Raw genomic sequence first — 54,760 nt, forward strand, 5'->3', positions numbered from 1 at the left:
GAACGGCCGCAACCGCGCCATCTGCTCATCGCTCAGCCAGAAAAGATTGCTCATCATGCCCCCATCAGTTCGGGAGCATGAATCACGCCGGCAAGGTGGTCGCAACCCGATTAATGGGTCCTGACCCTAGGCCGCCGCCGCGGGCTTCCGCAGATCGGACCCGCCGCGTGCCGCCCGCGCTTCCGGGTGCACTAGATCATCGAAGGGCCCACTCCGATCCCCGCGTTGGACCGCATCCTGCGGCGCGCCAGTCACGGGATCTGCCTGAAGCCCCGCGCCGCGCTGCGTTCTTGCGACGCGCAGCCTTGGCCGGTTTTCGGGCTAGGATGAGCGCGAGGCCGCCTTTGCCGCGTCGCTGGCCCGGCTGCAGCCCGATCTGCGCGTGATCGGGATGCAGGGCAGGGGGGGTGTCCATCATCCGTCGGCGCGGACGGGCGGGTTGGGAGCGGAGCTGCGCGATCTGCGGGCGCTCTATTCGATGAACAGGGGGGGCGCAGGCGGATCGCGGGTTCCATCCGCCGGTCTCCGAGATGCACGATCTCGACCACGAGAGCCGCGATTATATCGCGTGGGCGGTTCGACTTCATCCTGCACCACGATCTGCAGGCGAGCATGCGCAATGTCTCCGCGGACTTCCTTGGGCATTACCGCCTTCCAACGGACCGCCCGTTGCGTCCATCCCGACCCGTGCAGCCCGTCACGCCCGAAAACAACGCGCGGTCAGTGCAGGCTCAGCAGCACCTCGATGTCGCGTTCGGTCAGGCGCTCCATCAGCTTGCGTTCGTCGCCGTTCAGCGTGGTGCCGTCGGCGACCCGCTGGCGGATCAGCCGGGCGACCAGGCTGGTCGGCTGGTAATACAGCTCGGGGTATTCGCGGCTGAGCGTCCCGACGAGGCGCTGAAGCAGCACCTTCTGCCGTTCGGCGTCGGTCTCGGATTTCTTGTCCTGCAGCATGATGCGCCCCGCTCGTTCAGTGTCACCGCAACAGGTGGGAAGCGTCGGGCGATTTTCCAAGCGACCGATCGTCGCTGGCGGGCGGCGTGACAGGGCGCACAAGCTGGGCCATAACCCGTCGCGGGATCACGGGGCAGCGGGGGCCGGGATGACGCGAACGCCACAAGCGGACTGGACCGACAGCTTTCAGGGTACCCGCGCCCTGCCGCGCGCGGTACGCGACCGCCTGCTGAAGGCCGCGCGCACGCGCCGGTTCCGCAAAGGCACCGAGGTGTTCGGCCCCCACAACATCCCCGACAGCCTGTTCTTCCTGCTGCAGGGCAGCATTCGCGTCGTGCAGACGGCGGGGAACGGGCGGGACATCGTTCTCTATCGCGTGGATGCGGGCGAAAGTTGCGTGCTGACGACCGCCTGCATGCTGGCCGAAGAGGCCTATAACGCCGAAGGCATCGCCGAGACCGACCTGACGGTCATCACCCTGCCCAGGGCCGATTTCGACAGGCTGACCGCCGAGGAGCCCGGCTTTCGCGATTTCGTCTTCGCGGCCTATTCGCGGCGGCTGATCGACCTGCTGCGGGTCGTGAACGACGTGGCCTTCGCGCGCATGGACATGCGCTTGGCCGAGCGTCTGCTGTTGCTGGCGGGCGCGCATGACAGCCTTGCCGCGACCCATTCGCAGCTTGCATCCGAGCTTGGCACCGCCCGGGAGGTGATTTCCCGCCTGCTGCACGATTTCCAGAAGCGCGGCTTTGTCGCGCAGTCGCGGGGACGGATCGACATCGCCGACCGCGCGGCGTTGCGGGCGATGGCGCAGGCCGGGTGATCGGCCAAGCGTGACAATGTCACCGACGCGCCGCACCGCGGGCCTTATCCACGGACCGAGAGCCACCGGCGGATGCCCCGCCCGGCCAAGTCACGAGGATCGCGATGGATACCGTCTTCACCCCCTGGTCGTCCCTTCAGGGTGGGCTGCTGATCGGATTGGCCGCCGTCATGCTGATGGCGGGGCTGGGCCGCGTTCTGGGGGCCACGGGTATCCTGTCGGGTCTGGTCTTCGCGCCGTCGCGCGGGGAAGCCGGTTGGCGGCTGGGGCTGGTGATCGGCATGGTCGCCGCGCCGGAAATTCTCTGGGCGCTTACCGGACGCCTGCCGCGGATCGAGGTTCCGGCCGGTCCCGGCATGATCGTCGCGGGCGGGATCCTCGTGGGGTTCGGCGCCAGCCTCGGGTCCGGCTGCACCTCGGGACACGGGGTCTGCGGGCTGGCGCGGCTGTCGCGCCGCTCGATGGTCGCGGTGCCGGTCTTCATGGCGACGGCGGCGGCGACCGTCTTCGTCATCCGCCACGTGATCGGGGGATAGGGGTCATGCGCTTCGCTCTTGCCGTCGCGACCGGGCTGGTCTTCGGGATCGGCATCGCCCTGTCGGGAATGATGGACCCGGCCAAGGTGCTTAACTTCTTCGACATCGCGGGGGCGTGGGACCCGTCGCTGGCCTTCGTGATGGGGGGCGCGCTGGCCGTCGCGCTGCCGGGATACCGGCTGGCCCTGCGGATGGACGGACCGCTGCTGGCACAGCGCTTCGATCTGCCGACAGCGACCCGCCCGGATGCGCGCCTGATCGGGGGATCCGCCATCTTCGGCATCGGCTGGGGCATCGCGGGCTTCTGCCCCGGGGCTGCGATCCCCGCGCTCGGGACCCTGCGATGGGAGGTTGCCTTGTTCCTGTCGGCTGTCATCATCGGCTTCATGCTGCGCCGCATGTCGTTCCCGGCCCCCCGCCCGAAGGAGATCCCCAGATGACCGCCTTTCCGCTTCGCATGGACATCCACCCCGAGGTTCACGGCTTCTTCGACAAGGACACGAACACGATCAGCTACCTGGTGCGGGACCCGTCATCCGACGCCTGCGCGATCATCGACAGCGTGATGGACATCGACTACTCCGCCGGGCGGATCACCCATGACCACGCGGACGAGCTGATCCGCCAGGTGCGCGACCGCGGGCTGCGGCTGGAATGGATCATCGAAACGCATGTCCATGCCGACCACCTGTCCGCCGCGCCCTATATCCAGGAACGGCTGGGCGGCAGGATCGGCATCGGCGCGCAGATCATGGTCGTTCAGGACACCTTCGGCAAGATCTTCAACGAGGGGACCGAGTTCCAGCGCGACGGCAGCCAGTTCGACCGCCTGTTCGAGGATGGCGACCGCTACATGGTGGGCAACATGCCGGTCTTTGCGATCCATACCCCCGGTCACACCCCCGCCTGCATGGTCCATGTCATGGGCGACGCGGCCTTTGTCGGGGACACGCTGTTCATGCCGGATGGCGGCTCGGCCCGTGCCGATTTTCCCGGCGGCGATGCGGGGGTGCTGTTCGATTCCATCCAGCGCGTCCTGACGCTGCCGGACGAGATGCGCCTGTTCATGTGCCACGATTACGGCCCGAACGGCCGCGACATCCAGTGGCAGACCACCGTGGCCGAGGAAAAGGCCCACAACATCCATGTCGGCAATGGCCGCACCCGCGAGGAATTCGTCCGCTTCCGGACCGAACGCGACGCGACGCTGGCGATGCCGCGGCTGATCATCCCCTCGCTTCAGGTGAACATGCGCGGGGGCGAGGTTCCGACCGACAGGGATGGCCGTCCCATGCTGAAGGTGCCGGTCAACGGACTGTAGGTCGCGGTCCTGGCCGATTGACTTGGCCCCCGGCAGCGGTCATGCATCGCTGCGATGGTTCCCGCGCGGCCAAGGTTCCGGGCGGGTGAAAAGGGAACGCGGTGAGGTGTAACCAGAAGGTGCCGATTCCGCGACTGCCCCCGCAACTGTAAGCGGTAGCCGACCCCATATGCCACTGGCGCCCGCGCCGGGAAGGCGGGCAAGGCCGCGATCCGCAAGTCAGGAGACCTGCCATCGCGACTGCGACCATGCCGGGCGGGGTGCCCCGGAGGGATCACGCTGGCGATGCGCCCGGTCCCGCCGGAACGTCGTCCTGCGCCTTCCTTTGCCCCGTCCTTCACAACGATGAAGGACGACAAGATGAAGAAGCTTGCGATCGCGATCTGCGCGACTGGATTTCCGCTGGCGGCGCTTGCCGCGCCGACCGAATACCCCCTGACCATCGAGAATTGCGGCCATCGCGTGACGATCCCGGAACGCCCGGCGAATGTCGTCTCGATCGGCCAGTCCACGACCGAGATCCTCTATGCCCTGGGGCAGCAGGACCGCATGGCCGGCACGGCGCTGTGGTTCAACGGCGTGCTGCCGGATTACGCCCGGATCGACGCCGGGGTGGAGCGCATCAGCGACAACACCCCCAGCTTCGAGGCCGTGGTGAACAAGCGCCCCGGCTTCGTGCCCACGATGTTCGAATGGATGATCGGCGAACAGGGCGCGGTCGGCACCCGCGAACAGTTCGAAGATCTGGGCATCCCGACCTATGTCATGCCGACCGATTGCAGCGGCAAGGACAATCTTGTCGGCGCCGACGGCACGCGCCTTGCGCCCTTCGACATCGGCACGCTGTGGGACAGCATCACGCAGATCGCCACGGTGATGGATGCGCAGGCGGCGGGCGATGCGCTGGTCGCCGACCTGCAATCGCGCGAACGCGCGGTCGTGGCGCAGGCGCGGGCGCTGGATCTGCCCGACGCCTCGGCGGCGGTCTGGTTCTCCTCGTCCGAGATGGAGGCCGATCCCTACATGGCAGGGGGCATGGGCATCCCGGCCTGGATGCTGTACCGGCTGGGCCTGCGCAACGTCGTCTCATCCGACGAGGAATGGCCGACGGTGGGGTGGGAGACCATCGCCCGCGCCGATCCCTCGGTCCTGTTCATCGCGCGGATGGATCGCCGCCGCTTCCCGGCCGACGACGTGCAGGCCAAGCTGGAGTTCCTGCGCAGCGATCCCGTGACCAGCCGCATGCAGGCGGTCCGCGATGACCGCATCGTCATCATCGACGCCGAGGCCATGCATGGCAGCATCCGCATGCTGGACGGGCTGGAGGCCATGGCCGAGGGGATGGGCAGGCTGGCCGAATGACGCTTCGGACGCTGCCCCTGATCCTTGGCCTGATCGTGGTCGCGCCCCTGCTGGGCGCGGCCCTGGGCGAGACGCCGATCCCGCCCGCGACGGTGTGGAAAGCGCTGGCGAACCAGCTGTGGGACGCGGGCCACGCGGTCGATCCCATCGACCAGGGCATCGTCTGGGCCTATCGCCTGCCGCGCGCGCTGGTCGCGGGGGCCTGCGGGGCGGGGCTGGCGATCTCGGGGCTGGTGCTGCAGACGCTGCTGCGCAATGCGCTGGCCGATCCCTATCTGCTGGGCATCTCGGCGGGGGCGTCGACGGGTGCGGTGCTGGTCGCGGTGGCGGGCCTCGGGGCGGGGATGCTGCCCATGTCGGCGGGGGCGCTGATCGGTGCGCTGACGGCCTTCGCGCTGGTCGTGGGCCTTGCACGGCTGTCTGGCGGCGGACCGGGCGCTCGGGGTGCCGCGCAGATCGTGCTGGCGGGGATTGCGGGCTCGCAGCTGTTCAACGCGCTGACCAGCTTCGTGATCGCGCGGTCGGCCAATGCAGAACAAGCGCGCGGGATCATGTTCTGGCTGATGGGCAACCTGTCCGGCACCCGGTGGGAGGATGTCGGCAGCACGCTGACCGCTGCCATCGTCGCGCTGGCCGTCACGCTGTGGCACGTGCGCGCGCTGGACGCCTTCGCCTTCGGCAGCGATGCGGCGGCGGGGCTGGGCGTGCCCGTGCGCCGCGTGCAGGCGGTCCTGATTCTTGCGACGGCGGGGGCGACGGCGATGATGGTCTCGGTCACCGGGGCCATCGGCTTCGTGGGGCTGGTCGTGCCCCATGCGGCGCGGTTCCTCGTGGGCAGCCGGCATGGCAGGCTGGTTCCGGCGACCGCGCTTGCCGGAATGGTCTTCCTGATCGCCGCGGACGTGATCGCGCGCGTGCTGGTGCCGGGTCAGACCCTGCCCATCGGCGTGGTGACCGCGCTGGTCGGCGCGCCTGCCTTTGCCGTCATCCTGATCCGGGCAAGGGGGTCCGCATGACGCTGGAGGCCAGATCGCTGTCGTATCGCGGGATCCTGCGCGACGTGGACCTGCGGCTGTCGGGCCCCGAGGTTCTGGGCCTGATCGGGCCGAACGGCTCGGGGAAATCGACGCTGATGCGGCTGATGTCGGGCCTGATCCGGGCGGATCGCGGGGCGGTGACGCTGGACGGGCACCCCATCTGCAGTCTGCGCCGTCGCGACGTGGCGCGGCGCATGGCGATGGTCGCCCAATCCGCCGAGACCGCCGACCGCATCACCGTCCGCGATGCGGTCTCGCTTGGGCGCACGCCCTGGCTGGACGCGCTGCGGCGCTGGTCCGATGCGGACGCGGCGCATGTCGCCCGCGCGCTGGAACGCGCGGATCTGACCCATCTTGCGGATCGCGACTGGTCCACCCTGTCGGGCGGCGAAAGACAGCGCGCCCATATCGCCCGCGCCCTTGCGCAGGACCCCGCGATCCTGCTGCTGGACGAGCCGACGAACCATCTGGATATCGGCCATCAACTGGCGATCCTGGATCTGGTGCACGCCCTGCGCATCCCCACCATGATCGCGCTGCACGACCTGAACCAGGCGATGCGCTGCGACCGGCTGGCGGTCATGTCCGCCGGTCGGCTGGTCGCGGTCGGGCCGCCCGAACAGGTGCTGACCGCGGACCTGCTGGCCGATGTCTTCGGCGTTCGCGCCACCGTGCTGACCGATCCCGACGACGGCAGCCGGCTGATGCGGTTCAAGCCCCTGCGCCAAGCCCCAGCACCGGCCACAGCGAGGCGACCAGCAGCGCCGCCATCGTCACGTTGAAGACCCGCAGCCGCACCGGGTTCGACAGCCAGCGCCGGACCACCGTCCCCAGCCACGCCCAGACCGAGATCGCCGGAAAGGACACCAGCGCAAACGCCCCCGCGACCAGCGCCACCGACAGGAACGAACGGTCGGGCGCATAGAGCGTGACGGCCGACAGGCACATCGCCCATGCCTTGGGGTTGACCCACTGGAACGCCGCCGCCTGAAGCGCGGTCATGGGGCGCGCATCGGCGGCGCGGTCCTGGATGGGGGCGGCGGTCGCGACCTTGGCCGCAAGCCACAGAAGATAGCCGACCGACAGCACCTTCAGCACGGTGTTCAGCACCGGCACCGCCTGGAACAGCGCCATCAGCCCCGCGCCCACCAGAAGCGACATCAACGAGACCCCGCCCACGATCCCGATCATGTGCGGCAGCGTCCGGCGAAAGCCGAAATTCGCGCCCGATGCCATCAGCATCAGGTTGTTCGGCCCCGGCGTGATCGTGGCGGCAAGGGCAAAGCCCAGAAGGGCGGTCAGGACGGTCATGGTCATCGGTCTTGTCTCTGGCTTGGTTCGGCGCAACAATAGCGGTGATCCGGCGCAATGATCCGCCAAATATCGTGCTGAACGCGATAATCGCGCAATGAAAGGCCCCGATGGATCCTCTGGACGTGAAGATATTGCAGGCTTTGCGGCGCGACGGGCGCATCAGCAACGTCGCGCTGGCCGAGCGGGTCGGGCTGTCGCCCTCGGCCTGCCTGCGGCGCGTGCAGGAACTGGAGCGTTCGGGCATCATCCGCGGCTATCGCGTGGTGACCGATCCCGAACGGATGGGGCGGGGGCTGGCCGTCTATGTCATGGTCGGGCTGTCATCGCACAACAAGCGCGCGCAAGAGGGGTTCGAGCACGCAATGGCCGCCGCCCCCGAGGTGGTCGAGTGCCACAACATCGCGGGCTCGTTCGAATACATCTTGCGGGTCGAGACCGCCGATCTTGCGGCCTACAAGCGCTTCCATACCGAGGTTCTGGGCACGCAGTCGCATGTGAACGCGATCAATTCCCACATCGTCATGGACAGCAGCAAGGACGAACGCGCGACCTGACGGGCAGGCCGCGCGGGTGTCTCAGTCGATCAGGCCGACGCTGCGGCGGATCCCCTTGTCCCGAAGCGAGATCTCGTCGCCAAGCCACTGATCGGCCTCGGGGCCGCACATCCACAGCAACGCGCGGGCGGGCCATTCGGGCGGGATATGCACGGACCAGTCGAGCTGGCTGACCGGGTTGATGCCGCTGTCGCGGATCGCGGCCTGCATGTCGGTGGCGACGGTGCCGGGCGACAGGCTGATGGCGCGGATGCCGTCGCCGCGCGCCTCGAGGTCCAGCGCACGGGTCAGCATCAGCGCCCCGGCCTTGCTGGCGCAATAGGCGCTCCAACCTTCCTGCGGGCCATGCGCGGCGCCCGAGCCGATGGTCAGGATCGTGCCGCCCCCCGCCTTGCGCATCACGGGCAGGGCCGCGCGTATGCCGTTGAAGACGCCCTTGATGTTCACGTCGATGGCCTGGCCCCATTCGTCGGGGTCGGCATCGGCTATGCCCGCAATGGGACCGATTAGCCCCGCATTGTTGATCAGCACGTCCAGCCGGCCGAAGCGTTCCAGCAGCGTCGCGACGGCCTGCTGCATCGCCACCGCATCGGCCACGTCGCCTGCCAGCGCCACGCCGCCGATCTCGGACGCCAGGGCCGCGACGGCATCCGTGCTGCGGGCCATGACGCCGACCTTCGCGCCCGCATCCGCGAACAGCCGCGCCGTCGCCGCGCCGATCCCCCGGCTTGCGCCCGTGACTAGAACCACCTTGTCCTTCATGTCGGCCATCCTGCCGCCCCCGTTCTTGTGCTGCATATTCGGACGACACCCTAATCGCGTGGAGACCCGAAGGAAAAGGGCGTCACGGCAGGATGCCCGCCAGATCGACCATCAGTCCCGTCGTGGCCATCCCCAGATTGTCGCCGCGCAGGGTCAGCTGCAGCCAGCCGTCCGGCCCGATCCGCAGTCCCTCGATGGTGCAGAACGCGTCCTCCTGCACGATCTCGGGGCGGTGCAGGGGCATCGCCTCGGGGGCCGTCGCAAGATGGATGCCCGGCACGTCCGACAGCGCCGCGGCGATCTGTTCGCGGGTCGCATCCGCGGCCAGCCGCGCGGTCAGCGTGATCGTGTGCCCGCGCCAGACCGGAACGCGCGTCGCCATGCAACTGGTGGTGAAGGCGCCCCCGAACAGGATGCGCAGTTCATCCTCCAGCGCGCGGGCCTCGCCCGGCAGGACCGAGGTCACGTGGTCATGCGCCCGATGCGCCTGCATCCCCGGCAGGTCCGTGCCGCTGACAGCCTGCAGCGTCGTGACATGCAGCGCGTCGATCCCGAAGGCGCGGTGCAGCCGCGCAAGAGGCAGGGCGCAGATCGCGGTCGTGCAGTTCGGCGTGGCCAGAAGCTGATGCCCGCGCGTGTCCGGCAGCGGCATTCCGGGCGCCAGCAGCAGCCCCGCCCCGCGTGCGTATTCGCAATGCGACAGGATGCGCGCGCCGCGGCCCAGATGCCGCTTCTCGATCGCCTCGGCGCCCGCATCGGGCAGGAAGGACAGGATCAGGTCGCCCGGCGCGGCGGCATCGGGGGACAGGATGCGCTGGCCCAGCACGAAATCGCGGGCCTCGGGCGCTGCGAACCACGGCAGATCGGCAGCCGATTCTGCGTGGCGATGATCGTGCAGGCTGACGATCTCCAGTCCCGGTTCGCGCAGAAGGCGTGCCACGAGATGCTGGCCCAGAAGCCCAAGTGCCCCGAGAACGGACAGTTTTTTCGTCACGGCAATCCTCCATGCAGATTTTTCTTGCCAGATTGAATATGTCATCACACCATACCTGACATGTTAAAGCGAGCGGTATGACATTTCATGTATGATCCAAGCTCTCCCATGTTGCGTTCGGGCCTTTCGGATGGCGGGCTTCCCAGCCCCGACGCCAAGTCCCGCTTTGCCGAGGACCGGATGCTTGCCGCCACCATCTGGTGCGAGATCGCGCCCGGCGAGGTCATCACCGAGGCCGACGCGATGGAGCGTTTCGGCCTGTCGCGCGCCGCGGCCCGTGCGGGGCTGATGCGGCTGGGCTTCGACGGATGGGCATCGCCCAAGGCGCGGATGGGGTGGGAGGTGCTGCCGATCACCGGCCAGCTGATCGGCGACGTGCTGTCGGCCCGCCGCATCGTCGAACCCGGCCTTGCCCATGTGCGCCTGACCGACGCCGCCCTGACCGAGATGGAGCAGATCCACGACATCCTGAAGGCCCTGTCTCGCGGTGGCGACGATGCCGCGGTCAGCGCGGTGCGCCTGCATGTGGACCGGATCGACGGGCTGCTTCTGGGGGCGATCAACCCCTTCACCGCGCGCCACCTGCGCAAGCTGTGGCACCATTCCGCGCGGATCACCCATTTCCTGGAAGGCGACAGCGGCACGCTGTTCCGCCGGGACGACGTGTCAGACCTGGTGGGGGCGGTGCTGCAACGCGACGCCGCCGGCATCGAGCGCGCGCGACTGGCGCTGATCGATGCGCAGGAACGCTATTTCCTTCGCCAGCTTCTGAAGAACGACGCGCCGCTGATGCCGGGCAGCGGGCTGGCGGCGCGCAACAACCACGAAAACGCTGCGACCAACAGGAGACCTCAATGACCCCCAAGCTCAACCTGCTGCTGGCCAGTGTCGCAGCCGCCACCCTTGCACTGCCCGCGATGGCCAAGGACCTGACCGTCGATCTGTCGGGCGAGCCGTCCTCGCTGGACCCGCAGGTGCAGTGGAACCCCGACAGCTACTATGTCTATCGCAACATCTTCGACAACCTGGTCACGCGCGACAATGACGGCAACATCGTGCCGCAGATCGCGACCGCGTGGGAACAGGTCAGCGATACCGAGATGCTGCTGACGCTGCGCGACGACGTGACCTTCCATGACGGCCAGAAGCTGACCGCCGAGGATGTGGTCTTTTCCGTCCAGCGCATCACCGACCCGGAATTCGCCTCGCCGCAGCTGGGTCAGTTCAACCAGATCGCATCTGCCGAGGCGGTCGATGACGTGACCGTCAAGCTGACCACCGACGGTCCCTATCCGGCGCTGATGGCGCAGCTGGTCAAGCTGTCGGTCGTGCCCAAGCACGTGGTCGAGGAAGTCGGCGCCGAGGCGTTCAACGCGGCCCCCGTGGGGTCGGGCCCCTACAAGTTCGAGGGCTGGGATCGCGGCGTGTCCGTCACGCTGACCCGCAACGACGATTACTGGGGCGAGGCCGGTCCGTTCGAGGGCGCGACCTTCCGCGCCGTGCCCGATGCCGCGACGCGCCTTGCGAACCTTCAGGCGGGCACCGCCGATCTGGTCGTGGGCCTGGACAGCGACGGCGCCGCGCAGCTGGAAGGTCAGGGCGACGTCAAGGCGCTGTCCGCCCCGACCGAGCGTGTGGCCTATTTGGGCATGAACCTGGACAAGCCGCCCTTCGACGACCCCGAACTGCGCAAGGCCGCCAGCATGGCGATCGACAATCTGGGCATCACCGAGGGCTTGCTGGGCGCAGGCGAGGTGCCGATGGCGCAGCTGTCCTCGCCCGCGCATTTCGGCTATGCCGAGGGGATCGAGCCCTGGGTCTTCGACCCCGATGCCGCCAAGGAGATCGTGTCGGCCAAGGCGGATGTCGCCGCGACCCCCGCGACCTTCGCCACCGCGCCGGTCTTCGATCAGCGCATCGTGCAGGCGCTGCAGCAGATGCTGAACGATGTGGGCTTCAACGTCTCGATCAGCGTGACGGACATGCCGACCTATCTGAACATCGTGCGGTCCGAACCCGCGGACAACGCGGAACTCAGCTTCGGTCGCTGGTCCTGCGCCTGCCAGGACGCCGACGGCATCGCCTATCCGCTGCTGCATTCCGACAGCAACTGGAGCCGCGTGAACGACCCCGAACTGGACAAGCTGCTGGACGAGGCCCGCGTGTCGCTGGACCCCGAGGTCCGTCAGGACGCATATGCCCAGGTCCACCAGATCGTGCGGGACAACTACTATCTGCTGCCGATGTACCAGGCGGCGGTGCTGTATGGCGCGGCGTCCGAGCTGGAATTCACGCCGACCGCCAATGAGAGCATGTTCCTCAACCGCATGAGCTGGTCCGAGTGATGTCCGCCTTCCTTCTGAAACGCTTGCTTCAGGCAATGGTCACGGCGTTCGGCGTCATCACGCTGGTGTTCTTCATCCAGCGCCTGACCGGCGATCCGACCGCCCTGCTGCTGCCCGAGACGGCGACGCAGGAGGATTTCGAGGCCATGCGCAGCGCGCTTGGCTTCGACCGGCCCCTGATCGAACAGTACGTCGCCTTTCTTGGCGACATGCTGCGCTTCGACCTGGGCCGGTCCTATATCCAGAACGCCCCCGTGGCCGAGATCCTGGCCAGCCGCATCCCCCAGACCCTGCAACTGGCGGGGGGCGCGCTGCTGGTGGCCTTCGCCATCGGTCTGCCCGCGGGCGTCGTCATGGCGCTGACGCGGGGGCGGGCGATCTCTCGCTGGATCATGGGCGTCGTGCTGGCCTGCCAGTCGATGCCCACCTTCTGGAGCGGGATCATGATGATCCTCGTCTTCGGGGTCTGGCTGAAATGGCTGCCGCCTTCGGGCACCGGCACGCTGGCGCATCTGGTGATGCCCTCGATCGCGCTTGGGCTTCTGTCGCTGGCGACCTATGCGCGGATCACGCGTTCTGCCGTCATCGACGAGCTTGGCCGCGACTATGTGAGGTCCGCCCGTGCGCGGGGCGTTCGCACGCCCCGGCTGGTCCGGCGGCACCTGCTGCGCAATTCGGCCATTCCGGTCGTGTCGATCACGGCGCTCGAGATCTCTCAGCTGCTGGCGGGCGCGGTGATCGTCGAGACGGTATTCGCCTGGCCGGGTCTGGGGCAGCTGACGGTGCAATCCGTCGCCTCGCGCGATTTCGCGGTGGTTCAGGCGGTCGTGCTGCTGGGGGCGTTTGCCACCATCTTCGCCAACCTCGCGGCCGACATCCTCTATTCCGTGATCGACCCGCGCGTGCGTCTGGGGGGCCAGTGATGAGCGTTGCCGCAACCCGTCTGCCCGCCCGCATCTTGCCCTGGTGGCCCGCGATCCTGCTGGGCGCGATGGTGCTGGTCGCGATCTTCGCGCCGCTTCTTGCGCCGATGGACCCCGACCGGCAGAACCTGCTGGCCCGCCTGAAGGTGCCGGGCTTCGAGAGCCGGGGCGCCACCAACTGGCTGGGCACGGACGAGCTGGGCCGCGACATCCTCAGCCGCCTGATCCATGGCGCGCGGGTGTCGATTTCCGTGGCCGTCCTGTCGGTGCTGCTGTCGGGCGTCGTGGGCATCACCGTCGGCATGCTGGCCGGATACCTGCGCGGCTGGACCGAGACCGTGCTGATGCGGCTGGTCGACATCTTCCTGTCGATCCCCGCGATCCTGCTGGCGATCATCACCGTGGCGGTGCTGGGGCCGGGCTTCTTCAACGTGATCCTGGTCCTCGTGCTGACGCGGTGGCCGCGCTATGCCCGCGTGGCCTATGGTCAGACGCTGTCGGTCGCCCGCCAGCCCTTCGTGACCCTTGCGCGGTCGATGGGCTGTTCGGTCCCGCGCGCGCTGCTGCGCCACATCCTGCCCAACATCATCGGGCCGATCCTGGTCGTGGCCACGCTGGAATTCGGGCTGATGGTCCTGTTCGAGGCGGGCCTGTCATTCCTGGGCCTCGGCGTGCAGCCGCCCACCGCAAGCTGGGGCGCGATGCTGTCCACGGGCCGCAACTATGTCGCGACGGCCTGGTGGATCGCCACCTTCCCGGGGCTTGCCCTGTTCATGCTGGTGCTGTCGGCCAACCTGATTGGCGACCGCCTGAGCGACATCATTGGAAAAGGACGCTGAGAATGCATTTCGGAACCGCCTTCGAGGGCAAGCGCGTGGTCGTCACCGGTGCCAGCGGCATCATGGGCCGCGCCCTGGCCGACCAGTTCGAGGCCAACGGCGCGATCGTCTGCCGGACCGATCTGAACGTGGACGGGATGCCGGGCTTTGCCGTTGCCGCCGATCTGACCGACGATGCCGGGCTGGACCACCTGCTGGATGCCGTCGCCGCCGAATGGGGCGCGCCGGACGTGGTGATCAACAATGCCGCGCTCTATCCGTCGGCCTTCATGCTGGACATGGAGGTCGCGGATTGGGACCGGATCATGTCCGTGAACCTGCGCGCGCCCTTCGTGCTGACGCGCGGCTTCGCGCTGCAGATGATCGAGGCCGGCGTCAGGGGCAATGTCATCAACATCTCGTCTGGGGCGGCGCGCAAGATGCGGCGCACGATGGTGACCTATTGCATGTCCAAGACCGCGCTGGACCGCCTGACCAAGGGTTTCGCGCTGGAACTGGCCGAATTCGGCATCCGCGTGAACGCGCTGGAACCGGGCTTCGCGGCGGGCAGCGCGGTGTCCAGCCTGCCCAAGGAACATGTCGACCGCGTGATGGCGAACATCCCCCTTGGCCACGAGACCACCGCCGAGGATGTCGGCAATGCCGCGCTGTACCTGGCATCCGACGCGGCCCGTAACGTGACCGGCGCGACCCTGTCGGTCGATGGCGGCAATTCGGCGGGCAGCCTCGACGTCTATCAGGACAAGAAGTCGCCGCTATGATCTGGGCGCCTGCGCCATATCCCTGGCCCGAGGGCAAGCGCGCCGCCGCGTGTTTCAGCGTCGATGTGGACGCGGTCTCGCCCTACCTGTGGGCCACGCGGAACGCACGGCCCGAAACCATCGCCGTGCCCGAACATCGCATGGCGGGGATGCGGCGCGGGCTGTCGCGGATGACCGACATGCTGGCGCGGCTGGACCTGCGCGGCAGCTTCTTCGTGCCGGCGGTCGTCGCGCGCGAGAACCCCGACCTGCTGCCCGGCCTTGTCGAACGCGGCCACGAGATCGCGCTGCATGGCGACTGGCACGAACTGGTCGGCGACATCTCGGACCAGCAGTTCACCGATGCGCTGGAGGGCTCGATCCAGCTGTTCGTCGCGCAGACGGGCCTGCGCCCCGAAGGTTTCCGGTCGCCCGCATGGGAGATGACGCCCCACATGCTGCGCGAGCTGCGGCGTCTGGACCTGTGGGATTCCTCGCTGATGGGCGAGGACGTGCCCTATACCATCGGCGGCGTGACCGAGCTGCCGGTGCGGTGGGATATCGACGACGCGATCTTCTTCAAGTTTCTGGGCGCGGGCGACCGCGCGCCGCGTTCCCATATCGAGATCGGCGAGCGGTGGCAGTCCGAGGCCCGCTCCGCCCGCCGTCACGGCAGCCTGTTCATGCTGACCGTCCATGACTGGATCAGCGGCCGCCCCGCCCGCATCGACATGCTGGAGGATCTGTGGCGCATGATCGCCCACAGCGACGACATCTGGCGCCCCACCTGCGGAGAGCTGGCGCAGCATCATCGCGGCCTGACCGATCAGCCCGATTTTCCGCTGCCGCAGCTTCCCGTCCATACCACCAAGGGATCACCGCAATGAACGAACACCCAGCCATTCGCGGCGGCGCGCAGGCCTGGTCGCTGAGCAAGCCGCAGGTCGCAGGCGCCCGGGGCATCGTCGTGGCCCAGCACCGCGAGGCCGCCCAGATCGGCGCGAACATCCTGTCGCAGGGCGGCAACGCGATGGACGCCGCCATCGCCACCGCGCTGGTGCTGTCGGTGGTCGAGCCTTGGCTGTCGGGCATCGGCGGCGGCGGCTTCCTGCTGCATGCGGCGGCCGATGGAACGGTCGATGCGCTGGATTTCAACCTGATGTCGCCGCAGGGGCTGGACCCCGCCGACTATCCGCTTGCGGGCGGGTCGGACGGCGACTGGTTCGACTGGCCCGCCGTGCGCGACAACCGCAACATCACGGGCGGCTCGTCCATCTGCACGCCGGGGGCGGTCGCGGGCTTTGCCGCGGCGCTGGAACGTTTCGGCACCATGTCCTGGGCCGATATCGTGGCCCCCGCAGCCCAGATCGCGGCCCGTGGCATGACGGTGGACTGGTTCGCGGACCTGGCCTTTGCCGTGGATCGTACGAACCTGTTGGGCAACACGGCGGCGACGATGCTGTTCCTGGACCCCGATCTGCGGCAGCCGCATCCCGATACGGCCTCGGCCACCGTGCTGCCCATGCCGAAGAAGGCCGCCGTCCTGCGCCGACTGGCCCAGCACGGCCCGCGCGAATTCTACGAGGGGGAAACCGCCGACCTGATGTTGCAGGACCTGGCGCAGGTCGGTTCCTGCATCAGCGCCAAGGATCTGCGCGATTACAACGTGGTCTGGCAGAAACCTCAGGTTCAGGATTACCGCGACCGGCAGATCTGCGTCATCCCCGGCCTGTCCGGCGGGCCCAGCCTGCTGCGGGCGCTGTCGCATTTGCAGGACCGCCAGATCGGCACGCTGTCCGATGCGGAACAATCGGCGGCCCATGCCGTCGCCTGCCGCGAGGCCTATGAGTACCGGCTGAAGACGTTGGGCCACGCCGCCGCGACCGAGGATTGCACCAGCCACCTGTCGGTGATCGACGCGCAGGGGAACATGGTGTCGCTGACCAACACGCTGCTGTCGCGCTTCGGGTCCAAGGTCGTGCTGCCGCAGACCGATATCGTGATGAACAACGGCATCATGTGGTTCGATCCGCGCCACGGGCAGCCGAACTCGATCGCGCCGGGGGTCAAGCCGCTGGCCAACATGTCGCCGGTGATCGCGCTGCGCGATGGCCGCCCCGAGATCGCGCTTGGCGCGGCGGGCGGGCGGCAGATCTTCCCGGCGGTGCTGCAGATCCTGTCGCACCTGATCGACCGGGGCGACACGCCCGAAGTCGCGATGGCCCGCCCGCGCATCGATGCCAGCACGGCGACGATCCTGGTGGACCGGCGCGCGGCGGCGGATGTGGCGACCGCGATCAGCGAACATCACCCGGTGCAGCTGACCGACGACACCGTCTATCCGGTGCAGTTCGCGATCCCCTCGCTGGTGCAGGCGGGGCAGGGCGACGGCATGGCGGCGGGCGCCGCGCATCCGGTCAGCCCCTGGGCCGCAGCGGTGGCCGCGCCATGAGCCTGCTGGAGGTCACGGATCTTGCGGTCGCTGCCGGATCGCTGCAACTGGTCGATGGCGTCACGCTGGACGTCCGCCCGGGCGAGGTCGTAGCGCTGGTGGGCGAGAGCGGCTCGGGGAAATCGCTGACGGCGCTGTCGGTGATCGGGCTACTGGCCGACAGCCTGCGCATCACGCGCGGCAGCATCCGCTTCGACGGGGTGCCCGTTCATGGCGCGGGCGGGCAGGACATGGCCGATCTGCGCGGAAACGGGCTGGCGATGATCTTCCAGGAGCCCGTGTCCTCGTTGAACCCGCTGATGCCCATCGGTGCGCAGGTCGCCGAGAGCCTGATCGTCCATGGCCGCGCCTCGGCCGCGGATGCCGCGCAGCAGGCCGTGCGGATGCTGGGCCGCGTGGGCATTCCCGACCCCGAACGCCGGGCGCATCAACTGCCGGCGGAACTGTCGGGCGGGATGTGCCAGCGGGTGATGATCGCGGCAGCGCTGATATCCAGGCCCCGACTGCTGATCGCGGACGAGCCGACGACGGCGCTGGACGTGACCATCCAGGCGCAGATCCTGGACCTGATCCGCGACCTGGCCGAGGAAGAGGGCACCGCCGTCCTGATGATCACCCACGACATGGGGATCGTGGCCGAAATGGCCGACCGCGTCTGCGTGATGTATGGCGGGCGCGTGGTGGAGCAGGGCGACGTGCACGACATCTTCCGCCAGCCGCGCCACCCCTATACCGCGATGCTGCTGCGCACCATTCCGCGCCTTGATCACCCGCCGAAGCAGGAACTGTTCGCCATTCCGGGCAATGTCCCCAGCCCCCGGAACTGGCCGCAGGGCTGCCGCTTCAAGACCCGCTGCGACCGCGCGACGGCGCAATGCGACGCCACGCCCGCCCTGTCCGAGGGCGCGCATCGCGTGGCCTGCTTCCACCCCCTGTCCGAGGGCATGACATGACCGCGCTTCTGGAATTGCAGGACCTCAAGGTGCATTTTCCGGGCAGGGGCGGGCGTTCCGCCCCCGTCACCCGCGCCGTGGACGGGGTCAGCCTGACCATCCACCAGGGCGAGACCGTCGCCGTCGTCGGCGAATCCGGCTGCGGCAAGTCCACGACCGGCAACGCCGCGCTTGGGCTGGCCCCCGTCACGGGTGGCCGCATCCTGTTCGAGGGGCGCGACCTTGCCACCCTGCGCCCGGCCGAGCGTCGCGCCCTGTGGCAGCAGATGCAGGTGGTGTTCCAGGACCCGGTCTCGGCCCTGAATCCGCGCATGTCGATCGCCCGTTCCATCGCCGAACCGCTGGTCATCAACGGCTGGCCAGCCGACAAGGTGCGCGCCCGCGTGGATGAGCTGATGGAGCTGGTCGGCCTGAACCCCGACCAGCGCGACCGCCGCCCCACCGCGCTGTCGGGCGGTCAGCGGCAGCGCGTCGTGATCGCGCGGGCGCTGGCGCTGTCCCCGAAACTGGTGATCTGCGACGAGCCTGTCAGCGCGCTGGACGTGTCCATTCAGAGCCAGATCCTGAACCTGCTGCTGCGGCTGCAGCGCGACCTGGGGCTGAGCTATCTGTTCATCTCGCATGATCTCAGCGTGGTGCGGCATATCGCGGACCGCGTCTGCGTGATGTATCTGGGCATCGTGGTCGAGGAAGGCCCCGTGACCGAGGTCTTCGCGCATCCGCACCACCCCTATACCCGCGCGCTGATCAGCGCGATCCCGCGCCCCGACGTGTCGCGCAGGGATCGCGGGTCGCGCATTCTGCTGAAGGGCGACCTGCCCAGCCCGCTGAACCCGCCCCCGGGCTGCCCCTTCGCCACGCGCTGCCCGAAGGTCATGCCGGAATGTTCCGCCGCGCGTCCGCCCCTGGAACGGATCGGCACGGATCGCAGTGTCCGCTGCATCGCGCCGGACTAGGGGGCGTCGTCGATCACCAGCATGCCCTCCGACAGCAGGACCGGCACGGGGTCCAGCCCGCAATCGGCGCCCTGCACGGCCTGGCCCGTCGTGATGTCGAAGCGCGCGCCATGCGCGGTGCACATCAGCATCGTCCCGTCTGCAGACAGGATGCGGTCGCCGCGATGGTCCAGCGGCAGGTACTGGTGCGGGCAGGCGTTGACATAGGCGCGAAACCCGTCGCCCACCCGCAGGACCAGCAGCGGAAAGCCGCCCCTGTCGCCGCCCACGCGCAGCGACAGGACCGGGTTCACGCGATCGGCCTCGCAGATGCGCGTGCCGGGCTGCGGTGCGGTCGCGTAATCCGTCCAGGCCATGGCCCGATCCCCCTGTCCTGCGGAAGGTGCGTCACTCGGCGGGCGCGGCCGACAGGACGCCGCGACGCACCTGGTCCTCCTCGATCGACTCGAACAGGGCGCGGAAATTCCCCTCGCCGAAGCCGTCATCGCCCTTGCGCTGGATGAACTCGAAGAAGATCGGGCCGATCACCGTCTTGGAAAAGATCTGCAGCAGGATGCGCGTCTCGCCGCCGCCGACCACGCCTTCGCCGTCGATCAGAATGCCATGCTTGCGCATCTGGTCCAGCGGCTCCTCGTGGCCCTTCACGCGGCGATGCGACATCTCGTAATAGGTGTCGGGCGGGCCGGGCATGAACTCCATCCCCGCATCCGCGATCAGGTCGGTCCCCGCATAGATGTCGTCCGAGGCGATGGCGATGTGCTGGATGCCCTCGCCCTTGTATTCGCGCAGGTATTCCTCGATCTGGCTGTGATCGTCGGTGCTTTCATTGATCGGGATGCGGATCTTGCCATCGGGCGAGGTCAGCGCACGGCTGACAAGGCCCGTCTGCTTGCCCTTGATGTCGAAATACTTGATCTCGCGGAAATTGAACGTCTCGTGATAGAACCTGTACCAGGTGTCCATGTTCCCGCGGATCACGTTGTGGGTCAGGTGATCCAGATAGTAGAAGCCGAAGCCTTCGGGGCGGGGGTCGGCCTGGTCCAGCCATTCGTAATCGGCGTCATAGGCGCTGCCCGCATCGCCATAGCGATCGATGAAATACAGAAGCGATCCGCCGATGCCCAGAACGGCCGGCGCCTCGATCGACTTGCCCGGCCCGGTATATTCCGTGGCGCCCAGATCCAGCGCGCGCTGCAGGGCGACCTGCGCATCGACCACGCGCCAGGCCATCGCGGGCGCGCAGGGGCCGTGTTCGGCCACGAAGCCCGCCGCATGCCCCGCCGGATCGGCGTTCAGCAGATAGTTGATATCCCCCTGACGATACAGCGTGATGTCCTTCGTCTTGTGGCGTGCCACCGGCACGAAGCCCATCTGCCGGAAGATCCGATCGAGGATCTCGGGCTGGGGATGGGCGTATTCGACGAATTCGAAACCGTCGGTGCCTGCCGGGTTTGCGGCGCTGATCGTGGCCTTCGGGGCATTGTGCGGAAACGGACCCATGACGCTTTTCCTTCCTGGCAACTGTTGCGATCAGGATGACACGAGCCGCGTGCACGAAGCTTGCATAGTGAATGGCTATGGCAGATGATATGCACGAAACGTGCATGAATTGGCAGAAAGGTGCGCCCGATGAAGCTGGATCGGTTCGATATCGCGATCCTGACCGCATTGCAGCGCGATGGCGCGCTGACGAACGCCGCCCTGGCCGAGATCGTGAAGCTGTCGCCCTCGCAATGCTCGCGGCGGCGGGCGGCCCTGGAAGAGGCCCGCGTGATCGAGGGGTATTCCGCGAGGCTGGGGGCGGCCAAGCTGGGCTATGGCCTGCGGTCCATCGTGCGCGTGAACCTGTCCAGCCACGGCCAGCGGAAAGAGGACGACTTCGCCCGCTTCGTCGCGACGCATCCCCAGATCCGGTCTGCCTTCTCGGTCTCGGGGGATGCCGATTACATCCTGGATGTCAGGGTGCGCGATCTGGATGCCTTTGCCGATTTCGTCCACGCGCATCTTCTGCCGCATCCGCAGGTGTCGCAGGTCAGGTCCGAGATCGTGCTGAAGACCCTTAAGGACGATCAGGGCATCGTGCCGGGCTGATCGTGGCGGAGAAGGCGGGTTCGGTCGCTTCCTTTTCGAAAGTGGCGGCGTTCGCGGTCGTCACTCCTGTGCCGGAAGAATCCTGCCGGTGCATTCGCCAAAGCCCACGCGGTAACCGTTCCCCTGGGCATGGGCATGCAGCGAGACGACATCGCCATCCTCGATGAAGGTGCGGGGGTCGCCGTTCACGGTCACGGGGGTCTTTCCGCCCTCGGTCATCTCCAGCAGGGCGCCGGTCTGGTCGCGCGCAGGCCCCGAGATGGTGCCGCTGCCCAGCAGGTCGCCCACGCGCATCGGGCAGCCCGAGACCGCGTGATGCGCCAGTTGCTGCGCGCTGGAATAATACATGACGTTGTAGTTCGTGCTGCACATCCGCTGACCGTTCATCGACCAGCCGATCCTCAGGTCGTAGAAGCCCGGCCGTTCCTCGTGCAGATAGGGCAGAAGCGGGTTCACCCGCTCGGCCCCCTTGCAGCGGAAGGGCTCCAGCGCGGCCTGCGTCACGATCCACGGGCTGATCGTGGTGCCAAGCGCCTTGGCCTGGAACGGCCCCAGGGGCTGGTATTCCCACGCCTGGATGTCGCGCGCCGACCAGTCGTTCAGCAGGACATAGCCGAAAATCATCCCCTCGGCCTGTTCGACCGAGATGCGCTGGCCCATCGCGCTGTCGGCCCCGACGATGGCCCCCAGTTCAAGTTCCAGATCCAGCCGCCTGCTGGGCGACCAGACGGGGCCGTCCTCGCCCCTGATCTGTCCCATGGGGCGGCGGATATCCGTGCCCGACACCACGACCGAGGATGCCCGCCCGTTATAGCCGATGGGCATGTGGGTCCACTGTTCGGGCAGCGCGTTTTCGGGGCCGCGGAACAGCGCACCGACATTGAAGGCGTGGTTCTTCGAGGCGTAGAAATCCGTGAACTCGGTCACCCGGATCGGCAGGTGCATCGTCGCGTCCGACATCGCGATCAGGGGCAGGTCGGTACTGGCACCCTCGGCCAGCAATGCGGTCAGCCGGGCACGGATGCGGTCCCAGGCGGGGCGCCCAAGCGCGATGAAGTCGTTCAGCTGCGGTCGGGCGAAACTGCCCTTGGCATCCAGAAGCCCGCGTTCCTCGCAGGCGGCCAGGTCCACGATCATCCGGCCGATGGCAACACCGCAGCGCGGCGGGGTGGCCGCGGTCGAGAAGACGCCGAAGGGCAGGTTCTGGATCGGGAACTCGCAGTCGGGATCGTTCGCGTCAGTGACCCAGCTGCGCATCGGCATGTCCGTCCTGATCATGTTTCATGCCTCCACGTTCTTCTTGTTGTCGGCGGACTGCCCCATGAGATGTCGCCTGTATGCCTTTGATCGGGAATGCGCAGGTCCGGATCATACATCACGCCGATCCGGTCGCGTCACCGCACGGCGCGACGCTTCACTTGTTCCCCGGTGTCCCGTCGAACTTCTTCTCGAGCCGGTCCCAGACGTCGATGTACTCTTCCTGCATGGGGGCTTCGCGGGCGGCGTAATGCGTCAGGTGCTGGGGGAAGCGGGTCTCGAACATGAAGCTCATGGTGTTGTCCAGCTTCTCGGGCTTCAGCTCGGCATTGCTTGCGCCCTCGAACGCCTCGCGGTCGGGGCCGTGGGGCAGCATGCAGTTGTGCAGGCTGATCCCGCCCGGCGCGAAGCCCTGCGGCTTGGCGTCATAGATGCCGTGGATGTTTCCCATCAGCTCGGACATGATGTTCTTGTGATACCAGGGCGGGCGGAAGCTGTGCTCGGCCACCATCCAGCGGTCGCGGAACAGCACGAAGTCGATATTGGCGGTCCCCTCCTGTCCCGAAGGCGCGGTCAGCACGGTGAAGATCGACGGGTCGGGATGGTCGAACAGGATCGCACCGACCGGCGAATATGTCCGAAGATCATACTTGTAGGCGCAATAGTTGCCGTGCCACGCGACGATGTCCAGCGGGCTGTGACCGATCCAGGTCTCGTGGAACTGGCCGCACCATTTGATGACCACGCGGGACCGGACCTCGCGGTCCTCGAAGGCCGCGACGGGGCATTTGAAGTCGCGCGGGTTCGCAAGGCAGTTCGCGCCGATCGGCCCGCGATGGGGCAGGTCGAACTTCTGGCCGTAATTCTCGCAGACGAAGCCGCGGCAGGGGCCGTCCAGAACCTCGACGCGGTACACCAGCCCGCGCGGGATAATGGCGATCTCCTGCGGTTCCAGCTCGATCACGCCCAACTCGGTGCAGAAGCGCAGGCGGCCTTCCTGCGGGACGACCAGCAGTTCGCTGTCGGCCGAGAAGAAATACTCGTCCTCCATCGAGCGGGTGACCAGATAGACATGGCTGGCCATGCCGACCTGGATGTTCACGTCGCCCGCCGTGGTGATCGTGCGCATCCCGGTGATCCAGGTCAGATCCTCGTCCGGGACGGGGATGGGGTCCCACCGGTACTGCCCAAGGCTGGTGACGTTCGGCAGGACGTTCGGCGCGGTCTTCCAATAGGGGATGTCGATGGGCGAAAACCGCCCCGTGTGATGGACCGAGGGGCGGATGCGGTAACACCATGTCCGCTCGTTCTGGCCGCGCGGCGCGGTGAAGGCCGTCCCCGACAGCTGTTCGGCATAGAGCCCGTAATTGCATTTCTGCGGGCTGTTCTGGCCCTGCGGCAGCGCGCCGGGCAGGGCCTCGGTCTCGAAATCGTTGCCGAAGCCGGGCATGTAGCCGGCGACCGTGCCGGTCGGCCCCGGAGGCATCCGCTGAACCGTCATGGCCTTCTCCTCCGCGACCGTTTCGTTGCGATTGCAATGAAAATATCGTTGAGGATGCAATGATGTCAAGCGGCGCGGGCGGTGCTAGGCTGCGGCGATCACCAACGGCCCGAGATGCGCATGTCCTTCGACCTCGACGAATTCCTGCCCTATCAACTGAGCGTGGCGGCGGCGAAGATCAGCCGCAGCTTTGCCGAGATCTATCGCGCCGAGGCCGGGCTGACGATTCCCGAATGGCGGGTCATGGCGCATCTGCACCGCTCGGGTCCGGTCAGCGTGCGCGACATCACCGCCCGCGTGCATCTGGACAAGAGCATCGTCAGCCGTGCGGCCTCGAAGCTGGAGGGGGGCGGCCTGATCTCCAGCCAGCCGCACGAGACCGACCGCAGGTTGGTGGTGCTGGAACTGACGCCGGAAGGAAAGGCGCTGATGCGGCGCCTCGGCCGGATCGCGGATGATTTTCAGGCGCGGCTGCTGCGCGACCTGGGGCCGGATGCGGCACCCCTGCAAAGCGCGCTGCGCCGCATCATCGACGGGGTGCCCTGACCGCCGGTGCCGCCGCGCCGACCTGCCTGCCCCGCCACATGATGAACAGGCCCGATGCCAGGATCAGCACCGACCCGAGCAGCATCGAGGGGCGCAACTCCTCGCCAAAAATGGCGATGCCGAAGCCGATGCCGAACAGCAGGCGGCAGTAGCGGAAGGGCGTGACGGCCGACACCTCGCCCGTGCGCATCGCCTTCATCAGGCAGGAATAGGCGCAGACCCCCGCCATGACAGCACCCGCCACGAACAGCGCAGATCGCAGGTCGGGGCGGGGCAGGGCATCGCCTTGCCAGACCGCGATCAGCGTGCCCGCGACGACCACCGACAGGAAACCATAGAGCCCGAGGATCGAGGTTCCGACCGTGCGCGGCGCCGCGCGGCTGGCAAGGTCGCGCCCGGCAAAGCCCAGCATCCCCACCACCGCCAGCAGCGACAGCGCCGAGAAGCTGTCCGCCCCCGGCTGCACGATCACTAGGACGCCCGCCATCCCGATCAGGATCGCGACCCACCTGCGCCAGCCCACGCGCTCGCCGAATATCATGGCCGCGCCCGCGACGACGACCAGCGGCGTCGCCTGCAGGATCACGGTGGCCACCGACAGCGGGATCGTCGCCAGCGCCAGCACGAAGAACAGGCGGGCGACCACCTCGGAGACCATGCGGAAGCGCATCGCGGGTGCCAGCACGTCCGGCGTGAACAGCGGCTCGTGGTTGAGGCGCGCGACGATGGCGAAGATCGCGGCGCCGCCAAGCCCGAACATGATCAGGATCTGCCCGACCGGCAGGACCTGCGCGGCACCCTTGACGAAGGCATCCTCGACCGCGAAGCCCGCCATCGCGGCGATCATCCACAGCGCGCCGGTGACGTTCGCGCTGCGCGCGTCGGGAATGTCGGTGATCATGGTCTGCCCCCCTCGCGCGGTCCGTCTTGCGCGATCCTCGGGCGGATTGGTGCCTGTCACACCGGACGGGGTCAATGCGAAAGCGTCGCGCTTGACTTCGCGCGGGGTGGGGCGTAGTGCGCGATCCCTCTCGCGGGACAAGGATGACGGGCATGGCGGATCTTGGGCTGGGTGTGGATTTCGGCACCTCGAATTCGGCGGCGGGCTTCCTGCACGACGGCACGCCCCGGCTGATCCGGCTGGAGAAGGACCGCGAGGCGATGCCCACCACCTTCTTCTTCGACCGCGCGTCGCGGCGGACCCTGATGGGCGAGGCCGCCAACCGCGCCCTGCTGGAGGGGCAGGAGGGCCGCTTCATGCGCGCGCTGAAACGCGTGCTGGGCACCAGCCTGATGCACGAGAAGCGCCAGATCCTGGGCGAGCGCGTCAGCTTCGTGGATATCATCGCCCGCATCCTGACCCGCATCAGGGAACAGGCCGAGGCCGAGGCGGGCCGTCCCTTCGACCGCGTGCTGTCGGGCCGCCCCGTCGTCTTTCACGGCCAAGGTGACCCCCGAGAGGCGCAGGCCGAGGCCGATCTGCGCGAATGCTACCTTGCGGCGGGCTTCCAGGATGTGCGCTTCATGGCCGAACCCGAGGCCGCGGCGATCGCCAGCGGGGGGCTGCGCGATGCGAAGATGGCCGGGCTGATCGTCGATATCGGGGGCGGCACGTCCGATTTCTCGGTCTTTCGCGGACAGGGGCGCGACATCCGCATTCTTGCCAATCACGGCGTGCGGATCGGGGGCACGGATTTCGACCGCTCGATCAGCATCGACCACGTGATGCCCGCGCTTGGGCGTGGCGGTCAGCTGCGGCTGGCCATGGGCGAGGGGCAGTCGCCGGTCCCGAACGCCATCTTCAACGACCTTTCCACGTGGGAGAAGATCCCCTTCCTCTATACCCCCCAGACCCTGCGCCGCGTGGACGAGATGCTGCGACTGGCGCATCGCCCCGACCACCTGTCGCGCCTGCACACCGTCATCGAGGACGAGCTGGGCCACGACGTGGCCTTCGCGGTCGAGGCGGGCAAGATCGCCGCGAATGACGGTGCCGACGCCCCCCGGATCGACCTGTCCGAGATCGAGCGCGCGCTGAGCCTGCCGCTCAGCCGCGCCGACATGGCCGCGAGCCTTGCCGCCCATTCCGACGCCCTGCGGACCGGCGCCGAGGAGACGCTGGCCCGCGCGGGGCTTCGTGCGTCGGGTATCGGCAAGGTCGTCTATGTCGGCGGGTCCAGCCTGATGTCCTTCGTGCCGGATACGATGCGGGACCTGTTCCCCGACGCCGAGCATTCCTTCAGCGAGGTGTTCGACGCGGTGGCGACGGGGCTTGCGATCGCCGCTGCCGACGACCGCAACTTCGCCTGAACGGCTCAGCCCTCGGCTTCGGGGTCGGTGACGGGATCCAGCACCAGCAGCAGGCGCGTCTCGCCGCTGCCCTGGATCGAAGGAGAGCGGTGGCGAAGCCCGCGATCGGGCAGGGGCGGCCACAGCGTTCCCCGCATCACGAAGGGCGAGCCTGCGGGGACCGTCGCGACGTGTTGCGGCTCGTCCCCGTCCGCCAGCCCGTATTGCGTTCCCGTCCCGCGATAGGTGCAGACCAACCGTGCGGTCACCCGGTCCGCGTGGAACCGGCGGCAGGCATCGGTCGCGATCACGTCCAGCCGCAGCCGCAGCCAGGCCGTGCCCATCGTCGCGCCGAAGACCCGCGCGCATTCCGCGATGTCGTCGATCAGCCAGCGGCGCTCGGGGCCATCGGGCGTCAGCGCGGCATCGCAGGCCGCGGTCACCGCCGCGCGGGCGCCCTCGGGCCGGACCAGCATGCGGGCGCGGGGCAGCTGCGCGGGGTCCAGCCCCTCGATCCAGTCGCGGAACGGGGCCGGACGGTCGCGCAGCCAGATCAGCGCCGCGGTATCGTTCGCCGCGATGCGCGCGATGCCATCCGCCTCGGCCACGATGGCCACGCCGGGCATGGGGGCTGCATGCACCGTCATGCCGCGGCCATGCCCCATGCCGGGAACGGATCGGGCAACCGTGGCAGCGCGTCCGGGCCGGGGGCCAGGTGCTCGGGCACAAGGGCCTGATCCAGGCGGGCCTTCAGCGCGGGCCAGTCGATACCCGTCCCGATGAAGACGATCTCTTGCCGCCGGTCGCCCCACGGCTCGATCCAGTGGCGGGCGAAATATTCGCGCGCACCGTCGCCGGTCGGACGGCGTTCCTCGGGGACCGAGGCCCACCACTGCCCAAGCGGCGTGATCGAGGACAGCGCACCGGCAAGCGAGAATTCGGCCAGCCAGTCCGGGCGCGTGGCGATCCAGAAATGCCCCTTGGCGCGGATAACGCCGGGCAGGCGGCCGTTCAGCAGCGCGTGAACCTTTGCCGGATCGAAGGGCTGCCTTGCACGATAGACGAAGGACGCGACGCCGTATTCCTCGGTCTCGGGGGTGTGGTCGGCAAAGCCGTAAAGCTCCTTGGCCCACATCGGATGTTCATGCGCGCGGTCGAAGTCGAACAGCCCCGTATCGAGGATGTCTGCGGGGCGAACCTCGGAGCGGTCGGTCTCGATGATGCGGGCATCGGCGTTCAACGCGCGGATGATCTTGCGGGCGGCATCGGTGCGTTCGGGACCGGCATCGGTGACCTTGTTCAGCACGATCACGTCCGCGAATTCGATCTGGTCGGTCAGCAGGTGGACCAGCGTGCGCTCGTCCCCCTCGCCCGCGACCTCGCCCCGGTCATGCAGGAAGTCGTGGCTGGAGAAGTCGTTGAGCAGGTTCACCGCATCGACCACCGTCACCATCGTGTCCAGACGCGACACATCGGACAGGCTGTGGCCGTCCTCGTCGCGGAAATCGAAGGTCGCGGCGACCGGCAGCGGTTCGGAGACGCCGGTGGATTCGATCAGCAGGTAATCGAAGCGTCCTTCTTCGGCCAGCTTGCGGACCTCCTGCAGCAGGTCGTCGCGCAGCGTGCAGCAGATGCAGCCGTTCGTCATCTCGACCAGGGTCTCGTCCGTCTGGCTGAGATTTCCACCGCCGTCGCGGACGAGGTCGGCGTCGATGTTCACCTCGGACATGTCGTTCACGATGACCGCCACGCGGCGGCCTTCGCGGTTGTTGAGGACGCGGTTCAGCAGCGTCGTCTTGCCCGCCCCGAGGAACCCCGAGAGGACGGTGACGGGCAGGCGCGTGTCGATGGCAGGCATGGTCGGACCTTGTAGTTACGTTATACTATAACATATACGCGGGCGCACGCCGCGTGCAACCCGCCAAATGGCTGGCGGGTCAGACCAGCCCCGCCAGCCACAGGTACAGCGGCAGCCCGACCGTGATGTTGAAGGGGAACGTCACCCCAAGCGACAGCGTCAGATAGATGCCGGCCTCGGCGCGGGGCAGGGCGACCTTCATCGCCGCCGGGACCGCGATGTAGGATGCCGATGCCGACAGGACCATCAGCAGGAACAGGCTGCCCGTCTGCAACCCGATGGCGCTGCCCAGGCCCATCGCCAGAAGCGCCCCGATCACCGGCATGACCAGCCCGAAGGCGAACAGCCCGGCGCACAGCAGATGCCGGTTGCGCAGCAGGCTGCGCCCCGCCGACAGGCCCATGTCCAGCAGGAACAGGCACAGGATCCCGGTGAAAGGTGTGACGACGAAGGGCGCGATCATCTGCATGCCCTTGTCCTGCGTCAGCGCACCGATGACGAAGGCGCCGGTCAGCAGCACGATGGATCCGTTGGCGAACAGCTCTCGCGCGGGGACGCGCCTTGCGCCGCCTTCGTAACCGAAGCGCTGCGCGATCCACAGCGCGGACAGGATGGCGGGCACCTCCATCGTCGCGGCGACGGCGACCATGTAGCCGTCCGAGGCGATGCCCGTCAGGTCCAGCAGGCTGGATGCCGCCACGAAGGTCACGATCGAGATCGACCCGTAATGCCCCGCCACCGCGGCGGCGTTCAGCGGGTCCAGCCGCGTCATGCCGCGCAGCAGGCCATAGGCGATGAACGGGATCGCGAATGACAGGACTAGGCCCGCCGCGATCGCGGTGAACAGTTCGGCGTCCAGCCCGTTCTTCGCCAGGCTGTTGCCGCCCTTGAAGCCGATGGCCAGCAGCAGGTACAGCGACATGAACTTGGCCGCGCCCTCGGGGATGGACAGGTCGCTGCGGACGAAGGCGGCCAGCAGGCCGAGGGCGAAGAACAGGATCGTGGGCACCATCAGGTTGCCGATCAGGCTGTCGAGGATCTGCATCGTTTTCGGACCTTGCACGAGGGGGTTTCGCGCCTGTTGCCCGGTTTCGTGACATAGCTTAAATACAAATCAATGCGCCGTTCTATAACTTGGGGATATGAATGCGCCCGACCCTTCGCCAGATGGAATATGTCGTGACGGTCCATCAGCTGGGCAGCTTCGGCCTTGCAGCCGAGATGCTGCATGTCAGCCAGCCCAGCCTGTCGAACCAGATCGCCGCGGTCGAGACCGATCTGGGCGTACGCCTGTTCGAGCGGGGCCGCAGCGGCGCGCAGGCCACCGCGCGGGGCCTGGAATTCGTGACCCGCGCCCGCCGCATCCTGTCCGAGGTCGCGGCCCTGCGTGCCACGATGCTGTCGGACCTGCCCTTCGGCGGGCGTCTGCGGCTGGGGGTGCTGCCCTCGATCGGGCCGTACCTGCTGCCGCAGGCGATGAAGGCGCTGCATGACGACCAGCCCGACCTGCGCGTGATCGTGCGCGAGGAAAACACGCTCAGCCTGGACGAGGGGGTCCGCAATGGCCGCTTCGACGCGATCATCTCGACCCCCGAGGATCACCCAAACACCTTCCAGTACCCGCTGTTCGTGGAACCGCTGTGGGTTGCGGTGGCCCCGAACCATCCGCTGGCAGACAGGGGACGGGTGACCGCGCCCGACCTCGCCGGACAGCGGCTGCTGACGCTGGATACCGGGCACAGGCTGGCGCGCATCGTCTATGGCCTTGCGGGCGCCAGCGGCGCGATGGTGTCGGACGATTACGAGGGCACGAGCCTCGATTCCATCGTGCTGATGGCCGCGACCGGCGCGGGCATCGGCATCCTGCCGGACCTGTTTGCGCGACGCCAGGGCGTCCACCGGACCGAGGTTCGCGTCATGCCGCTGGCCATGCCGGGTGCGGACCGGACGATCAGCCTGATGCTGCCCAAGGACCGGTCCGCGACGCTGTCGCGCGAACTGGCCGCGATCCTGCGGGGCGCGGCAGGTGGGCTGGGGCTGCAGGTGGTGCCGCTCAGTCCCTGATTGTCAGGGCCATCACCTGCGCAAGATGCGCGGCGGCGACGACCCCGTCGACCAGCACCGCATCGGTGTCGCGGCCCAGTTCCGGGCGCAGGGCCGACATGCCCGCGCAGCCCAGCACGATGGCGCGCGCGCCGCCCCGCGCCGTGTCCGCGATCACGCGCGACAGGCGATCGCGGACCTGCGGGCCGCCCTTCTCGACCTCCAGCACGGGGATCCCGGATGCGACGACGCCCATGCAAGCATCCGCGTGGCCATAGGCCGCGACATTGGCCCGGATCACGGGGACCGACACGTCCAGCGTCGTCACGATCCCGAAGCGCCCGCCATGCAGCGCGGCCAGCGCCATCGCGGCCTGACCGATACCGATGACCGGGCAATGCGCCGCATCGCGCAGGCGGTCCAGACCGGTATCGTCGAAGCAGCCGATGACGATGGCATCGACTGCGGCGGCCTGCGCCTTGGGCAGCAGCGCCATCAGGCCCGCGACAGCGGCGGCGCCATCCTCGGGGCCCTGGATCGCGGCCGGGCCGTCATGGTTCGTCCAGCCCAGCAGCTCGGTGCCGGGCAGGGCGTTGCGGGCGACCTCGACCATGCTGTCGGTCATGGCCTGGGTCGAGTTCGGGTTCAGGAACAGAAGCCGCATCATCGTGCCTGCCGCCCGCATCGCTCAGGGTGCATCGGCGGCGTTCCTTTCGGCGGCAAAACACGCGACGCGGCGGTCCAGCACCTCGGCGCGGCGCGTGGGGCGTTCGGTGCGGCAGCGGTCGAAGGCCAGCGGACAGCGCGGATGGAAGCTGCAACCGGAGGGGGGCGACACGGGCGAGGGGACCTCTCCGCCCATGGCGGTGCGGTCGCGCTTGGGGGCCTCCAGATCCGGGATCGTGTCCAGCAGCAGCCGCGTATAGGGGTGCAGCGGGCGCGCGAACAGGTCGGCGGTCGGCTGGATCTCGACGATGCGGCCCAGATACATGACCGCGATGACATCGGCCATGTGCCGCACCACGCTGAGATCGTGGCTGATGAACAGATAGGTCAGGCCCATCTCCTTCTGCAGCCGCTTCATCAGGTTCAGCACCTGCGCCTGCACCGACACGTCCAGCGCCGAGGTCGGCTCGTCGCAGACGAGGAATTCGGGCTCGCCCGCCAGGGCCCGCGCGATCGAGATGCGCTGACGCTGCCCGCCCGAGAATTCATGCGGGAATTTCGACCCGTCCGCTGCCGAAAGCCCCACGATCTGCAGCAGCTCGTCCACGCGGGCGTTGACGGCCGCATCTGGCGTGGCGGGGCGCAGGGTGCGTAGCGGCTCGGCGATGATGCGGCCCACGCGCCAGCGCGGGTTGAGGCTGGCGAAGGGGTCCTGGAAGATCATCTGCAGCCGGTCGCGGTCGCCGTGAAACCGGATGCTGCCGCCCGACGGCGCGTGAAGGCCGGTGACCAGCTTGGCGATGGTGCTCTTGCCGCAGCCGCTCTCGCCCACCAGGGCAAGGGTCTGGCCGCGCTGGATGATGAAATCCACCCCGTCCACGGCATGCAGCGTCCGGCGGGGCTTGCGCTCGATCATGCGGTTCAGCCAGGGGGCCGACACGTCGAAGCGGCGTTCGAGGGCGTCCACCTCGAGGATGGCGTTCGGGCGGATGTTCATGCGGCTTCTCCGTGATCGACAGTGCCGGTGCGGGGCAGCCAGCAGGCGGCGCCGGTGGAGGCCCCGGCCGGAATGCGCGGGACCTCGGCGCGGCAGCGGGGGCCGGCATGGGCGCAGCGCGGGTTGAAGGCGCAGCCCTGCGGGATCGCGTTCAGGCGCGGCATCGCGCCGGGGATCATCTGCAATTCCTCGACATCCTTGCGCAGCGACGGGATCGAGCCCATCAGCCCCGCGGTATAGGGATGGCTGGGGCGGCGCACGACATCCTCGACGCTGCCGATCTCGGCCAGGCGGCCCGCATACATGACCGCCACGCGATCGGCGGTTTCCGCGATCACGCCCATGTCGTGCGTGACCAGCATCACCGCAGTCCCGCGCTCGCGGCAGAGGCGCTTCAGCAGCGCGGTGATCTGGGCCTGGATCGACACGTCCAGCGCGGTCGTCGGCTCGTCCGCGACGATCAGTTCGGGTTCCGCGCACAGCGCCAGCGCGATCACGATGCGCTGCCGCATCCCCCCCGAGAACTGGTGCGGATAGCTGTCGATCCGTTCCTCGACCGCCGGGATGCCCACCTCGCGCATCAGGTCCTTGGCGCGTTCGCGGGCCTGGTTCCGGTCCAGGTCGGTATGCAGGCGGATCGTCTCGACCAGCTGGTCGCCCACGCGGAACAGCGGGTTCAACGAGGTCAGCGGGTCCTGGAAGATCGCGCCGATGCGGCGACCGCGCACGGATTGCATCGCGCGGTCGTCGAGGTCGTCGATCCGGTCGCCCGACAGGTGGATGCTGCCCGCGGCGATGCGGCCCGGCGGTTCCAGCAGGCCCAGGATCGACATGCCGGTCATCGACTTGCCCGCGCCGGATTCCCCGACCATTCCCAGGATCTCTCCCCGGCGGATCTGCAACGAGATGTCGTCGACCGCGGTCAGCACGCCCTTGCGGGTTGGAAATTCGACGCGCAGGTTCCGCACGTCCAGGACGACATCGCTCATGGGGCGACCCTCTCGTAGCTGGGGGTGAAGATTTCGCCGACCGGCGGGTGGCCGACCGTCCGGTCGGGATAGCGGGCGATCAGCCCGTCGAACTGCGCCTGGGCACGGGCCGCGTCGGCACGGGCGTCGATGCCGGGGATGACGCCGCCCGCCATCACGTGGCGACCGTCGATGAAGACGTCCCGCACGTCCCGGCCGGACCCCGAGGTCATCAGCGTCTGCACCGGATCGGGGGTGCACAGCGCACCGCGCAGGTCGATGACCGCGATATCGGCCTTCGCGCCCGGCTCGATCCGGCCCAGATCGTCGCGGCCCAATGCTCGCGCGCCACCAAGCGTTGCGGCGTCGAACATCTCCTCGGACCTGATCGCGGTGCCACCTGCCGCGATGCGGGCGGTCATCATGCCGATCTGCATGTTCAGGATCATGTCGGCGGGGTGGGTGTCGGTGCCCAGCCCGATATTGATCCCCTGTGCGCGGCACGAGGGGAAGCTGCCCAGCAATCCGCCATGCCGCGCGGCGACCAGCGGGCAGTGGACCAGCGTTGCGCCCGCACCCGCGATCAGGTCGAACTCCGCGTCCGTCGCATGTGTGCCGTGGGGCAGCAGCCAGTTCCCGCGCAGCGCGTCGATGCGGTGCAGCCACTCGATCGGGCCGCAGCCATGCTGTTCGCGGACCAGGCGCAGCTCGGTCGGGGACTGGGCGCAATGCTGGCGGACCGGGGCGCCCATCTCGTGGGCGATGTCGGCGGTGCGGCGCAGCAGGTCGGCGGTGCAGGTCTCGATCCGGTCGGGGGCGAACATCGCGCGCACCAGGCCGCCCGCCGCGCCGTCGATGCGGGCGGCGAATTCGGCGGCATCCGACAGGCCGGCCATGCCGCGCGCCTCGTCGAAGACGGCGCGGATATTGCCCTGGTCATCCGTTACCTGCCCGCCCGTGCGATAGGCCGGCCCCAGGTAGACGCGCAGCCCCAGATCGGCGGCGGCCCCGGCGGCCGCGTCGAATTCGGCCACCGTCTCGGCCCACTCGCGATAGAACAGCGAGGCGATGGGCAGCGCGGTCGTGATGCCGTTGCGGATCAGTTGCGCGAAGGCGTGGCGCTTCTGGAATGCCAGCTCGTCGGGGGAATACATCTCGTAGGGGCCGCGCGCGACATAGGTTTCGGGCCAGACGCGGCCCTTGCGCCATGCGGGCCAGTTGTCGAAGCCCAGGATCGTCGTGTCGAGATCGGACAGCGCGTCCAGATCGACGAAGCCGGGCGAGATCACGGCCTGGCCATAGTCGATGCGGCGGGCGACCTCGCCCTCGAATCCGCGACCGACATGCAGGACGCGGTCGCCCTCGATCACGACCTGCGCGTTCTCGTGGACGACATGGCGCCCGTCGCGGTGGCCGATGACCCAACGGGCCTGCAGAAGCGTGCGGTCCGCCATCAGGGTGCCTCGATCACGCAGGTGCCGTCGCGGGCGATGACGTTGCCGCCCTTCAGGACCAGCTTGCGCGGGGTGTGGGTCACGACGCCCTCGGCCAGAGTCTCTCCGCCGATCAGGACGCAGTCGGCGCGGCAGCCGGGTTCCAGGCCATAGCCCTCGGCCCCCATGATCGCGGCCCCGCCGCGGGTGCAGATGTCCAGGGCCAGCTCGACCTCGTCGTCGCGGCGCAGGTTGTTGCGCATGCCGATCTGCATGGCCTTTTCCAGCATGTCGGAATTGCCATAGGGGCCCCAGGTGTCGCGGATCCCGTCGCAGCCTGCGCCGGTCAGGATGCCCATCGCATGCAGCTCCTTGACCGCCGGGACGGGGGCCGATGCGGGGGCGGTGGTCAGGATGTGGATGCGGTTCCGCGCCAGCCTCTCCTGCAGGGCGGCGACCTGCGCGCGATCCGGCGCGCCCAGGCAGAACGCATGGGATATCGACACGAGCCCCTGCATGCCCGCAGCCTCGGTCCGGTCGATGATCTCCTCCATCGAGAACCAACCCAGGGCGTCGCGCTCATGCAGATGGATGTCGATGGGCTTGCCGTGCTTCTGGGCAAGGTCGAAGACGGTATCCAGATGCCCCTTGGGGTCGTGCTCCATCCCGCAGGGGTCGATCCCGCCCACGAGGTCCGCGCCCATGGCCAGCGCCTCGTCCATCAGCTCGGCCGTGCCGGGGCGGGTCATCATGCCCGATTGCGGAAAGGCCACGATCTGGATGTCCACCATCCCGGCCAGCTTCTCGCGCGTGGCCATCACGCCCTCGATCCCGGCCAGGCCGTGATGGGTGTCCACGTCCACATGGCTGCGGATATGCGTGCAGCCATGAGACATCGCCAGGATCGCGTGGCGTTCGCTCTGGATGCGCGGATCCAGCCCGAGCGAGACCTTCACCTCGCGCTCGTTGTCGATCTTGTCGATCAGGCGGGGGCCGACCTCGTTGCGGTACCAGGGCAGGCCCAGCAGCGACTTGTCGAGGTGGGTATGCGCCTCGACCAGGCCGGGGATCAGGATGCTGCCGCCGCAATCGATCACCTGCGCATCGGCGGGCGCCGACGCGACGAAGCGGCCTTCCGCGACATGCAGGTCGGTGACGGGGCCACCCATCGGGCGGACGTTCTTGAGGGTCTTGCTGGTCACTTGGATCACCGCAGTTTGGGGTTGAGCGCGTCGCGCAGCCAGTCCCCGATCATGTTGACCGACAGGACGATGAGGCAGAGCTGGATGGACGGGAACACGACGATCCACCACAGCCCGGAGAACAGGTACTGGTTGCCGATCCGGATCAGCGTGCCCAGGCTGGGCTGATCGGGGGGCATGCCGACGCCCAGGAAGGACAGCGTGGCCTCGGACAGGATCGCCAGCCCGAAATTCAGCGTGGCGGCCACCATGATCGGCGTCAGGCAGTTCGGCAGGATGTGGTGCAGCATGATGCGCCAAGGGCGGACGCGGATCAGCTTGGCGGCCTGCACGTATTCCTTGCGGGCCTCGACCATGGCCGATGCGCGCACGGTGCGGGCGTATTGCACCCAGGACGGCACGGCGATCGCCATGATCAGGATGGGGGCCGCCAGCACGTCCTTGAGGCCCGTCGGCAGCGATGCCGTGGCGATGGCCGTGATCAGGATCGCGATCAGGATGAAGGGCATGGACAGCAGCACGTCGCCCACGCGCATGATCACGTTGTCCACCCAGCCGCCGAAATACCCCGCGACCAGCCCGAGCGTCAGCCCGATCGCCAGCGCCACGATGACCGAGGCGAACCCGATGATCAGCGAGATGCGGGAGCCATAGAGAACCGCCGACAGGATGTCGCGCCCCTGCGTGTCGGTCCCCAGCACATAGGGCCACTGCCCTTCGGCGTTCCAGATCGGCGGGATCTCCGAGTTCCACAGCTCCAGCGCGGCAAGGTCGTAGGGGTTCTGCGGCGTGATGAGCGGCGCAAGGAAGGCGGTCGCGGCGACGATCGCCAGCAGGATCGCCGCGAAGACCGCCGAGGGGTGCGCGCGGAAGGAATGCCACAGGTCGCTGTCGCGCATCCGCTGCAGGCGTCCGGGCAGGGGCGCGGCCGGGGCGGGGGTGGTATCGGCGGGAAGGGTCACGGTCTTTTCCATCGGGGCCTCCGGGCTCAGCCTTTTCCGCGTGCGCTGTCGTCGCGCAGGCGCGGATCGACCCAGGCATAGGTGATGTCGACAAGGGTGTTCAGGGCGACGAAGATGAACGAGACGATCAGCAGGTACGCCGCCATCACCGGCAGATCGACGAAGGTCACGGCCTGGATGAACAGCATCCCCATGCCGGGCCACTGGAAGACCGTTTCGGTCACCAGCGCGAAGGCGATTAGGTTGCCGATCTGCATGCCGGTCAGGGTGATGACGGGCATCAGGCAGTTGCGCAGCGCGTGGCGCCAATGCACCCGGCGGGCGGGCACGCCCCGCGCGCGGGCGAACTTGATATAGTCGGCGCGCAGCGTCTCCAGCATCTCGGCGCGGACCAGCCGCATCACCAGCGTCACCTGGAAGGTCGAGAGCGAGATCGCAGGCAGAAGCAGCGCCGCCCGCCCCGAGGGCGTCAGCAGACCCGTGGACCACCAGCCGATATCGACCGTCTCGCCGCGCCCGAAGGCGGGCAGCCAGCCAAGCGTGACCGAGAAGGCCAGGATCAGCATGATCCCCACGACGAAGCTGGGCAGCGAGACCCCGACGATCGACCCAAGCTGCAGCATGTTCGCAAGCTTGCTGTCGCGATATATCGCCGTGACGACGCCCGCCGGGATGCCCACCACCAACGAGATCAGCGTGGCCACCAGCACCAGTTCCAGCGTGGCCGGGAAGCGTTCCTGGATCAGCACCATCACGTCCTGCTGATTGCGGTACGAGATGCCGAAATCGCCCTGCACCGCGTTCGTGACGAAGCGGGTGTACTGGGTCAGGAAGCCGTCGTTCAGGCCCAGCCTCTCTCTCAGGTCGATGCGGTCCTGCAGGGTGGCCTGCTCGTTGACCATCATCTCGACCGGGTCGCCGAAGAAGCGGAAGATGACGAAGGCCAGCAGCGCCACCGCCAGCATGACAAAGACCGCGTTGGCGGTACGCTTGAGAAGGAAGGCTAGCATCGCAGGCTCCGATCGGGTGGACAGCGTGCCGGACCGCCCGCAGGGGGCGATCCGGCGAGGGGCGTCAGGATTCCCCGCCCATGCGGGCGAACCACAGGCGCGGCTTGGCATCGGGGAACAGCGGCATCTCGGCCACGTCCTGCGTCACGGCCCAGGCCATCGGCTGCTGGTGCAGCGGGATCATGATGACCTCGTCCTTGACGATCTGCAGCGCCTGCGTCTGCAGCGCCAGTCGCGCCTCGACGTCCAGCTCCTGTCCCGCCTCGTCGACCAGCGCGTCCAGTTCGGGATAGGACCAGCCGCCCCAGTTGAAGACCCCGGCATTGCCGTCCTTCGAATGGAAGATCTGCAGAAGCGGCGAGTAGCTGTCCAGCAGCGGCAGCGTCGCCCAGCCGAGCGTGTAGACATCGGTCTTGGCATTGGTCCGCTTGGGCGACTGCACTGCGCGCGGGGCGACATCCAGCTTGGGGGCAAGGCCGATGCGGCTCCACATCGAGGCGATGGCCTGGCAGAACTGTTCCTCGTTCACCAGCCCGTCGCTGAGGCAGTTGAACTCGAACTCCAGCCCCTCGGGGACGCCGGCCTCGGCCAGGATCGCCTTGGCGGCATCGGGATCGTGGACGGGCAGGGCGTCCAGTTCCTCGACATAGCCGGGGATCTGCGGCGCGACGGTCGCCCCGGCGGTGCGGGACTTGCCGCGCATCACCTTCTGCTGGATCAGGTCCAGATCGATGGCCTGGTACAGCGCCTCGCGGACGGCCTTGTCGCGGAAGGGGTTCGGCTCTCCGGTGGTCAGCGTCTCGCGGAAGGGGAAGCCGATCATGACGGTGCGCAGATCGACGCCTTCCAGCACCTCGACCTCGGGCGCGGCCTCGAGGCGCGGCAGATCCTGCACGGGCGCGTCGTTGGTGAAGTCGATCTCGCCCGACAGCAGGGCGGCGACGCGGGTGGCCGCCGAATTGACGGGCGTCAGCTCGATCCGGTCGAGATTGTGCTGCGCCTCGTCCCACCAGTCGGGATTGGCCACGAAGACCGTCCTGGCATCGGGCTGGCGGCTTTCGACGATGAAGGGGCCGGTGCCGTTCGCGTTGTAGGTGGCATAGCCTTCGGTCCCCGCGCCCACGTCGGTCGGCAGCAGGGCGTCGTTCTCGGTCAGCCATTCGGCGTCGAAGATGTGGATGTTGGTCAGGTCGTTCAGCAGCAGCGGATAGGTGCCGTTCAGCGTGATGTCGACGGTATGGTCGTCCACCACCGCCGCGCTGACATAGGCGGGCAGGTTGCCCTTCAGCGGCGAGGTCTCGTGGCTGACGCGGGTCAGCGATGCGACGACATCCTCGGCGGTGAAGGGGTTTCCGTTGTGGAAGGTCACGCCCTGGCGCAGCTTGAAGCGCCAGGTGATCTGGTCGTCCAGGATCTCCCAGCTTTCGGCAAGGGCGGGCTCGATCTTCAGGTCGCGGTCATAGCGGACAAGCCCTTCATAGACGTGGTTCAGCACGTTGATCGTGAAGCTGTCGCCGAAGGAATAGGGGTCCAGCGATCCGATATCGCGGTTCGCCCCCCATTTCAGCACGTTCTCGGCCTGTGCGGTGCCCGTCAGCGCGACAACTGCCGCCGAGGCGAGCATGAGATGGCGTAGTTTCATGTCCTGGTCCCTTTCCAACTGGATTGCATCACGGAATCGACAAAATTGGATACGATGCATCTTGGGTGACACAGCGGATGCGATGTGGCAAGCAAATTGTATCCGATTGACGGATGCAATCGTATGCGCTAGCGATTGTGCAAAGCAGACAGGCAAACGGAACATGACCGAGAACAAGACGACCCTGACCGACGCGGTCCACGACCTGCTGAAGAAGGCGATCATCGAGCAGGCGCTGAAACCCGGGATGCGCCTGCCCGAGGATACGGTGGGCGAACAGTTCGGCGTGTCCCGCACCATCGTGCGCCACGCCTTCGTGCGGCTGGAACACGAGGGGCTGATCGCGACCCGGCGCAATCGCGGTGCCTTCGTCGCGGAACCCACGCGCGACGAGGCGCAGAACGTCTTCGAGGTGCGCCGCTGCCTGGAAAGCGACGTGATCCGCCTGTTGTGCAAACGGATGCCCGAAAGCGGCTATGACCGACTGGAATCGCATGTGCGGCACGAACAGGCCGTGCGCGGCAAGGACGGCCCCGCCGCGATCCGCCTCGCGGGCGAATTCCACATCCTGTTGGCCGAACTGACCGGCAACCCGGTGCTGGCACGCTATGTCGCCGAGGTCGTGCTGCGCTGCTCGCTCATCCTGTCGCTCTATGCGCGCAGCCATTCATCGGATTGCGCAGTGGACGAACATTCGCAGATCATCGAGGCGATCCGCAGCGGCGATGCCGCCGCCGCCATCGCGATCATGGAACATCACTTGGGCGCCGTCGCGGATCGTGCGGCGCTGGTGAACCCGCAGGATAGTATCCAATCCATTCTCTCACACTACGGCTCGGAACTCGCCCCATGACGCAGAAGACCGGCTATCACGCCTTCGATTTCGCGGAACTGACTGCGCGAGAGGCCTACAAGGTGATGATCGGGACCATCGTGCCGCGCCCGATCGCGTGGGTGACGACGATCTCGACCGACGGTGTGGTGAATGCGGCGCCCTACAGCTTCTTCAACTGCCTCTCCGCCGATCCCCCCATCCTGGCACTGGGCGTCGAGAACAAGCCCGACAAGAGCCTGAAGGACACGGCCGAGAACATCCGCATGACGGATTGCTTCACCGTCAACATCGTGGACCGCGCCAATGTCGAGGCGATGGCCGTCACCGCCGCGGGCTTCGCGCCGGGCGTGGACGAGCTGGAGATGGCGGGCCTGACCGCCGTTCCGGGCGACAGCGTGGCCTGCCCCCGCATCGCCGAGGCCCCGGTGGCCTTCGAATGCGAACGGTATCTGGGCATCGCCGTCAGCGCATCGCGAGAGATCATCCTGGGCCGCATCCTGCGCGCCCATATCCGCGAGGACATCATCGACCCCGCGACGCATTATTCGGATCATGCGAAGCTGGATGCCTTGGGTCGGATGGGTGGCAACGGCTATGCCGGGACGCTGGATTATTTCGACCTGCCGACCCCCTCGGCCGAGGCCGTTCTGGCCGCGCGGGGCGTCTGAGCCGGTTCCTCGACGCGCAGCCTTTCAGATCTTTATGCCTGCACCGGCAGATGCCGGTGCAGGCTTTTCATTGGCCTCAGGCGCGGACCAGCGGCTTCTGGTTCTTAAGGTGACGCATCGCCAGCTTGCGCCCCATGCGACCGGACAGCAGCTGGCGGGCAGGGGGCATTTCCCGGCCTTCCTCGAACAGTTCGGGGAACAGGGTCAGCATCTCCAGCCGGGCCTGGGGCGACACGGCCTTCAGCGCCTGCGCACCGGTATAGAGGCTTTCGGATTCCGCGCCATTCGCCAGCACGATCTCGTGGCGGTCGAACATGAAGTGGACATATTCCACATCCGCCAGATCGGTCGCGATGTCGATGCCGTCCAGCATCAGCAGCTGCTTGGCGGCGACCAGCACCTCATCCGCATCGAACATCCGCTTGGCGATGTTGGACCGCACGAGGATCCGGTGCTGGGGCGAGACGACCAGATCCGTCGCGGGGACGTTCTGGCCCAACGCGCCGGCCTTGATGCGGATCGGACGCAGGTTCGCGAAGGCCGCCAGATCGGTCGCCCCAAGCTTGCGGCCGCCGATCCACTGCAGCGGACGCAGCCCGCGGTCCTTGGTCTGGATCAGGTCGCCGACACGCAGGTCCTGGACCTCGACCTCGCCACGGGCGGTACGGATCAGCGTGCCCGCCGCGAAGCAGATGACGCCGGTATTCTCCAGCCCCAGCTGATCCCCCGTGACGCCGGTCAGGACGGTGCCGCCCACATTGTCCAGCACGCCGTCCGCGATATCCGCACGCAGCCATTGCAGCGCCGAGCTGTATTGCGGATTGCCCGGCGTCGCGTTCCAGGTGGCCAGGGTGGCCTCGTTGTAGAACGCCGCAAGGTTGATGAAATCGTTGTTCGTCGGATCGCCATCGTCCGCGTTGTCGGCGTTGAAGTCGGTGATGACATCGGCCGAGCTGCCGTCCAGGATGAACGTGTCCGCGCCATCGCCACCGGTCAGCGTGTCGTTGCCCGCGCCCCCCTGCAGCGTGTCGTTCCCGGCACCGCCAAGAAGGGTGTCGTTCCCGGCTCCGCCGTCCAGCAGATCGTTCCCCGCGCCGCCATCCAGCACGTTCGCGGCAGCGTTGCCGGTCAGCGTGTCGTCCTGCGAAGAGCCGGTCACGTTCTCGAAGTTGCTGAACGTATCGCCCTGCGCATCGCCGCCCGTGGCGGTGTTGGTCGCCAGGTTGACGGTGACGCCTGCCGCCGATCCGGCATAGGACAGCGTGTCGGTGCCCGCGCCGCCGTCCAGCGTGTCCGCGCCCGCGCCGCCATTGACGGTGTCGTCGCCCGCACCGCCCGAGATGACGTTCGCACCCGAATTGCCCGTCAGGCTGTCGTTCTGGGCCGAACCTGTCAGGTTCTCGAAGTTGCTGATCGTGTCGCCCTGCGCATCGCCACCCGATGCGGTGCTGTTCGCGATGTCCACGGTGACGCCTGCGGCGGATCCCGCATAGCTCAGCGTATCCGTGCCCGCGCCGCCATCCAGCACGTCGGCACCGGTGCCACCCTCGACGATGTCGTCGCCGGTACCGCCCTCGATGGTGTCGTTCCCCGCGCCGCCCGACAGCGTGTCATTGCCGCCCAGACCCTGCAGGAGGTTCGCCTGGGAGTTGCCGGTGATGGCGTTGGTCCCGGCGTTGCCGCGGACGTTCTCGAAGTTGAGGAAGTCGGTCTGCCACCCGCCGATCGCGGTCGCCGGACCGGTATCGTTCAGCGTGACCCCGATATCCGCAGAGTTGACGGCAGCAGAATCCAGCGCGATGGTGTCGATGCCTGCACCACCGTCGATCGTGTCGATGGGCCCGAGCTCTGGGAAGAACCCAAGCTCGGCGGTATCGTTGCCGCCTTCCAGCTGAACGTTGTCGACGCCTGCGGTGCCCGCAGTGCTGGGGCCGCCAACCCAGAAGTCGTCACCCTCGCCGCCGAAGACGGTATTCGTCCCCGTGCCACCGAACAGCGTGTCGTTCCCGGCACCGCCAAGAAGCGTGTCGTTCCCTGCGCCGCCGTCTAGCGAATCGTTGCCGTCGCCACCCGTCAGGGTGTCGTTGCCGTCACCGCCCGACAGCGTGTCGTTGCCAGCGCCGCCATCCAGCGCGTTCGCAGCCGCGTTGCCGGTCAGCGTGTCGTTCTGCGAAGAACCGGTCAGGTTCTCGAAGTTGCTGATCGTGTCGCCCTGAGCGTCGCCACCCGACGCAGTGTTGGTCGCCAGGTTGACGGCGACACCCGCAGCCGATCCCGCATAGGACAGCGTATCGGTTCCCGCGCCGCCATCCAGTGTGTCGGCACCCGCGCCGCCATTGATCGTGTCGTTGCCCAGCCCGCCCGAAATGACGTTCGCGCCAGCGCTGCCCGTCAGGTTGTCGTTCAGGCCCGAGCCGGTCAGGTTCTCGAAATTGCTGATCGTGTCGCCCTGGGCATCGCCGCCCGACGCGGTGTTGGTCCCGATGTTCACGGTCACGCCCGCGGTCGATCCCGCATAGGTAAGCGTGTCGGTGCCCGCGCCGCCGTCCAGCACGTCGGCACCGGTGCCGCCCTCGATCGTGTCGTTGCCGGTGCCGCCCTCGATGGTGTCGTTGCCCGCACCGCCCGACAGCGTGTCGTTGCCGCCGAGGCCCTGCAGAAGGTTCGCCTGAGAGTTGCCGGTGATGGCGTTGGTCCCGGCGTTGCCGCGGACGTTCTCGAAGTTGAGGAAGTTGGTTTGCCACCCACCGATGGGGGTAGCAGCGCCAGAGTCGTTCAGTGTAATTCCGTAGTTCGCGGTGTTCAGCGCAGCCGAATCGAACGCGATGGTGTCGATGCCCGCACCGCCGTCGATGGTGTCCGTGGGCCCGAACTGTGGGAAGAACCCAAGCTGGGCGGTGTCGTTGCCGCCTTCCAGCTGCACGTTGTCGACACCTGCTGTACCGTTAGTGCTGGGGCCACCGATCCAGAAGTCGTCACCCTCGCCGCCGAACACGGTGTTCGTCCCGGTACCGCCGAACAGCGTATCGTTGCCATCGCCGCCGTAGATCGTGTCGTTGCCCGCACCGCCATCAAGCGAGTCGTTGCCGATCCCGCCATAGATCACGTCGTTGCCGTCATCACCCCGGACGGTATCCGCACCGGCCCCGCCGAAGATGGTGTCGTTGCCACCACCGCCGTTGATCGAGTCGTTGCCCTCCAGACCGTCGATATAGTTCGCACTGTTGTCGATCACCGGCGCGGGTGAATTGCTGTTCAACTGGTCGGCATATCCGACACCCATGGTGTCGTTGCCCGTGGTGCCTTCGATCACGGGCCTATATTCGCCTGCATCCCTGTTCGCGGTGAGACTCGAAATGTCGCTGATCACGGTCGACAGCTGCACGGACTGGATCGGCTTCGTTTCCAGCGCGTCTTGGTCGGAATCTTGCGTCGTCGAGCCCACCATGTAAAGGTTGCCCGCCGTGTCCTGAATCACGCGAACGTCGATATCATCATCGATCGTGCCATCAGCGTATGTCACAGTGGCAGACATGAAAACAAGCGAATCGAACGTCTGGGGCGAACCACCGTTTATCGAGAACTGGTCGATATTTCCTTGGTTGTCATAGCTATTCGAGCCGGTTCCGCCAATATAGCCATTCCCCCCGGCGAGAAGGTCTGTATCTGGTTGTAAAGCGGATCTGTCGAACTGCCGAAGCTTTTGCCCTCGAGCAAACCGGCATCCTCGACCTGCCGATTACTGTCGTCGGTATCCAGATCGGCGAAGGTTCCAAGGCGGAACACGTTGAATGTCGTGGGCATTGTCGATCCCTTGATCTTTGGGTGTCAAAGCCGTCCCGAAACTTCTCCGGGCCAGTCGGGCGTCAGGGCGCATCGCTCTGCTTCGCGCATCGTCCCTGTCGCGACCTGTCAGGACGCATTCCTATCGGCCATGGCACCGCCCGGAGCGAGACGCACGGGCAAGGTCGACGGAGATGGAAGAGGGCGGTCGATCCGTTTTTTTTCAGAGAGTGCGCATGATCGTTCCGTCGCCCGCAATCAGCGGTGGAGGGCGTGCGCTGCCATTCGAGCGGAAATGCCCTAGGGGGCGTAGCGTTGCTGCGACGGGTCCGGAATCTAGAGGAAATACGCCACGAGGTCGGACGCAAGGGCCCCGCAAGCGGCGCAGGGCATTGATCTATCGACAGAAGTCACAGGCATAGAATTCTTTCTGAATTGCTTACAGGCGGTTTGGAGCTCACCGAGCCAAATACACCCTTAACGAATTCTTAACCATAGCGCAGCAACTTTATGGCGATTTGTATGGATTTTATATGGCGGGGCTTTGCAGGTATAATCGTGCCCGCCGCAAGCCGTTCCGGGGTCGCCTGACCGAACTATGTGATGCCCGAGGCGTAGTGCCTTTTGCAGGGCGCCGCAACCGCACGACGGGCCGAAAAGATCGCCACCGCAGCCGATCCGAAACCAGGTGGTGAATCGGTCGGGCTGCGATGGGTAGGGCCCGCAATGCCATCACCTAAGCCCGCAAGCGCCGCCGGGTCGGCGGCGCCCTTCGGGGATCGGTTCAGGCCCAGGGCGTCACGAGATACTTCTCGCCCGTGCGCATGGCGCGGTAATCCATCACGGCTTCCTTGGTCAGCATCTCCTCCAACGAGACGCGGGCCTTGTAGCTGCTGGCGAAGGTCGTCGTCAGGTTGTCCCGAACTCGCTGCCGCATCCGTCCCATAGTTTCCTGCCCGACCGATTGCAGGAACGGGAACAGCAGCCATCCGGACAGCGTCCAGCCGAAGCCGTAGGCGGGGGTCAGGACGGTCGGGCCGGTATCCAGGCGGCCATAGATGAACATGCGCTTCTGCTGGTTCGAGCCATAGCGCGAATATTCGGACATCTGCTGGACGGCGACGCGTTCCATCGCGCGGAAGGCGGTATCGACCAGCTTGCCGCCGCCGACCGGATCGAAGCCATAGAACGCGCTCGTGTCGGCAATGGCGGCGGTCAGCTGATCCATGAAATCATTGGCAGACGAGTTCACCACATGCGTGGCACCCATCCCCTTCAGCAACTCGACCTGATCCTCCTTGCGGACGATGTTCACGAGGTCGAGGCCGTCCTCCTGGCAGATGCGGGTCAGCATCTGACCGAGGTTCGATGCCCCGACCGTGTGCAGGATGGCGTTCTGACCATCGGCCTTGGCGTTCTCGACGAACCCGAGGGCGGTCATCGGGTTCACGAAGGCGCTGGCGCCTTCCTCGGCCGAGTGGTCGCCGAGGGGCAGGCACATCGCGGCATCGGCGATGCAGTACTGGCTGTAGGCATTGCCCGGCACGCAGGAGACGCGCTGGCCGATCAGCGCCTGCGCAGTCTCGCCGTCACCCGCCGCGACGACGGTGCCCGCACCCTCGTTCCCTGCCGGAAGCTTCAGCCCTTGGCGGGATTTCGAGGCCGCGTTCGCCTGCGCGGGCATCTGGGCCACGAACTTGCCGGGGCTGAACTGGGCGTTCTCGATGTCCGCGCCGCCGACGAGGATGGCAAGATCCGACGGGTTGATCGGCGCCGCCTCCATCCGCACCAGGACCTGGTTGCCGGTCGGATCGGGGAAGGACACCTCCTCGATCGCGACGGTCAGCGTGCCGTCGGCGTCCAGCGTGGTGAACAGTTGCTTGCCGGTGGTGGCCATGCTCGGATCTCCTTGGTTTTCAGTATCCTTGGAGGGGATATGTAGGTTCGCCGGAGGGGCGGCACTAGGGTCGCGGCGGGCGGAACCTGCCCGACCGGCGGGAATACGCGGGCCGCTGCCACTTATCCGCCAGACGGGCCATTCCAATGCCAACTGCTCTTGCTGAAGCTTCGCCACGATTCCCTGGCGCCGATCTTGCACGATCACGGCACCCGATTGACCGGTAACCGCTCCCAAAGACCTTCGCCATGTTGCGTCGCGCAAGGTCACCCACGCGCCGATGCTGCCTCCCGGAGGCCCGCATGTTCCACCTGCCGGACAGCGCTTGACAGGCTGCAGGACAGCGCTTGACAGGCCGAATGGTAACGATATCATCCAACCCGAACGTACGCGCTGTCCTGGGGAGGAGAAGGCCGATGCGACAAGCCATCGAGGCTCTTTGGCGTCTGATCGACGTCGTCATGGCGGTCCTGCTGACGGGCATGATCGCGCTGGTCTTTCTGAACGTGGTCATGCGCTATGGCTTCTCGAGCGGGCTGCGCGTCACGATCGAGCTGTCGCGCCTGTGGTTCGTCTGGGTGGTGATGCTCGGGGCGGCGGTGGTGCTGCGGCGGGGCGAACATCTGCAGCTGTCCGAGTTCTCCGAGGCGCTGATGCCCCGTTTCGTTCCGATCCTGCGCCGGATCTGCTGGGCAATCGTGCTGGTCGCGGTGCTGATGCTGTTCGTCGGGGCGTGGCGGCAGACGCAGGCCAACTGGCACAACATCTCGCAGCTGACGGGCCTGCCGTCGGGGCTCTTTTACCTGTCCGGCGTCATTTCTGCCGGGCTGATGGCGGCGGTCGCCGTCGTGCGGATCTTCGGACCGGATCGCGGTCCCGCCGGCACCCACCCCGAGGCACATTGACATGACCCTGATCATCTTCCTCGGCGTCCTGTTCGTCGGTATCCTTGCGGGTCTGCCCGTGGCCTTCGCGCTGCTGCTGTCGTCGATGGCGCTAATGGTTCAGATGAACCTCTTCAGCGCCGACATCCTTGCGCAATCGCTGATCAACGGGGTGGACAGCTTTCCGCTGTTGGCGGTGCCCTTCTTCCTGGTCGCGGGCGAGGTCATGTCGCGGGGCGGCCTGTCGACGCGGATCGTCACGCTTGCCATGTCGCTTGTGGGGCACCGGCGGGGTGGGCTGGGATATGTCGCGATCCTGACATCGATCGTCCTGGCGGGGCTGTCGGGATCGGCCGTGGCGGATGCCGCCGCGCTGGTGTCCATCCTCTATCCGATGATGCGCAAGGCCGGATACCCGCAGGGGCGCAGCCTCGGGCTGCTTGCTTCGGGGGGCATCATCGCACCGATCATTCCGCCCTCGCTTCCGCTGATCCTGGTGGGCGTCGCCGGAAACATCTCGATCGCCAAGCTGTTCCTTGCGGGCATCGTGCCGGGGCTGATGATGGCGCTGGTGCTGGTGTCGATCTGGACCGTCATCATGCGCGGCGAGGAGATCGAGACCTTGCCCAAGGCCAGCGCCGCGGCCCGCTGGAAGGCCCTGCGCGAGGGGATCTGGGCGCTGCTGCTGCCGGTCATCATCATCGGGGGCATCCGTTCGGGCGCCTTCACGCCCACCGAGGCCGCCGTCGTCGCCGCGGTCTATGCCATCTTCATCTCGACCGTGATCTACCGCGAGATGAGCTTTGCAAGCTTCGTCGAGATCCTGATCCAGGCGGGCCGGGCCACGGCGATGGTGATGTTCCTTGTCGGTGCCGCGATGGTCGCCGCGTGGCTGATCACGGTGGCGCAGCTTCCCCAGCAGCTGGCCGCATTGCTGCAACCGCTGATCGACAGCCCGCGCGTCCTGATGCTGGTCATCATGCTTCTGGTCCTGTCCGTCGGCATGGTCATGGACCTGTCGCCGACGGTCCTGATCCTCGTGCCGCTGCTGATGCCGGTGGTCCGCATGGCCGGTATCGACGAGGTGTATTTCGGCCTCATGTTCATCCTGAACTGCTCCATCGGGCTGATCACGCCTCCGGTCGGAACGGTCCTGAACGTCGTCTGCGGCGTCGGTCGCGTGCCGATGAGCCAGGCGGTCAAGGGCGTCGGGCCCTTCATCCTCGGCTATGTCGTGCTGCTGGGACTGTTCATCCTGTTTCCGCAACTGATCACCGTGCCTGCCAGCTTCATGGCCGGCTGATACCAAATCCTTGAGGGAGGAAATCATGAAGACGCTTATCCGTACCACCTGCATGGCCGCCATCATGTCGGTCGCGGCGCTGTCCGCGCAGGCGCAGACCAGCCTGCGCCTGGCCCATGCCGCGCCCGAGAGCGACCTGCAGCAGACGCTCGCCACCTATTTCAAGGAGCAGATCGAGGAACGCAGCGAGGGCGAGATCACCGTCACGATCTTCCCGCAGGGCCAGCTGGGCAACGACGCCGCGATGGTCGACGGCACCCGGTCGGGCATCATCGACATCGTCATGACCGGCCTGAACAACCTGACCGGCCTCGTGCCGGATGCCGGCGCGTTCGAGCTGCCGTTCATCTTCCCGACCCGCGCCGACGCCTATGCGGTGCTGGACGGCGAGATCGGGCAGGGCATCAGCGCCCAGTTCGAGCCGGAGGGCCTGAAGATGCTGGGATATCCCGAGAACGGCTATCGCAACATGACCAACAATCGCGGCCCCATCGTCGAGCCTGCGGATGTCTCGGGCCTGCAGATGCGGGTCAACAACTCTCGTGCGCTGAGCGACATGTTCCAGCTGCTGGGCGCGACGCCGCAGCAGATCCCTGTGGCCGAGCTCTACACCGCGCTGGAGACGGGCGTCGTCGATGCCCAGGACCACCCGATCGGCATCGTGCAGTCCTTCAAGTTCGACGAGGTGCAGGACTACCTGTCGATGACCCAGCACGCCTATTCGGCCCTGGCGCTGGCCATGAACATGGACAAGTTCGAAGGCCTGGACGAGGAGCAGCAGGCGATGGTCCTGGAGGTTGCTGCCGAGGCCGTCGCCATGCAGCGCGAACTGGCGCAAGAGCGCGAGGACGAGATGATCGCCGACCTGGAAAGCAAGGGGATGCAGGTCAACCGCGACGTGAACGCCGAGGCGTTCCAGGAAGCCGTTCGTCCGGTCTGGGACAGCTTCGTCGAGCAGAACGGCGATGCCCTGGTGAACGCGATCACCGCGCAATAAGCCCTGTGCATCGAACCTTCCCGGGGGCAGTCATCTGCCCCCGGTTTTGCATTCCGGCCCGCGCGGTTCTTTTCAGGGGATCACTTGCCCATGCTGCTTGCCCGCGACAGCAGTTCCGGATCGATATGCAGGATGGCCGGATCGGACAGCTTGCCGTCCAGCGCCTTCAGGATGAGGGACGCCGCCTCGCGGCCGATCTGCAGCGGGAAGGGGTTGACGGTCGTCAGTGGCGGCACGCAGACCGCGGCGATCTCGTAATCGCCGAAGCCTGCCACCGCGACCTGCCCCGGGACGTCTATTCCCTGCCTCTGACATTCGCTGAGCGCGCCGAAGGCCGACAGGTCGGACACGCAGATGACGGCATCCGTATCGGGCAGGCGTCGCAGCAGGTCGGCCATCGACTGCGCGCCCTCGGCCATCGAGATCGGCGGCGGACCGGCATCGACCAGCCTCGTGGCGTCCAGGCCATGCCGCTGCATCGCGGCGATGAACCCCCGTCGCCGGTCCGAGCCGCGGGTATCCCGCTCGGCCTCGCCGCCGATGAAGGCGATGCGGCTGCGACCAAGCGCGACCAGGTGATCGACCAAGGCGCCGATCGCCGCCGCATTCGAGAAGCCGACCACATGGCCGATGGGCCGATCGGGAAGATCCCAGATCTCGACCACCGGGATCGCGGCCTTTTCCAGAAGCATCCGCGCCCGGTCGGTATGCGTGCCGCCGGTGACGACCATCGCCTCGGGGCGGCGGCGCAGCAGCTGCGCGATCAGCGCCTCCTCGGCCTGGACATCGTAATCGGTATAGCCAAGCAGGATCTGCAGCCCGCGTTCGCGCAGCCCGTCCGAAAGGCCGCGCACCGTGTTCGCGAAGTTGGCGTTGTTGATCGAGGGGATCGTCACGGCGACGAAATCCGAACGTTGCGAGCGAAGGGCCGAAGCGGTGCTGTCGAAGACATAGCCCAGTTCGTCGGCGGCCTTCATCACGGCGGCGCGGGCGGTCTCGCTGACTAGGCCGCCCCCCTTGAAGGCCCGGCTGACCGTCATGGGAGAGACGCCCGCAGCGCGGGCGATGTCGACCATTGTGGGTGGGCGGCGGGTCACGGGCGTCGTTTCCGGTCAGGTGGTATCGATCCCACCCATTTGAGCAGGATCGCGTTCCGTTTCAAGCCGACAATTGGTGGTCGTGCGCGGTGGTGACGTGGTGATGAATGCGGCCGTCGAAATACCGCGCCAGGACCGCCTCGGTCGCGGCCTTGGCACGGGCCCGGACCGGGCTGGCCAGCGCCGTCTCGACCGCCTCGAGGTCGGGATAGCTGATTGCCAGGATCATCGGGATCTCGGGGGCGCCGTCGTCGCGGAACTCGGCAAAGTTTACGCGGACTGCGAGGGCGCCGGGAAAGGCGTTCCACTCGGGCAGCACCTCGGACAGGATGGCGTCGCGAAACGCCTCGTGCTGGCCCTCGCGGACGCGGCCCTCGAACAGGGCGAAGCGGGTGATCATCGGCTGGCCTCCTTGGCAAGCGGGTTGGGGAAGAATTCCATCAGGGCGGCCTGGTCCTGGTCGCCCAGACCGCGGGCGGTCAGCTGGCGGTGGATCTCGGCGCAGAGTGCCGTCAGCGGCATCGGAGTGTGGGACAGGCGCGCAAGATCCTGCGCGCCGTTCAGGTCCTTGACCATGTTGTCGATACGCCCCGTCGGGCGATAGTCGCGCCCGGCAAAGCGCGGCATGTACTCTTGGAGAATGGCACTGTCCGCGCGCCCCCCGGCAAGCGCCTCGGGGATCCTCTCGGCAGAGATGCCCGCCGCTTCCGCCAGCGCCGTCGCTTCGGCCACGGCAAGGAAGTTCAACCCGCACAGCACCTGGTTGATCAGCTTGGTCGCCTGTCCGGCGCCGGCATCGCCCATGCGTGTCTGGTTGCTGGCGACCTGCGCCAGCAGGCCCTGCGCCTCGGCGACATCGGCCTCGGTCCCGCCCTGCATGAGGGTCAGCTGACCGGTCGCCGCCTTCGGCGCCCCGCCCGAAAGGGGGCTGTCCACCCACCGCAACCCGCGATCTGCGGCATCGCGTGCCAGCGCCTGCGTGGCCGTCGGATCGATCGAGGACATGTCGATGATCAGCGTCCCCGGCGCGGCCCCCGAGGCCACGCCATCGGTACCGAACACCGCGTCCCTGACGATGCCGGGGGCGTTCAGCGACAGGATCACCGCCTGCGCCCCGCGGGCCGCCTCGGCCGCGTTGGTCGTCGCGGTGGCGCCAAGGGCCTCCAGCGGCTGCATCTGCGCGGGATTGCGGTCGAAGACGCGCAGCCGCGTTCCGGTGCGTGCAAGGCGCGCGCCGATGGCGCCGCCCATCGCACCGGCACCGATCAGGGCGATGGTCTGGGTCATGTTCGATCTCCTTGAATGGCCTGTATGGCGGTGTCCGCGATCACGTCCAGCGGCAGCATGATGTCCAGCGCGACGGCTTCGTCCGTGCCCGGCGGTTCCAGGGTCGCGATCTGGCTGTCCAGCAGCGCCGGAGGCATGTAGTGGCCCTTGCGCCCGGACATGCGCGCGGCGATGACGTCGCGCGGACCGTGCAGATAGAAGAACGTGACCGGCCCGCCAGCCGCTTCGCGCAACCGGTCCCGATAGGCGCGACGCAGTGCGGAACAGCCGACGATCACGGGCGCGCTTTCGGACAGGGTCCTTGCCACTTCGTCCAGCCAGGGCCAGCGGTCCTCGTCGGTCAGCGGGGTGCCTGCCGCCATCTTGGCGACATTGGCCGCGGGATGCAGATCGTCGCCGTCCAGATAGGGCACGCCAAGTCGCCGCGCCAGCGCAAGCCCGACGCTGGTCTTGCCCGTTCCTGACACCCCCATGACGACACCGCGCAGGGTCACAGCGATGCCGTGATGCCGCCGTCCACATAGAGGACGTGCCCGTTCACGAAGCTGGACGCGTCCGAGGACAGGAACACGCAGGCCCCGACCAGTTCCTCGACCCGGCCCCACCGCCCTGCGGGCGTGCGCTTTTCCAGCCAGCCCGAGAATTCGGGATCGGCGACGAGCGCGGCATTCAGGGGCGTGTCGAAATATCCCGGCGCGATGGCGTTGCAGTTCAGGCCAAGGCGCGCCCAGTCGGTTGCCATCCCCTTGGTCAGGTTGCCGACCGCCCCCTTCGTCGCGGTATAGGGCGCGATCGAGGGCCGCGCGAGCGAGGTCTGCACGCTTGCGATGTTGATGATGCGCCCGATCCCGCGCGCGATCATGTGGCGGGCGACCGCCTGGCCGACATTGAAGACCGAGGCGACATTGGTCTGAAGCAGCCGCTGGAAGGCATCGGCCGGAAAATCCTCGAGGGGCGCGCGGAACTGCATCCCGGCGTTGTTGACCAGGATGTCGATGGGCCCGACATCCGCCTCGAAGCCGTCGATGGCGGTGCGGACCGCATCGTGATCGGTCACGTCGAAGACAAGCGATTGCGCGCCGGGGATCTGCTGCGCGGCCTCGGCCAGGCGGTCTGCATCGCGGCCGTTCAGCACCACCTCGGCGCCGGCATCGGCCAGCCCGCGTGCAAGCGCCAATCCGATCCCCTGCGACGACCCTGTCACCAGTGCGCGCCGCCCGGTCAGGTCGAACAATGCGTGGCTCATGCAACTCCTCCTCTGCATTCCTGCCCGCGATTGGCTCTCGACAACGCGGCGTTCGTCTCGTTATGGTATCGTTACCAACAGGCTGTCAAGCCAAACTGCCGGAGGACCGAATGACCCGCCCCCAGATACTGCAGACCGGCCCCTATCCCGAATGGGATCAAGGTCCCCTGGACGCCGATTTCACCGTGCACCGCCTGTTCGAGGCGGATGATCGCGACGCCTTCCTGGCCCAGCACGGGCCCGAGGTCCGGGCCATCGCGACGCGCGGCGAACTGGGCGCCAACGCGGCCATGATCGCGGCATGCCCCAAGCTCGAGATCATCAGCGTCTATGGCGTGGGCTTCGACGCGGTCGATCTTGCGGCGTGCCGGGCGCGCGGGATCCGCGTGACGAACACCCCCGACGTGCTGACCTCGGACGTGGCCGATCTGGGTGTCGCGATGATGCTGATGCAGTCACGCGGCATGCTGGGGGCGGAACGGTGGGTCCGCGACGGGTCCTGGGCCGCCAAGGGCCTCTATCCGCTGCAGCGCAGGGTATGGGGGCGACGGGCCGGCGTGCTGGGCCTTGGCCGGATCGGTACCGAGGTCGCCAAGCGCCTTCAGGGCTTCGGCATGCAGATCAGCTATGGGGCACGCGCGCCGCAGGACCACGCCCACCCGGACTGGCGCTTTGTCGCGGATCCGGTGCAACTGGCCGCGGAAACCGATTTCCTGTTCGTGACGCTGGCCGCCTCGGCCGCGACGCGGCACATCATCGACCGGAACGTGATCGAGTCCCTCGGCCCCGAGGGGATGCTGATCAACATTTCCCGCGCGTCCAACATCGACGAGGAGGCGCTGCTGGATGCGCTGGAATCCGGACGCCTGGGATCGGCGGCACTGGACGTCTTCGACGGCGAACCCGCACTGAATCCGCGCTTCCTTGCGCTGGAGAACGTCCTGCTGCAGCCTCACCACGCGTCGGGCACGATCGAGACGCGCAAGGCGATGGGCCAGTTGCTGCGCGACAACCTGACGGCCCATTTCGCGGGGCAGGCCCTGCCGACGGCGGTGCTGTGATGAAGGCTCTGGTCATCCATGCCGCCAAGGATCTGCGCCTCGAGGATCGTCCCGATCCCGCGCCCGGACCGGGCCAGGTTCTCCTGCGCCTTGCGACCGGCGGGATCTGCGGTTCCGACCTTCACTATGTCAATCATGGCGGCTTCGGCGCCGTCCGCCTGAAGGAGCCGATGATCCTCGGCCACGAGGTCTCGGCCCATGTCGAGGCATTGGGCGAGGGGGTGACGGGCCTTATCCCGGGCCAGCTGGTGGCGGTGTCCCCGTCGCGCCCCTGCGGCAGCTGCAAGTTCTGCCACGAGGGCCTGCCGAACCATTGCCTGGACATGCGGTTCTATGGTTCGGCCATGCCGTTCCCGCATGTGCAGGGGGCGT

55 protein-coding genes, 1 pseudogene and 1 riboswitch (1 of these 57 cut by a window edge) are annotated in these 54,760 nt (G+C 67.4%); of the genes and pseudogenes, 28 read left to right on the top strand and 28 right to left on the bottom strand.

Annotated elements, in window-relative coordinates:
* Positions 1-720: 720 nt before the first annotated feature.
* A complete protein-coding gene (locus QMZ16_RS13995) occupies positions 721-954 on the bottom strand; it encodes a hypothetical protein (RefSeq protein WP_282603672.1) in 234 nt (77 codons plus the stop codon).
* Positions 955-1,102: 148 nt separating this feature from the next.
* Here QMZ16_RS13995 and QMZ16_RS14000 point away from each other — a divergent pair, with 148 nt between their 5' ends.
* From QMZ16_RS14000 to QMZ16_RS14030, 7 genes and pseudogenes are all read left to right on the top strand, one after another.
* Positions 1,103-1,777: a Crp/Fnr family transcriptional regulator gene (locus QMZ16_RS14000; RefSeq protein WP_282603673.1), complete on the top strand. Its 675-nt coding sequence runs from the start codon at positions 1,103-1,105 to the stop codon at positions 1,775-1,777.
* Between the two features lie 92 nt (positions 1,778-1,869).
* Positions 1,870-2,313: pseudogene (locus QMZ16_RS14005) on the top strand (YeeE/YedE thiosulfate transporter family protein); the annotation flags it as partial.
* A gap of 5 nt (positions 2,314-2,318) precedes the next feature.
* Positions 2,319-2,753, top strand: coding sequence for a YeeE/YedE family protein (locus QMZ16_RS14010; protein WP_282603674.1), 435 nt, complete (start codon positions 2,319-2,321; stop codon positions 2,751-2,753).
* A complete protein-coding gene (locus QMZ16_RS14015) occupies positions 2,750-3,634 on the top strand; it encodes an MBL fold metallo-hydrolase (RefSeq protein ID WP_282603675.1) in 885 nt (294 codons plus the stop codon). The genes QMZ16_RS14010 and QMZ16_RS14015 overlap by 4 nt, the downstream gene beginning before the upstream one ends.
* Before the next feature lie 38 nt (positions 3,635-3,672).
* Positions 3,673-3,885, top strand: a riboswitch (cobalamin riboswitch).
* 109 nt (positions 3,886-3,994) lie between these two features.
* Positions 3,995-4,996, top strand: coding sequence for an ABC transporter substrate-binding protein (locus QMZ16_RS14020; RefSeq protein WP_282603676.1), 1,002 nt, complete (start codon positions 3,995-3,997; stop codon positions 4,994-4,996).
* Positions 4,993-6,012 (top strand): iron ABC transporter permease, encoded by a 1,020-nt coding sequence (locus QMZ16_RS14025; RefSeq protein ID WP_282603677.1) that lies wholly within the window; start codon positions 4,993-4,995, stop codon positions 6,010-6,012. Before QMZ16_RS14020 ends, QMZ16_RS14025 begins: the two co-directional genes overlap by 4 nt.
* Positions 6,009-6,815, top strand: a complete 807-nt coding sequence (locus QMZ16_RS14030; protein WP_282603678.1) for an ABC transporter ATP-binding protein — start codon at positions 6,009-6,011, stop codon at positions 6,813-6,815. The genes QMZ16_RS14025 and QMZ16_RS14030 overlap by 4 nt, the downstream gene beginning before the upstream one ends.
* Here the strand turns inward: QMZ16_RS14030 and QMZ16_RS14035 are convergent.
* Positions 6,745-7,350 carry a LysE family translocator gene (locus tag QMZ16_RS14035; protein WP_282603679.1) on the bottom strand — a complete coding sequence of 202 codons (606 nt, stop codon included), beginning with the start codon at positions 7,348-7,350 and terminating at the stop codon, positions 6,745-6,747. The genes QMZ16_RS14030 and QMZ16_RS14035 overlap by 71 nt on opposite strands.
* A 104-nt stretch (positions 7,351-7,454) precedes the next feature.
* On the opposite strand from QMZ16_RS14035, the gene QMZ16_RS14040 reads away from it, so the two are divergent.
* Positions 7,455-7,901 (top strand): Lrp/AsnC family transcriptional regulator, encoded by a 447-nt coding sequence (locus tag QMZ16_RS14040; RefSeq protein ID WP_282603680.1) that lies wholly within the window; start codon positions 7,455-7,457, stop codon positions 7,899-7,901.
* Positions 7,902-7,922: 21 nt separating this feature from the next.
* Here the strand turns inward: QMZ16_RS14040 and QMZ16_RS14045 are convergent, their stop codons facing one another.
* Together QMZ16_RS14045 and QMZ16_RS14050 are read right to left on the bottom strand one after the other, a co-directional pair.
* Entirely contained in the window at positions 7,923-8,672 is a 750-nt protein-coding gene (locus tag QMZ16_RS14045) for an SDR family oxidoreductase (protein ID WP_282603681.1), read from the bottom strand.
* Between the two features lie 73 nt (positions 8,673-8,745).
* Entirely contained in the window at positions 8,746-9,657 is a 912-nt protein-coding gene (locus tag QMZ16_RS14050; RefSeq protein WP_282603682.1) for an Asd/ArgC dimerization domain-containing protein, read from the bottom strand.
* A gap of 108 nt (positions 9,658-9,765) precedes the next feature.
* Here QMZ16_RS14050 and QMZ16_RS14055 point away from each other — a divergent pair, with 108 nt between their 5' ends.
* The 9 genes from QMZ16_RS14055 to QMZ16_RS14095 are packed head-to-tail and all read left to right on the top strand — an operon-like array spanning position 9,766 to position 18,865.
* Positions 9,766-10,515: a GntR family transcriptional regulator gene (locus QMZ16_RS14055; protein ID WP_022708309.1), complete on the top strand. Its 750-nt coding sequence runs from the start codon at positions 9,766-9,768 to the stop codon at positions 10,513-10,515.
* Positions 10,512-12,002, top strand: coding sequence for an ABC transporter substrate-binding protein (locus tag QMZ16_RS14060; RefSeq protein ID WP_282603683.1), 1,491 nt, complete (start codon positions 10,512-10,514; stop codon positions 12,000-12,002). Before QMZ16_RS14055 ends, QMZ16_RS14060 begins: the two co-directional genes overlap by 4 nt.
* A complete protein-coding gene (locus QMZ16_RS14065) occupies positions 12,002-12,925 on the top strand; it encodes an ABC transporter permease (protein ID WP_282603684.1) in 924 nt (307 codons plus the stop codon). The genes QMZ16_RS14060 and QMZ16_RS14065 overlap by 1 nt, the downstream gene beginning before the upstream one ends.
* Positions 12,925-13,764, top strand: a complete 840-nt coding sequence (locus QMZ16_RS14070; RefSeq protein ID WP_282603685.1) for an ABC transporter permease — start codon at positions 12,925-12,927, stop codon at positions 13,762-13,764. Before QMZ16_RS14065 ends, QMZ16_RS14070 begins: the two co-directional genes overlap by 1 nt.
* 2 nt (positions 13,765-13,766) lie before the next feature.
* Entirely contained in the window at positions 13,767-14,525 is a 759-nt protein-coding gene (locus QMZ16_RS14075; protein ID WP_282603686.1) for an SDR family NAD(P)-dependent oxidoreductase, read from the top strand.
* Positions 14,522-15,391 carry a polysaccharide deacetylase family protein gene (locus QMZ16_RS14080; RefSeq protein WP_282603687.1) on the top strand — a complete coding sequence of 290 codons (870 nt, stop codon included), beginning with the start codon at positions 14,522-14,524 and terminating at the stop codon, positions 15,389-15,391. Before QMZ16_RS14075 ends, QMZ16_RS14080 begins: the two co-directional genes overlap by 4 nt.
* Entirely contained in the window at positions 15,388-16,956 is a 1,569-nt protein-coding gene (locus QMZ16_RS14085) for a gamma-glutamyltransferase (RefSeq protein ID WP_282603688.1), read from the top strand. Before QMZ16_RS14080 ends, QMZ16_RS14085 begins: the two co-directional genes overlap by 4 nt.
* The gene (locus QMZ16_RS14090) at positions 16,953-17,909 is read left to right on the top strand and encodes an ABC transporter ATP-binding protein (protein ID WP_022708316.1); all 957 of its coding nucleotides are present in this window, start codon (positions 16,953-16,955) and stop codon (positions 17,907-17,909) included. Before QMZ16_RS14085 ends, QMZ16_RS14090 begins: the two co-directional genes overlap by 4 nt.
* Positions 17,906-18,865, top strand: a complete 960-nt coding sequence (locus QMZ16_RS14095; RefSeq protein WP_282603689.1) for an ABC transporter ATP-binding protein — start codon at positions 17,906-17,908, stop codon at positions 18,863-18,865. Before QMZ16_RS14090 ends, QMZ16_RS14095 begins: the two co-directional genes overlap by 4 nt.
* Here the strand turns inward: QMZ16_RS14095 and QMZ16_RS14100 are convergent.
* A complete protein-coding gene (locus QMZ16_RS14100; RefSeq protein WP_282603690.1) occupies positions 18,862-19,221 on the bottom strand; it encodes a Rieske (2Fe-2S) protein in 360 nt (119 codons plus the stop codon). The two genes, QMZ16_RS14095 and QMZ16_RS14100, sit on opposite strands and share 4 nt — an antisense overlap.
* 31 nt (positions 19,222-19,252) lie before the next feature.
* On the bottom strand, positions 19,253-20,365 hold the full coding sequence (gene hppD / locus QMZ16_RS14105; protein ID WP_282603691.1) for a 4-hydroxyphenylpyruvate dioxygenase: 1,113 nt from the start codon (positions 20,363-20,365) through the stop codon (positions 19,253-19,255).
* A 129-nt stretch (positions 20,366-20,494) separates the two neighbouring features.
* On the opposite strand from hppD, the gene QMZ16_RS14110 reads away from it, so the two are divergent.
* The gene (locus tag QMZ16_RS14110; RefSeq protein ID WP_282603692.1) at positions 20,495-20,956 is read left to right on the top strand and encodes an Lrp/AsnC family transcriptional regulator; all 462 of its coding nucleotides are present in this window, start codon (positions 20,495-20,497) and stop codon (positions 20,954-20,956) included.
* A 60-nt stretch (positions 20,957-21,016) separates the two neighbouring features.
* Here QMZ16_RS14110 and fahA read toward each other — a convergent pair whose 3' ends face one another.
* Together fahA and hmgA are read right to left on the bottom strand one after the other, a co-directional pair.
* A complete protein-coding gene (gene fahA / locus QMZ16_RS14115; protein WP_282603693.1) occupies positions 21,017-22,234 on the bottom strand; it encodes a fumarylacetoacetase in 1,218 nt (405 codons plus the stop codon).
* A 136-nt stretch (positions 22,235-22,370) separates the two neighbouring features.
* Positions 22,371-23,714: a homogentisate 1,2-dioxygenase gene (gene hmgA / locus QMZ16_RS14120; RefSeq protein ID WP_282603694.1), complete on the bottom strand. Its 1,344-nt coding sequence runs from the start codon at positions 23,712-23,714 to the stop codon at positions 22,371-22,373.
* Between the two features lie 114 nt (positions 23,715-23,828).
* Between hmgA and QMZ16_RS14125 the strand changes: the two genes are divergently transcribed.
* Positions 23,829-24,260 carry a MarR family winged helix-turn-helix transcriptional regulator gene (locus QMZ16_RS14125; protein ID WP_282603695.1) on the top strand — a complete coding sequence of 144 codons (432 nt, stop codon included), beginning with the start codon at positions 23,829-23,831 and terminating at the stop codon, positions 24,258-24,260.
* Here QMZ16_RS14125 and QMZ16_RS14130 read toward each other — a convergent pair.
* On the bottom strand, positions 24,241-25,161 hold the full coding sequence (locus tag QMZ16_RS14130; protein ID WP_282603696.1) for a DMT family transporter: 921 nt from the start codon (positions 25,159-25,161) through the stop codon (positions 24,241-24,243). The two genes, QMZ16_RS14125 and QMZ16_RS14130, sit on opposite strands and share 20 nt — an antisense overlap.
* 152 nt (positions 25,162-25,313) lie before the next feature.
* Here QMZ16_RS14130 and QMZ16_RS14135 point away from each other — a divergent pair, with 152 nt between their 5' ends.
* A complete protein-coding gene (locus QMZ16_RS14135) occupies positions 25,314-26,570 on the top strand; it encodes an Hsp70 family protein (RefSeq protein ID WP_282603697.1) in 1,257 nt (418 codons plus the stop codon).
* A gap of 5 nt (positions 26,571-26,575) precedes the next feature.
* On the opposite strand, the gene QMZ16_RS14140 is transcribed toward QMZ16_RS14135, so the two are convergent.
* From QMZ16_RS14140 to QMZ16_RS14150, 3 genes are all read right to left on the bottom strand, one after another.
* The gene (locus tag QMZ16_RS14140) at positions 26,576-27,196 is read right to left on the bottom strand and encodes a DUF1826 domain-containing protein (RefSeq protein ID WP_282603698.1); all 621 of its coding nucleotides are present in this window, start codon (positions 27,194-27,196) and stop codon (positions 26,576-26,578) included.
* A complete protein-coding gene (locus tag QMZ16_RS14145; RefSeq protein ID WP_282603699.1) occupies positions 27,193-28,407 on the bottom strand; it encodes a GTP-binding protein in 1,215 nt (404 codons plus the stop codon). The genes QMZ16_RS14140 and QMZ16_RS14145 overlap by 4 nt, the downstream gene beginning before the upstream one ends.
* Positions 28,408-28,486: 79 nt before the next feature.
* Complete coding sequence (locus QMZ16_RS14150; RefSeq protein WP_282603700.1) at positions 28,487-29,452, bottom strand: sodium-dependent bicarbonate transport family permease; 966 nt, start codon at positions 29,450-29,452, stop codon at positions 28,487-28,489.
* A 101-nt stretch (positions 29,453-29,553) separates the two neighbouring features.
* Here QMZ16_RS14150 and QMZ16_RS14155 point away from each other — a divergent pair, with 101 nt between their 5' ends.
* Positions 29,554-30,471 (top strand): hydrogen peroxide-inducible genes activator, encoded by a 918-nt coding sequence (locus QMZ16_RS14155; RefSeq protein ID WP_282603701.1) that lies wholly within the window; start codon positions 29,554-29,556, stop codon positions 30,469-30,471.
* Here QMZ16_RS14155 and QMZ16_RS14160 read toward each other — a convergent pair.
* The 8 genes from QMZ16_RS14160 to QMZ16_RS14195 form a co-directional block, all read right to left on the bottom strand.
* Positions 30,461-31,114: an aspartate/glutamate racemase family protein gene (locus QMZ16_RS14160; RefSeq protein WP_282603702.1), complete on the bottom strand. Its 654-nt coding sequence runs from the start codon at positions 31,112-31,114 to the stop codon at positions 30,461-30,463. The genes QMZ16_RS14155 and QMZ16_RS14160 overlap by 11 nt on opposite strands.
* A 24-nt stretch (positions 31,115-31,138) precedes the next feature.
* Positions 31,139-32,113, bottom strand: coding sequence for an oligopeptide/dipeptide ABC transporter ATP-binding protein (locus QMZ16_RS14165; protein ID WP_282603703.1), 975 nt, complete (start codon positions 32,111-32,113; stop codon positions 31,139-31,141).
* Positions 32,110-33,102: an ABC transporter ATP-binding protein gene (locus QMZ16_RS14170; RefSeq protein WP_022708332.1), complete on the bottom strand. Its 993-nt coding sequence runs from the start codon at positions 33,100-33,102 to the stop codon at positions 32,110-32,112. Before QMZ16_RS14170 ends, QMZ16_RS14165 begins: the two co-directional genes overlap by 4 nt.
* Complete coding sequence (locus QMZ16_RS14175; protein WP_282603704.1) at positions 33,099-34,535, bottom strand: chlorohydrolase family protein; 1,437 nt, start codon at positions 34,533-34,535, stop codon at positions 33,099-33,101. The genes QMZ16_RS14170 and QMZ16_RS14175 overlap by 4 nt, the downstream gene beginning before the upstream one ends.
* Positions 34,535-35,716 carry an amidohydrolase family protein gene (locus QMZ16_RS14180; RefSeq protein WP_282603705.1) on the bottom strand — a complete coding sequence of 394 codons (1,182 nt, stop codon included), beginning with the start codon at positions 35,714-35,716 and terminating at the stop codon, positions 34,535-34,537. The genes QMZ16_RS14175 and QMZ16_RS14180 overlap by 1 nt, the downstream gene beginning before the upstream one ends.
* A 5-nt stretch (positions 35,717-35,721) precedes the next feature.
* Positions 35,722-36,690 (bottom strand): ABC transporter permease, encoded by a 969-nt coding sequence (locus QMZ16_RS14185; RefSeq protein WP_022708335.1) that lies wholly within the window; start codon positions 36,688-36,690, stop codon positions 35,722-35,724.
* A 14-nt stretch (positions 36,691-36,704) separates the two neighbouring features.
* Positions 36,705-37,688, bottom strand: a complete 984-nt coding sequence (locus QMZ16_RS14190; RefSeq protein ID WP_022708336.1) for an ABC transporter permease — start codon at positions 37,686-37,688, stop codon at positions 36,705-36,707.
* Positions 37,689-37,752: 64 nt separating this feature from the next.
* Positions 37,753-39,330 carry an ABC transporter substrate-binding protein gene (locus tag QMZ16_RS14195; protein WP_282603706.1) on the bottom strand — a complete coding sequence of 526 codons (1,578 nt, stop codon included), beginning with the start codon at positions 39,328-39,330 and terminating at the stop codon, positions 37,753-37,755.
* Positions 39,331-39,493: 163 nt separating this feature from the next.
* Between QMZ16_RS14195 and QMZ16_RS14200 the strand changes: the two genes are divergently transcribed.
* Entirely contained in the window at positions 39,494-40,183 is a 690-nt protein-coding gene (locus QMZ16_RS14200) for a GntR family transcriptional regulator (RefSeq protein ID WP_282603707.1), read from the top strand.
* Positions 40,180-40,833, top strand: coding sequence for a flavin reductase family protein (locus tag QMZ16_RS14205; RefSeq protein WP_282603708.1), 654 nt, complete (start codon positions 40,180-40,182; stop codon positions 40,831-40,833). Before QMZ16_RS14200 ends, QMZ16_RS14205 begins: the two co-directional genes overlap by 4 nt.
* A 76-nt stretch (positions 40,834-40,909) precedes the next feature.
* Here the strand turns inward: QMZ16_RS14205 and QMZ16_RS14210 are convergent, their stop codons facing one another.
* The 3 genes from QMZ16_RS14210 to QMZ16_RS14220 all read right to left on the bottom strand — a co-directional run bounded on the left by QMZ16_RS14210 (position 40,910) and on the right by QMZ16_RS14220 (position 46,513).
* Positions 40,910-44,146 (bottom strand): Hint domain-containing protein, encoded by a 3,237-nt coding sequence (locus QMZ16_RS14210; RefSeq protein WP_282603709.1) that lies wholly within the window; start codon positions 44,144-44,146, stop codon positions 40,910-40,912.
* A gap of 260 nt (positions 44,147-44,406) precedes the next feature.
* A complete protein-coding gene (locus QMZ16_RS14215) occupies positions 44,407-44,637 on the bottom strand; it encodes a hypothetical protein (protein ID WP_282603710.1) in 231 nt (76 codons plus the stop codon).
* A 763-nt stretch (positions 44,638-45,400) separates the two neighbouring features.
* Positions 45,401-46,513, bottom strand: a complete 1,113-nt coding sequence (locus QMZ16_RS14220; protein WP_282603711.1) for a zinc-binding dehydrogenase — start codon at positions 46,511-46,513, stop codon at positions 45,401-45,403.
* Positions 46,514-46,929: 416 nt separating this feature from the next.
* Here QMZ16_RS14220 and QMZ16_RS14225 point away from each other — a divergent pair, with 416 nt between their 5' ends.
* Genes QMZ16_RS14225 through QMZ16_RS14235 form a run of 3 tightly spaced genes read left to right on the top strand, consistent with a single transcriptional unit; the run spans position 46,930 to position 49,697 of the window.
* On the top strand, positions 46,930-47,418 hold the full coding sequence (locus tag QMZ16_RS14225) for a TRAP transporter small permease (RefSeq protein ID WP_282603712.1): 489 nt from the start codon (positions 46,930-46,932) through the stop codon (positions 47,416-47,418).
* Position 47,419: 1 nt separating this feature from the next.
* Positions 47,420-48,700: a TRAP transporter large permease subunit gene (locus QMZ16_RS14230; RefSeq protein WP_282603713.1), complete on the top strand. Its 1,281-nt coding sequence runs from the start codon at positions 47,420-47,422 to the stop codon at positions 48,698-48,700.
* A 25-nt stretch (positions 48,701-48,725) separates the two neighbouring features.
* The gene (locus tag QMZ16_RS14235; protein WP_282603714.1) at positions 48,726-49,697 is read left to right on the top strand and encodes a DctP family TRAP transporter solute-binding subunit; all 972 of its coding nucleotides are present in this window, start codon (positions 48,726-48,728) and stop codon (positions 49,695-49,697) included.
* 80 nt (positions 49,698-49,777) lie between these two features.
* Here QMZ16_RS14235 and QMZ16_RS14240 read toward each other — a convergent pair whose 3' ends face one another.
* The 5 genes from QMZ16_RS14240 to QMZ16_RS14260 all read right to left on the bottom strand — a co-directional run bounded on the left by QMZ16_RS14240 (position 49,778) and on the right by QMZ16_RS14260 (position 53,327).
* Entirely contained in the window at positions 49,778-50,794 is a 1,017-nt protein-coding gene (locus QMZ16_RS14240; RefSeq protein ID WP_282603715.1) for a LacI family DNA-binding transcriptional regulator, read from the bottom strand.
* Between the two features lie 61 nt (positions 50,795-50,855).
* Positions 50,856-51,194: a hypothetical protein gene (locus QMZ16_RS14245; RefSeq protein WP_022708346.1), complete on the bottom strand. Its 339-nt coding sequence runs from the start codon at positions 51,192-51,194 to the stop codon at positions 50,856-50,858.
* Positions 51,191-52,081, bottom strand: a complete 891-nt coding sequence (locus QMZ16_RS14250; protein WP_282603716.1) for an NAD(P)-dependent oxidoreductase — start codon at positions 52,079-52,081, stop codon at positions 51,191-51,193. Before QMZ16_RS14250 ends, QMZ16_RS14245 begins: the two co-directional genes overlap by 4 nt.
* Complete coding sequence (locus QMZ16_RS14255; protein ID WP_282603717.1) at positions 52,078-52,575, bottom strand: gluconokinase; 498 nt, start codon at positions 52,573-52,575, stop codon at positions 52,078-52,080. Before QMZ16_RS14255 ends, QMZ16_RS14250 begins: the two co-directional genes overlap by 4 nt.
* Positions 52,572-53,327, bottom strand: a complete 756-nt coding sequence (locus tag QMZ16_RS14260; protein WP_282603718.1) for an SDR family oxidoreductase — start codon at positions 53,325-53,327, stop codon at positions 52,572-52,574. The genes QMZ16_RS14255 and QMZ16_RS14260 overlap by 4 nt, the downstream gene beginning before the upstream one ends.
* A gap of 110 nt (positions 53,328-53,437) precedes the next feature.
* On the opposite strand from QMZ16_RS14260, the gene QMZ16_RS14265 reads away from it, so the two are divergent.
* Both QMZ16_RS14265 and QMZ16_RS14270 read left to right on the top strand, forming a co-directional pair.
* On the top strand, positions 53,438-54,388 hold the full coding sequence (locus QMZ16_RS14265; RefSeq protein WP_282603719.1) for a 2-hydroxyacid dehydrogenase: 951 nt from the start codon (positions 53,438-53,440) through the stop codon (positions 54,386-54,388).
* Positions 54,388-54,760 carry the start of an L-idonate 5-dehydrogenase gene (locus QMZ16_RS14270; RefSeq protein ID WP_282603720.1) on the top strand. The gene runs 656 nt beyond the window's last position, so the window shows 373 of its 1,029 coding nt (coding positions 1-373); it begins with the start codon at positions 54,388-54,390; the stop codon falls past the right edge of the window. The genes QMZ16_RS14265 and QMZ16_RS14270 overlap by 1 nt, the downstream gene beginning before the upstream one ends.

The sequence above is a fragment of the Paracoccus sp. PARArs4 genome (genome assembly GCF_947311865.1).
Taxonomy (GTDB): domain Bacteria; phylum Pseudomonadota; class Alphaproteobacteria; order Rhodobacterales; family Rhodobacteraceae; genus Paracoccus; species Paracoccus zeaxanthinifaciens.

Excerpts from the sequence above, each read along its gene's own strand:
- QMZ16_RS13995 (WP_282603672.1), bottom strand. The coding sequence starts at position 954 with ATGCTGCAGGACAAGAAATCCGAGACCGACGCCGAACGGCAGAAGGTG.
- QMZ16_RS14000 (WP_282603673.1), top strand. The coding sequence starts at position 1,103 with ATGACGCGAACGCCACAAGCGGACTGGACCGACAGCTTTCAGGGTACC.
- QMZ16_RS14010 (WP_282603674.1), top strand. The coding sequence starts at position 2,319 with ATGCGCTTCGCTCTTGCCGTCGCGACCGGGCTGGTCTTCGGGATCGGC.
- QMZ16_RS14015 (WP_282603675.1), top strand. The coding sequence starts at position 2,750 with ATGACCGCCTTTCCGCTTCGCATGGACATCCACCCCGAGGTTCACGGC.
- QMZ16_RS14020 (WP_282603676.1), top strand. The coding sequence starts at position 3,995 with ATGAAGAAGCTTGCGATCGCGATCTGCGCGACTGGATTTCCGCTGGCG.
- QMZ16_RS14025 (WP_282603677.1), top strand. The coding sequence starts at position 4,993 with ATGACGCTTCGGACGCTGCCCCTGATCCTTGGCCTGATCGTGGTCGCG.
- QMZ16_RS14030 (WP_282603678.1), top strand. The coding sequence starts at position 6,009 with ATGACGCTGGAGGCCAGATCGCTGTCGTATCGCGGGATCCTGCGCGAC.
- QMZ16_RS14035 (WP_282603679.1), bottom strand. The coding sequence starts at position 7,350 with ATGACCATGACCGTCCTGACCGCCCTTCTGGGCTTTGCCCTTGCCGCC.
- QMZ16_RS14040 (WP_282603680.1), top strand. The coding sequence starts at position 7,455 with ATGGATCCTCTGGACGTGAAGATATTGCAGGCTTTGCGGCGCGACGGG.
- QMZ16_RS14045 (WP_282603681.1), bottom strand. The coding sequence starts at position 8,672 with ATGGCCGACATGAAGGACAAGGTGGTTCTAGTCACGGGCGCAAGCCGG.
- QMZ16_RS14055 (WP_022708309.1), top strand. The coding sequence starts at position 9,766 with ATGTTGCGTTCGGGCCTTTCGGATGGCGGGCTTCCCAGCCCCGACGCC.
- QMZ16_RS14060 (WP_282603683.1), top strand. The coding sequence starts at position 10,512 with ATGACCCCCAAGCTCAACCTGCTGCTGGCCAGTGTCGCAGCCGCCACC.
- QMZ16_RS14065 (WP_282603684.1), top strand. The coding sequence starts at position 12,002 with ATGTCCGCCTTCCTTCTGAAACGCTTGCTTCAGGCAATGGTCACGGCG.
- QMZ16_RS14070 (WP_282603685.1), top strand. The coding sequence starts at position 12,925 with ATGAGCGTTGCCGCAACCCGTCTGCCCGCCCGCATCTTGCCCTGGTGG.
- QMZ16_RS14075 (WP_282603686.1), top strand. The coding sequence starts at position 13,767 with ATGCATTTCGGAACCGCCTTCGAGGGCAAGCGCGTGGTCGTCACCGGT.
- QMZ16_RS14080 (WP_282603687.1), top strand. The coding sequence starts at position 14,522 with ATGATCTGGGCGCCTGCGCCATATCCCTGGCCCGAGGGCAAGCGCGCC.
- QMZ16_RS14085 (WP_282603688.1), top strand. The coding sequence starts at position 15,388 with ATGAACGAACACCCAGCCATTCGCGGCGGCGCGCAGGCCTGGTCGCTG.
- QMZ16_RS14090 (WP_022708316.1), top strand. The coding sequence starts at position 16,953 with ATGAGCCTGCTGGAGGTCACGGATCTTGCGGTCGCTGCCGGATCGCTG.
- QMZ16_RS14095 (WP_282603689.1), top strand. The coding sequence starts at position 17,906 with ATGACCGCGCTTCTGGAATTGCAGGACCTCAAGGTGCATTTTCCGGGC.
- QMZ16_RS14100 (WP_282603690.1), bottom strand. The coding sequence starts at position 19,221 with ATGGCCTGGACGGATTACGCGACCGCACCGCAGCCCGGCACGCGCATC.
- hppD (WP_282603691.1), bottom strand. The coding sequence starts at position 20,365 with ATGGGTCCGTTTCCGCACAATGCCCCGAAGGCCACGATCAGCGCCGCA.
- QMZ16_RS14110 (WP_282603692.1), top strand. The coding sequence starts at position 20,495 with ATGAAGCTGGATCGGTTCGATATCGCGATCCTGACCGCATTGCAGCGC.
- fahA (WP_282603693.1), bottom strand. The coding sequence starts at position 22,234 with ATGATCAGGACGGACATGCCGATGCGCAGCTGGGTCACTGACGCGAAC.
- hmgA (WP_282603694.1), bottom strand. The coding sequence starts at position 23,714 with ATGACGGTTCAGCGGATGCCTCCGGGGCCGACCGGCACGGTCGCCGGC.
- QMZ16_RS14125 (WP_282603695.1), top strand. The coding sequence starts at position 23,829 with ATGCGCATGTCCTTCGACCTCGACGAATTCCTGCCCTATCAACTGAGC.
- QMZ16_RS14130 (WP_282603696.1), bottom strand. The coding sequence starts at position 25,161 with ATGATCACCGACATTCCCGACGCGCGCAGCGCGAACGTCACCGGCGCG.
- QMZ16_RS14135 (WP_282603697.1), top strand. The coding sequence starts at position 25,314 with ATGGCGGATCTTGGGCTGGGTGTGGATTTCGGCACCTCGAATTCGGCG.
- QMZ16_RS14140 (WP_282603698.1), bottom strand. The coding sequence starts at position 27,196 with ATGACGGTGCATGCAGCCCCCATGCCCGGCGTGGCCATCGTGGCCGAG.
- QMZ16_RS14145 (WP_282603699.1), bottom strand. The coding sequence starts at position 28,407 with ATGCCTGCCATCGACACGCGCCTGCCCGTCACCGTCCTCTCGGGGTTC.
- QMZ16_RS14150 (WP_282603700.1), bottom strand. The coding sequence starts at position 29,452 with ATGCAGATCCTCGACAGCCTGATCGGCAACCTGATGGTGCCCACGATC.
- QMZ16_RS14155 (WP_282603701.1), top strand. The coding sequence starts at position 29,554 with ATGCGCCCGACCCTTCGCCAGATGGAATATGTCGTGACGGTCCATCAG.
- QMZ16_RS14160 (WP_282603702.1), bottom strand. The coding sequence starts at position 31,114 with ATGCGGCTTCTGTTCCTGAACCCGAACTCGACCCAGGCCATGACCGAC.
- QMZ16_RS14165 (WP_282603703.1), bottom strand. The coding sequence starts at position 32,113 with ATGAACATCCGCCCGAACGCCATCCTCGAGGTGGACGCCCTCGAACGC.
- QMZ16_RS14170 (WP_022708332.1), bottom strand. The coding sequence starts at position 33,102 with ATGAGCGATGTCGTCCTGGACGTGCGGAACCTGCGCGTCGAATTTCCA.
- QMZ16_RS14175 (WP_282603704.1), bottom strand. The coding sequence starts at position 34,535 with ATGGCGGACCGCACGCTTCTGCAGGCCCGTTGGGTCATCGGCCACCGC.
- QMZ16_RS14185 (WP_022708335.1), bottom strand. The coding sequence starts at position 36,690 with ATGGAAAAGACCGTGACCCTTCCCGCCGATACCACCCCCGCCCCGGCC.
- QMZ16_RS14190 (WP_022708336.1), bottom strand. The coding sequence starts at position 37,688 with ATGCTAGCCTTCCTTCTCAAGCGTACCGCCAACGCGGTCTTTGTCATG.
- QMZ16_RS14195 (WP_282603706.1), bottom strand. The coding sequence starts at position 39,330 with ATGAAACTACGCCATCTCATGCTCGCCTCGGCGGCAGTTGTCGCGCTG.
- QMZ16_RS14200 (WP_282603707.1), top strand. The coding sequence starts at position 39,494 with ATGACCGAGAACAAGACGACCCTGACCGACGCGGTCCACGACCTGCTG.
- QMZ16_RS14205 (WP_282603708.1), top strand. The coding sequence starts at position 40,180 with ATGACGCAGAAGACCGGCTATCACGCCTTCGATTTCGCGGAACTGACT.
- QMZ16_RS14215 (WP_282603710.1), bottom strand. The coding sequence starts at position 44,637 with ATGCCCACGACATTCAACGTGTTCCGCCTTGGAACCTTCGCCGATCTG.
- QMZ16_RS14220 (WP_282603711.1), bottom strand. The coding sequence starts at position 46,513 with ATGGCCACCACCGGCAAGCAACTGTTCACCACGCTGGACGCCGACGGC.
- QMZ16_RS14225 (WP_282603712.1), top strand. The coding sequence starts at position 46,930 with ATGCGACAAGCCATCGAGGCTCTTTGGCGTCTGATCGACGTCGTCATG.
- QMZ16_RS14230 (WP_282603713.1), top strand. The coding sequence starts at position 47,420 with ATGACCCTGATCATCTTCCTCGGCGTCCTGTTCGTCGGTATCCTTGCG.
- QMZ16_RS14235 (WP_282603714.1), top strand. The coding sequence starts at position 48,726 with ATGAAGACGCTTATCCGTACCACCTGCATGGCCGCCATCATGTCGGTC.
- QMZ16_RS14245 (WP_022708346.1), bottom strand. The coding sequence starts at position 51,194 with ATGATCACCCGCTTCGCCCTGTTCGAGGGCCGCGTCCGCGAGGGCCAG.
- QMZ16_RS14250 (WP_282603716.1), bottom strand. The coding sequence starts at position 52,081 with ATGACCCAGACCATCGCCCTGATCGGTGCCGGTGCGATGGGCGGCGCC.
- QMZ16_RS14260 (WP_282603718.1), bottom strand. The coding sequence starts at position 53,327 with ATGAGCCACGCATTGTTCGACCTGACCGGGCGGCGCGCACTGGTGACA.
- QMZ16_RS14265 (WP_282603719.1), top strand. The coding sequence starts at position 53,438 with ATGACCCGCCCCCAGATACTGCAGACCGGCCCCTATCCCGAATGGGAT.